The sequence below is a fragment of the Streptomyces sp. NPDC026500 genome (assembly GCF_055567635.1).
Window position 1 is genome coordinate 54,581 of sequence record NZ_JBVHQB010000027.1, and the last position, 50,481, is coordinate 105,061.

The window sequence follows — 50,481 nt, forward strand, 5'->3', positions numbered from 1 at the left end:
GCCCTCGACCAGGTCGAGGGTCAACCCGGCCCCCCTCGGACGGTCGTCGGACTGTCCTCGATCAGGCCGGGCAGTCGGCCAGCGCGCCCGCCGTACCCCACCGGATCATCAGGTAGCCGGAGCCGCCCCGCTCCGCCACGGCATAGCGGGAGTACGGCCACAGATCGCCCTCGCTGTCCCGCTGCTTCACCAGAGCCCGGCATGCCTCGCCCGCCGCCATGTCCGCCCAGGTCGCGACCTGCCCCTGGTTCCATGTGACGTAGTCCGACCACACATACATCGCCGAGTTTCCCGGGTCGAAGCCCATCTTGAGCTCCGCGTTGCCGAGCAGGCGATCGGTGCCGAGCGTCGTGCGCATTCCGTTCGTCCGCTCGATGATCTTCCTGGTCGCGCGGTCCGCGACGTTGATCTCGTCCCCGTCGGTACTGGGGATCATGGCCTGGCCAAGGCCCTCTTCGTCCGGCTCCCAGCCCGAGCCGGCAACGGAAGCCTGTCCGGTGTCGTTGTCGGCGGCCGATGTGCACCGCGCGTCGGCCAGGAAGTCGTCGTCCCAGGTCACCTGCGGATCGCGGCCCGTCGACTCCTTCACCATGACGTAGGTGCGGTACGGCAGTTCCGGGTGCAGGCGCAGAACGACGTCCCTCAGCGTCCGGCACATCAAACCGGCGACCTTCGTCTCCGCGTACATCGTTCCCTGCTCGTCGGAGGAGAGCCGGTACGAGAGGTAGACCTCTCCGCGCGAGGCGTGGAACCTCACGGCCTCGGGGGCGAAGTCGACGCCGTCGCCGTCGCCCAGTTCCTGGACGAGAACACCTTGGTCGTGCAGAACAGCACGCGCGACGTCGTGCTCGCCCTCGCCCCGCGCCGACTGCGTCTCGGCCCAGCTCGCCGCACTTGCCGAACCGCCGCTCGCGGCCTGCTTCCCCTTCTCCTCCGAGCTCGTCTCCGTGCTCGCCTTCGCGCCCGCCGTGGACGGCTGCGGAGATCCGGTCGACGAGGAAGCCGGAGCGGAAGCCGTGCTCCGGGTTCCGTCACGGCCGCCGTCCGTCCTGCCGGGCATCAGGGCCACCACTCCGCCGACCAGGCCCCCGATGACGGCTGCCGCGACAACGGCCATGCCCGCCCATGGTCTTCGTGGACGCCTCGCGGGCTGCGGCCACACGGGATCGTTCGCGTGGGGTATGTCCCAGACGGCTGTGACCATGTCCTCGGCCCGCGTGAACAAAGCGTCGACGCGCAGGACTTGGGTGACCTGGGAGGCCAGAAGTTCGAAGCATTCCTCGGCGGCATCGGCGGCCGAGGGACGGTCCCCGGGTTCCTTGGCCAGCGCTCTCCGCACGATCCCGCGCAGGGGCGCGGGGACACCGTCCAGGTCGGGGTCACCCGACATCACGCGGAACGCGACCACGTCGGGTGCGCCGGTCCCGAAGGGAGTTCTTCCGGTGGCCGCGTAGGCAACGAGCGCTCCCCAGGCGAACATGTCGCCCTCGGGCCCGGTGGCCCCGGTGCGGTACTGCTCGGGGCTGATCCAGCCGGGGGTGCCGGTCATGACTCCGGTACGGGTGACGCTGGTGCCGTCGGCGGCGTGCGCGATTCCGAAGTCCAGGACGCAGGGGCCGGAGGGCGTGAGGATGACGTTCTGCGGCTTCACATCGCGGTGCACCACGCCGACCGCGTGGACGGCGGCCAACGCCTGCGCGGTGGCGGCCGCGAAAGCGTACAGATTCGCTCCGGCGAGCCGTCCTTGGGCGAGCACCTGCTGGTTCAACGTCGGTCCGGCGACGTACTCGGTGGCCAGCCATGGGCTCTCGGCGTTCGCGTCGGCGGTGAGCAGGGGGATCAAGTAGGGGCCGGTGACTCGGGAGGACAATTCCACTTCGCGCCTGAAACGCGCCCTGAATTCGGGCTCTTGGGCCTGCGCGGGGTGAATCACCTTGACCGCCACGCGCGTTCCGTCGGGCGCCACTCCGGCATGGACGGTACCCATGCCTCCGGCACCGAGACGACCGATGATCCGGTACGGACCTATTCGGGAGGGATCGCCGGCATGAGCCGGCTGGACTCTTCCGGAGGATCCGGCTTCGCTCACTGATGGTTCCTTCGTGCGGGACTGAACGTTTGAGCAGGCGGAGACGCTACATGTGGCCGGGGATCGGGTTCGGACCCCAGCAGGCTGCCCCAGCAGGCCTTTTGGGCGAGTTCCCGTCCGGATGTTATGCGCTGACCCGCCTCCTGGATAGAGAAACCCCTGACCAGACGGTGCGCTCTCTCCGGCCGGGTGACGACGCGCTTGCGGACCGTGTCACGGGCTCGGCACGCATATGGCCGTCCCTCGGCCCCGATCCGTACAACTGCCTTACCACGCCTGCTCGTTACGGCCATCACCCACGGCAGACCCACGGCCGTCCGGAGCGGAACCATCGGTCGGCCGGAGCGAAGCCATGGTCCGACCCGAACAGAGCCACCGGTCGGCCGGAGCAGAACCATCGGTCTGCCGTGCGGCGGAGCCGAGGCCCCGGGATGCGGCCCGGCGAAGTCGTAGCCCCAGGAGTCGTCCGGCGAGGCGTGGGCCCCACCGTGTCATAGGTGTGCGCTGCCCGCCCGCTCCGCCTCCGGATGCCTGCCGATGGGTGTCGCTGTTCCCCGGGCAGGGATCAGGTCCGCGACAGTCGCGCTGCCCGTGAACCGGTCCCGGCCGACAATGGACGTACGGCGGGGACGGGCCCGGGGAGGCGCCGGGGAAGGAAACGTCCATGCCGAAGCGGCCCTCCTCCCCCGGTCGCGTACGGGCCGCGCGGCAGTCCGCGCGTGTCACGGTCGCTTCCGCCGCCGGCTTCTACGCGGCCCTCTACCCGCTGGACCAGCCGGTCGTCGCGGTCTACGCCCTCTTCGCGCCGATCGCGCTCGGTGTCCTCTCCCCGATCCCCGGCGGCGGCCGCGACCGGGCGCGGACGGTCCTGTGCGTGCTGCCGGTCGCCGTCGCGCTGACAGCCCTCGGCACCGCTCTCGCCGTCACGACCGCCTCCGCCGTCGCGGGAATGCTGGTGATCGGCTTCACCGTGTCCTTCGCCGCCGCGTACGGACCGGCCGCGGCGAGTACGGCCCCGGGGCTGCTGCTCTTCTACGTGCTCGCGTGTTTCCCGCCGTACGCGCCGGACACCCTGCCGCAGCGGCTCGCCGGCCTGCTCACCGGTGGCGTCCTGCTGGTCCTGTGCGAACTGCTGCTCCTGCCCGCTCCGCCCGTTCAGCCGTACCGCGCGCGGATCGCCGCCGCCCTGGATCTCGCGGCCGCTTCGGCGCTCGCGGCGGCTCAAGGCCACCGTCACGCTCCCGAGCGGGCACGGCGCCTGCGCGAGGAGGGACTGGCACTGCGCTTGTCGCAGACGCCACCGGCTTCCCGCCCGACCGGGGCGGGCCGGACCGACCGCGGACTGGCGCAGGCCGGAGCCGCGACACGGCGTGTACTTGACCAGCTGTCCCGGTTGGCCGAGCGGCCGGAGTCCGCGACGGCCGCCGATCCGCCCTCCGAGACGCTGCTGCGCGGTGTCGCGGCCGGATGCACGGCGACGGCGAAGGCTCTCCGCGGCGCGCGCGCCGTTCCTGGACCCGAGGCCCTCGAGGAGATGGTCGCCGAGTTCGTCGACGTACGCGGACGTCCGTCGGGTACCGGGCGCGACAGGGATGCCAAAGCGTCGCAGCGACTGCTGGAATGCCGTTCCGACCTGCTGACCACAGCGGCCTCGGCCCTGACCGTCCAGGCCGCGGTGGCAGTGGCGATCGGTGGGCGCCGCAACGCGGCGGGACTGCCGCCCGAGCAGTTCTGGTACGCGGAGCCATCCACGACACGGCTCCTGGTCCTACGGCTGACCGGCAATCTCACCTTGCGCTCGGTCCTGTTCCAGAATGCCGTACGCACGGCCCTGGGGCTCGGCGCGGCCCGTCTCGTGGCCGGAGCCCTGGACCTCTCGCACGGCTTCTGGGTGCTGCTGGCCGTGCTGACGCTGGGGCGCACGACCGCGGGAGCGACCTGGTCCACGGTGCGCTCGGCGGCGGTCGGCACGCTGGTGGGCGCGCTGGTCGCCGGGGCGCTGATCTTCGGGGCGGGCGGCACCGTCGACGTGTACGCCGTCGTGCTGGTGCCGGCGATGTTCGTGGCCTTTTCCGTGGGGCCGATCGCGGGACCGGCCTGGGCACAGGGGCTGTTCACCCTGGTGGTCGCCGCTGCCTTCAGCCAGCTGGCTCCGGCCACCTGGCGGCTGGCGGAGACCCGCCTGATCAATGTCCTGGCGGGCTGCGCGATCGGCCTGATGTGCGGTGTGCTCGCCTGGCCCGCCGGAGCCCGCGCCGAGGTTCGACGCAGTATGGCGGAGTTGCTGCGTGCGGTGGGGCCTCTGGTGCAGGTCACCGTGGCCGCCGCGGTGTGCGCGTCCGGCACATCCGGCGATCCACGGCCTCGGGGCGGTGCGGCCGAGGAGTCGCTGCGGCTTACTCGGCACCGGCTCCGCATCGCGGAGGGTGCCTACGCGCAGTACCGGACGGAGGGTGGAGGTGATCACGTCGACGGCGGCCCCGACTGGCATCTGGCGCTCAACTGCGCCTCCCACGCGGAGATCGGATCCCATTGGCTGCCCCGGCAGGCGTACGGTCCGGCGCCGCCCGACGCGGTCCGGTGGGCGCGGGAGTCGGTCGGCGAACTGGCCACGGCGATGGACCGGGCGGCCGCGTTCCCGCCCGGTGGGGTACGGGCACGGCCTACGCCCCTTCCGCCGGAGATCGTCTCCGCGGCCCCGGCCCCCGTGCTGCCCGCGCTGGTCGACATCGACAGCTGGCTGCAGACGCTCGCGGCGGAGCTGACGGCGATCGGCGGGAGGGGTCCGGACGAGCCGTCGCCTCCGGTCCAGGGCGGCGGAACGGACCCGGCAGTCGCACGCGATGCCACACCCGTACGGGACGGTGAACCGGTCGGACCGTGATCCGGCCGGGCGGTGATCCGGGAGGACGGTGATCCGACGGGACCGTCATCCGGCCGGTGATCCGGCCGGCGCCGTCTCTCAGGGCTCGCGTCCGATGAAGGCGAGCAAGCGAGTCTGCACGTCAGCGCTTTCCGGGACCTCGACCCGTGGCCCGTACTGTCCGCTCCGGCGCAGCACATCGTCGAGCGGCAGCATGCCGTCGAGCAACTGGGCGCACTTGCCGGGGTCGAGGCGTTCCTCCTGGCCGCTGGCCCGTGCCAGGTCCCAGGTGTGCATGAAGACATCGGCGGTGTAGAAGCGGTCGACCGCCTGGTCGAGTGGGACCTCTCCGATGTGCGGGTTCGACAGCGTCTTGTGCGCCGTGGCCGGATCGTCGAGGAGAGCCTGCACTCCGTCGCTGTGCACCGTCCAGGCCTTCACCGGGTCGTCGTCCACCGACGGCCCCTTCGGCAGTTCGACTCCGGCGCCCGCCTTCACGAAGTCCGGGAACCACTCGACGAGGTGGCGCACCACGTCCCGGGCGACCCAGCCCTCGCACGGCGCGGGGTTGTCCCATGCCCCGGGACGCACTCCGCGCACGCGGTCCGTGAAGACCCCGGCGACGGTGCGGTGCTCATCGGCTGCGCTCGTCATGATCTCAAGCCTTCCGTCTCGGTCCGTCATTCTGCGTTGCCGCTCCGGCGGCCGCCGAGCAGTTCGTCAAGGCGCTCGTGGCCTTCGCGGACGCCGCGTCGCATGCCGCTTCTGATCATCGCGTCGCGGGCCTCGATGGAGTCCATGAGGGATTTGGTGGTGACCCGGGTGCGACCGCCGAGGTCCTCGAAGACGGTGGTCTCCAGGCTGACGCCGTCCGGGAAGCCGTCATAGGCGAAGGTCTGCACGATGCGCTCATCGCGACGCACCTCGTGGAACACACCGCGGAAGCCGTACTCCGTCCCGTCGTCCTCGCGATGCACATAGCGGTACGAGCCACCGCTGCGCGCCTCGTACGCGTCGATCCGCATCGTGAGTCGGCGCGGGCCGAGCCACTGGACGACGAGATCAGGATCGGTGTACGCCCTGAACACGCGCTCGGGAGAGGCGTCGAACTCCCGGGTGATGAGGATGGTGGGCAGCACCGGGTCGGCCACGATCAGCGTCTCGTGCCGATCACTCGCATCACTCGCGTCCGCGCCGCTCACGATGCCGCCTTCTTCGCGGAGGCGCCCTTCACCGGCTGTTCCTCCATCTGTTCGAGGACGGCATCGAGCCGACGGAAACGGTCCTCCGCCTCGCGGCGGTAGCGTTCGATCCATTTCGTCATCAGATCGAGGACCTCACCCTCGAGGTGGCAGGGCCGGCGCTGAGCGTCCCTGCTGCGGCTGACCAGACCGGCGTCCTCCAGCACCCTGATGTGCTTGGACACGGCCTGCACGGTCACGTCGTAGGGCTCGGCCAGGTCATTGACCGTCGCATCCCCCGCGGCCAGCCTGGCCACGATGTCGCGCCGGGTCGGGTCGGCCAGGGCGGAGAACACCCGGGACAGCCGGTCTTCGGCCATCTCTCACCTCACGTAATCAACCACTCGGTTGAATAACCGTACGACCGACCCGCACCTTGGTCAACCGACTGGTTGAATAAGGTGCGGCGGGCCGGCGATTCGCGGCTGCCGACCGCACCCGCCACGGGTCAGTCCTTCGCGGCTGCCGACCGCACCCAACCTTGGGTCAGTCCTTCGCCGGCGCCGGCTCCACCACCGTGAACAGGGCGGGCCCGAGCGTCAGGGTGCCGTCGGACAGCGGGCGACAGCGGACTCCCCCGCGGTCGCGCAGCGCACGTTGCGCGCCGGGGCCGAGCGTGGTGTTCATCCATGCGCAGGGCCTGGCAGCACTGCGTACGGCCAGCAGTACGGGCCCGCTGCCGCAGTCCAGAGAGACGGTCGCGCCGACACACGCGTCGATGTCCACACCCCGCAGCAGGACGTTGCGCCGGGTCAGCCGGAGGTCCGCTTCCGCGGCCAGGTCCTGCGGGAAGCGCTCGGCGGCCATGAGTGTGATCGACGCGTTGCGGTGGGCCGGATGGTTGAAGTAGCGGTCGCCGACGATTCCGAGTCCGGCGCGCACTCGCGCCGTCGTCACCAGATCCGCATCGGGCAGCGCGGGCGCCCCGTCGCCCGGACGGCCCTCGAAACGGTGTACGGCCGAGACCAGCAACTGAAGGACTTCCACACGCTGCACCTCATCGAGCCTAAGGGACGCCCGCGCAAACGATCTACGAAGGCGGGTGGGCGGAGAACACCGAAGGGGTCGTGTGCCGGACATCCCGCTGACACGGGGACGCCCCGCGTGACAGGGTCACTGGTGATCGAAGGCAACAGCGGCAAAGGGGGCTTCCGTGGACACGCGAACGTGGGACACGCTGGTCAGCTCGATGAAAAGCACCTACGTCAACGAAGTGGGCGAGGGTGCGGCGCCCCGGCCGGTCATCATGCCGCTGGTGCGAGGAGAGCTGGTCGGACTGATCTGGGTCCGCCCGACCAAGCCCGGGGCCGACGCGCTCACCGGCATCGCGGCGCTGTCGAACATCGCCGCGGCGGCCTGCGCGGACGAGATCGTCCTCGCCTGGGAGACACATGAGGTCGCCACCACCTGTGAGCTGCCCGTCGTCGGCCCCGCCCCCTGTCTGAACATGGTCCACGCCACCCCGGACGGTCATGTGCTGCACCAATTCCCCTATACCGAGGAGTTCCCGTCCGACGGCTCCGAGGCCCCTGACCGGTCCACGACCACCCTCGACTGGAAGCCGGCTCCCGCGCCCCAGCCGGACGGCGAACTTCCGCCGCCTGTCCGGGCCGCCGTCGACTACGCCTTCACCCCCATGGAGCTGGACCATCCCAACCCCTTCGGTGTCACCGTCGTCCTGATGGAAGAAGACGGCTACACCGTGCGCCTGACCGACAGCTTCGACCAGTGAGCGTGCGGGGCCGTCGCGCGCAGACATGACCGGGTATCGCCCACTCCTGTCTCCCGTTTCTTCCGCCCTGCGTGTCGGTCACCGTACGAATGGGTCCGTGCGACGGGCCGGTGGAGCTCCTGCCCCCTAGGCTGAGCACGCGCGGCAAGCCCGCGCGCCCTCAGCGGGCGATCCGTGATCGCAGCACAGGAGGAACCGTGTCCGGTCAGTTCGAGGCGACAACCGAGATCAACCGCCCCATCGAGGAGGTTTTCGCCTTCCTCGCCGCCGGTACGAACGACCCCAAGTTCAGCCCCAGGGTGCAGGCGATCACGAAGACGCCGGAAGGCGCGACGGCAGCGGGCACGACCTTCACCAGCACGGTCAAGGACGCCGGCATGAAGACGGGCCGGACGTTCCGGATCACCGAGTTCGAGCCGCCCCGCCGGATCCGCTGGGCGGAGGTCTCGAAGAACGTCGTCACGGCGACCGAGGGCGGCTACGACCTCGATTCCACCGGCGACCGCACCACCCGTGTCAGGATCTTCAACGTCCTCGAGGGCCATGGCATCGGCAAGCTGTTGGTGAGCTTCGCGCTGAGTGCGGCGCGCAAGGACGCGGACGCCTTCGGCAGGCGGATCAAGGCGGCGGTGGAGGCCTCCTGAGGGACGCGGTCCCGGCCGATCCATGCCGGGTGCGGTTCCCGTAGTGCATGGCCCGTAGTGCATGGCCAGGCATACGTTCCCGGGTGTACGCCTGGCCGTACGGGCTGAATGGGCGATCTGTCTGCGGCTGACGGATACCGGCTGGTCAGTCGTGCTGAGTGGGGCGGCTGCTGCGTCGCGGAAGGAAGCGGCCACGGCCTCCGTCGCGGTGGTCCCGTCGTTCGCCGGGGGTGGGCGCATCGGACCGCTCCGGTCCCGCCGGGGGCTGTGGCGTGCGGTGGCCCCCGCGTCCGGGCAGGGCCACGCTGTACCCGTGCACGGCGATTCGGTCGGCGTGCTGGATGTTGAGCCGGTGGATCACGTATGCCGCCGCCGCGATCAGGAGAACGAAGGCAACGGCCGTGAGGAAGTCGTACATGGCGACCGCCTCACATACCGAGAATCAGGCGACTGGTCCGACTGTCCGGAGCGGTCTGTTCAGGAACGGCCACGGATACGGCCGAAGCTCCGCCCTCGTACTCCCATGCCTCGTCCGAACCAAGCGGCCGGTCTGCCGCGGAGGCACCGTGCCCGGCCTCCTCCGCCGCCATGAGTTCGCTCGCGGTCGACGGCGGACCGTCGTGGTCGGACGCCGCTGCCATCAGCCGGGCCGCCGACGCCGCACCGGTCTCGGGCGGGATGATCAGGAGATCCCAGCGGCCGGTGCCGTAGGAGAGCAGCAGCAGCTTGTGCGGGTCGATTTCCGGGGTGAACCAGCCAACCCTGACGATGTGGCCGCCCACGGGAATCTTGCGCGGGATGACCGGCCAGTACTGCGGGTTGACGGCGATCCGGGTGATGCGACCCCACAGAGGGTCCAACGTCTTGGTCAACGCGGGCAGTTCACTCAACAGATCCCGGGAGCGGGGCCACCAGGCACCGTCCAGGAGTCCGCGGGAGGCGCCATCGGTCTTGAGGACGAGACGCGCGGCCGGGGTGGCGACGGGCTCGACGTACGGCAGGGTTGCGGACAAGGTCGCCGACATGATGTGGACCCGTCTCCGGACCGCCTCTGCGGCGACCCGGTTTTCGTGGCTCGCCGAAGACGACCCGGCATGGAAGCCGGTGCACGAAATGCCCTCGGTACTTCGCATGTTACTCCGCGCCCGGCCGCGGCGTGGTGCCACGACCGTCTGGATGCGCAGCGGGCCTTGTGCGATCTCCCGTGGACTGCCACACCTGTTACCGCCGCGGCGCGAGCCGGAGTTCGTCCGGACAGCAGGTCCGGACAGCAGGTCCGAACGGCAGGTCCGAACGGCGGACGACGCGGGGAGGCGGAACGCTTCGCAGCGTCGCCTCAAGTGGCTGGGCCCTGTACGTAAGTGGCGTGGCCCCTGCGCCGCACTGTCGGCCTGCGTCCGCCGGGAGTCGGAGCCGCGCGGTGGTCACTCGGTCCGGCAGACCCCGTTTCGCACAATGCGGGAGTACGGTGGACGAGGCGAGGACGCTCCATATGCCGCTGTCCAAATATGCCGCTGTCCGACCGGTCCAGCTCTCACGATTCCCGTCACAGGGGCAGCCCCTGACCCCGGCCGCGCCACCCGCACCGAGGCCGAGGAGCTTCCCATGCCGTCCCTGTCCACCGCACCCACGACCGCCGCTCCGTCGGACGACCCCTCGCCACCCCAGGTCTACGACGGGACGTCCCCCTTCCCGTCGGGCGGCTCAGCAGCCCCGCGCGGCGGCGGGGAGTGGCTGTACGTGACGGTCACGGCGGTGATCGTCGTCCTGCCGTTCGTGGCGCTCGGCCTGGCCGGGTGGCTGCTGTGGGGACGCCTCATCCATCCCGTCGACGTGCTGCTCGCCGTCGTCCTCTACACGGTCACCGGCCTCGGCGTCACCGTCGGCTTTCATCGCGGCCTCACTCACGGCGGCTACCGGGCCGTCCGCCCCGTGCGCATCGCGCTCGCGGTGGCCGGGTCGATGAGCTTCCAGGGCGACGTCATCGGCTGGGTCGCCACCCACCGCCGTCATCACGCCTTCACCGACCGGCCCGGTGACCCGCACTCCCCGTACCGCTACGGCACTCATCTGCGCGGCCAGTTGCGCGGGCTGTTCGACGCGCACGTCGGCTGGCTCTTCCGCGACGAACTCACACCGGCTGAGCGTTACGCCCCCGACCTCCTCGCCGATCGCGACATCCGGGCCGTCGACCGAGCCTTCCCGGCGCTGTGCGTGCTCACCCTCGCTCTGCCCTTCGGGCTGGGCTGGGCGATCGGCGGCACCTGGGTGTACGGCGTAACCGCCCTTCTGTGGGCGGGACTTGTCCGCATCGCGCTGCTCCATCATGTGACCTGGAGCGTCAACTCACTGTGCCACATGATCGGCGAACGCCCGTTCCACACCAGGCGCCACGACAGGGCCACCAACCTGTGGCCGCTGGCCCTGCTGTCGTTCGGCGAGAGCTGGCACAACCTCCATCACGCCGACCCCACGAGCGCCCGCCACGGCGTGGACCGCGGCCAGATCGACCCGTCGGCCGCCGCCATCCGCATCCTCGAACGCCTCGGTTGGGTGTCCGAGGTGCGCTGGCCCACTCCGGAGCGTGTCGCCGCCCGCCGCGTCTGAGGTCAAACGCTCATCTCCGTACGACAGTCGGCAGGAGCCCAGATGACCACCGCAGTGCAGCCTCCCCCTCCCGTCCATTCCCTCCTGCGCCTACGCCTGGCGCCTCACGGCGGTCTGCCCCGGGCCATCGACGGAGCATGGTGGCCACGCTCGTACGATCTGCTCGCCGAACTTCCCCAACTCCTTGCCGGGTTGCCCCGCGCGTGGGGTCACATCAGGAACGTCACCGTCAGCGGGGCCGCATGGTCCGCACTGCCGAGCCGAACCCTCGTCGCCGGCCAGGTCGTGCGACTGCACACCAGTCCGACGGCGTCCGCTCCGCCCGCCATCGTCCTGATCGCTCCCGGCCAGGGGCGCTGGGACCTGTTGGTCGTACCTCCGGACACCACCGCGGCGGCCGCCGAGCCCCTCATGGCATCGGCATCCGGCGCGGGCGGTCGCGGCTGAATCGAGCCGAGACGGACCGCCCCTCTCGGCCGTCGGCGCACCGTCGGCCGGAACGGTGACCGCGGCTGTCACCCACCCAGCAGCAGTCGGGTCGGGCGTGCGGCGTCGGACTCGCACGACGACGGCATTGCGTCGACGTGTTCCGCCGCAAGGAGGGCAGTCGCTGTCAGCGCCGGGCCGGTGCTGCTGCTCGCGGCAGCCATCAGCCGGGCCGCCGCCGGGGCGCTGGTCTCCGGGGGGATCACGAGGAGGTCCCATCGGCCCGCCTTGTAGGACAACAGCAGGATCTTGTTCTGATCCTGCCCCGCTGTGAACCAATCGACCTTCACCACCTGACCGTTGACGAAGATCCTGCGCGGAATGATCGGCCAGTGGCCGGGGTTGACGGCGATTCGGGTGATCCGCCCCCAGACCGGACCCAGCACATCCGCCAGAGCGGAGAGTTCGCGCGTCAGGTCATGTGAACGAGGCCACCAGGCGCCGTCGAGCTCGACAGGCCCCGGTGACGGACTCACGGGCTTCAGGGCGAGGCGCACGGGCGGGGCCTTGACGAGCGCGACCCGCGGCGGGGAATGGTCGGCGGTGGCGGACATCGCGTGAAACCCGTCTCCGGACCGCTGCTCTTGGGCAGTTGCCCGGCGTTGTTCCTCACCGGGAACGACACCGGCATCGGGGCCGGTGCGCGAAATGCTCCCAATGCCCTCACGCTACTCCTGGGAAGGTCCGAACGGACCGTTCCCGGATGCCGGCTCACCTTCGTCGGAGGGCCTCTCCGAGGTGCGGCTGGTCTCCAGCCAGGAGCGTGCCGGTTCCGCCGGCTGACCGGTGTCGACGGTGAGCTGAAGACGCGTGCCCCCGTCGGCACCGCCGGGATAGCTACGCTGCTCGGTGGCGGCGAAGCAGCGTCGGAGCACTTCCGCCACGCGCCGGGCGACCTCCGGGGAAGCCGCGTCGATGCGCACCTCGGCGTGTCCGTCGGGGAACGATTCCGATGACTGCATGGCGACCTCGTTGTTCGGGGCAAAGCCCCCTTGTCCGGGGCTGAGACCGGCGAACCGCATCTTTCACTCTACTCCCGCGGGCCCCGCCGACGAACCGTGCGCACCTCGATCCCGCCACCACCTCTGCGGCCCATCAGGCGGAGTTGGACTTCGGCGCCTCTCCGAGGAACCCTGAACATCCGACCCTGGTCGGCACCCCGCTTCACAGGCACGCTTCACACGCACGCTTCACACCCCCACTCTTTCGCCGTCGCACGACACGAAGGGACCCTGCGCGTGACCGACACCAGCGCCGCCGACGTGCCGTCCAGCCGTCGCACCATGGAAGTGCCCGGCACAGCCGCCCTTCTCGTCGACGACTGCGGGCGTTATCTGCTGCACCTGCGCGACGCGAACAAACCCATCTGGAGTCCCGGCACTTGGGGTCTCATCGGCGGAGGCACCAAGCCCGGCGAGACGTGCGCCCAGTGCATCGCCCGCGAACTGCGCGAGGAGACCGGCCTCACCGTCCCCGGCCTCATTCCCTTCGTCACCGTGGAGACGCTCGACGCCTCCGGCACGCTCAAGGACCGGGTCCTCGTCTACCGGGGCACCCTGAACCGGCCCGCCCACGAGATCCCTCTCCACGAAGGCATCCAGCTCCGCTGGACCCACGCCGACGAGACGGCGTACATGACCATGGATCCCGGCACAGCGGTCGTCATCCACGAACACCAACGGCATCCGCAACCCCGTATCGACAGCGGTGGCACGCCGCCGACCCTGCGCGTCCGGCAGGAGAGCGAGCACCGGGAGCGCAGCATCGTCGGCGCCCACCTCGTCCTCGTACGAGACGGCGCGGTCCTGCTCGGCAAACGCCACCCCGACAGCCCGTTCGCACCCTCGACCTGGCACGTACCGGCCGGGCACCGCGAGCCGGGAGAGTCCGCGCTGGCCTGCATGGTCCGAGAGACGTCGGAAGAAACCGGCATCACGATCGAGGCGCGCGACCTGTCCCTCGTACACACCCTGGATCAACGCAACCCCTGGAGCCCCTTCCCGCGCTTGCAGTTGTTCTTCGCCGCCTCCCGCTGGAGCGGCGAGCCCCGGGTCCTTGAACCCGACCGGTGTACGGAGTGGCAGTGGTGGCCGCTGGACGCGCTCCCAGGCCGACTGGTCGAGTACACCGGTACCGCGCTCGCCGCCATCGCCTGCGGGAAGTCCTACACGGAGTTGGGCTGGACGGAATGAACCCGGCCCGCTCCGGGCCGTCACCGCTACGGGTCCCCTGCCCGGGACGGTCCGGTCGGCTCGGAGTGCGGTTCGGGCGGAGCGGAGGGGGGATCCGGTGAGCGTCCGGAGGGCTCCGGCTCGGGGCGCACGCGCAGCTCGGAGATGACGGACCAGGCGACCGACACCATCGGTACGGCCACGACGGCGCCGGTCACACCGGCCAGGATGCTCCCGGCGATGACGGAGAGGGCCACGACCACGGGGTGCAACCGGACCGCCCAGCTCAGGACCAGCGGGTGCAGTACGTGACCTTCCAGCTGGCCGATGACGACGATCAGGGCGAGCACGATGATCGCGACGACCGGCCCCTTGGTGGCGAGCGCGACGACGGTGGCCACGCCGAGCGCGACGGGCGAGCCCACCAGCGGGATGAACGCCGCGAAGAACTCCAGCAGCATGAGCGGCAGCGCCAGGGGAACGCCCAGCACGTAGAGGGCGATTCCGACGAGGATGGCGTTGGTGGCCGCCACGATGATGATGCCGCGCGTGTACCCGGCGAAGGTCCGCCAGGCCGCCCGCCCACCGCGGTCCCACGGGTCCCGCGCGCCCTCCGGCATCAACTCCTGGAACCAGCGCCAGAATCTGTCCCCGGAACGGATGAAGAACAGCGAGCAGAACAGGGCGAGCACCAGGCCGGTGACGAACTCCACCGCGCGGCCGGCACCACTGAGGGCGCTGCTGATCAGTACGGAACGGTGATCGGAGACAAAGTGGGCCACCTTGCCCTGGAGATTCGACATCACCGCGTGGCTCAGATGAAAGGGGGAGCCCTCCAGCCATCGCTCGATGCGCCCCAGCCCCCCGGCGAACTCATGGCCCAGCTGCCCCGACTCACCCGCCACGACGCGACCGACCAGCGCCATCACGCCGAGCACCAGCAGGAGGCTTCCGAGGATGCTCACGATCACAGCCACGGTCCTCGGCATGCGACGCGCCAGCAGATCGGCGAGGGGACGCAGGACCGCCGTCACGACCAGCGCGAGAAACAGGGCCACGGCGACCAGCTGCAGCTTGCCCAGAAGGGCGAAGACCGAGTAGGCGACCACTCCGACGACGAGCAGCCGCCACGCGTAGGCCGCGGCCACCCGCAGCCCGTGACTCACCGGGACGCCCTTGTGGTCTCCGGTGCCGCGCCGCACATCCGTGCCGGCCGTACGCGCCCGCGCAACTGACCAGACACCACGGGAGGAACGATTCCCCACGACGTACCGCATCCGGCGCCCGCCGCTACCCGTGCCGGGCTCGCCCGGCCGCCGGTGAGGACGACGCGATCCGGCGTTCACCTGTGCGCCACCGTCCTCCCGTCGTCGGGACCACCGCCTCATGTGCCCGTGAGCGGACCGCCGCGCGACACCATGGGAAACGGGCGACCGGTCCCGAGCCGTCGATCACGCGGGCGTTCTGGCCAGCGTGGTGTCGCGCACCGCGCCCCGCAACCCGGGACACGCGCGCTCCTCGGCTCCGACCGGCAGCCCGACGGCGTCCGGCTTCCGGTCGGACTGGCCCTAGCCGATGGCCGCGAACGTGATCGTGATCGGGTCCTGCTGCAGGCCGGTGTTGCCGACGCTGAACACATGGCCGGTGAAGCCCAGATCGCTGAGGGTGTTGTCGGTGATGGTCTGTGTCGCGGTGGTGCCGTCGCCGTTGCCGTTGCCGGCGTCACCGTCGGCCGCGGCGGTGCCGGCCAGACCGACCAGGGCGACGACAGCGACGGCGGGGAGAGCGAGAGCCGTTCTGATGCGCATGGGCGCGTTCCTTCGAAGTCGGTGGTCCTGTTGTGCCACCAGCCAAGGCGATCACCCACGCGACACGCGCGGATTGAGCCGTACCGTGGCGCGCCGCGGCTCGGGCGGAGCCGTCCATCGGGCACACGCGACGGCAGGGTCTCCATCCCCTCGGGAGGGGAGAGACCGGGCCCACGAAGGAGGGAGCCCGAGAGGGAGCCCCGGCCGAAAGCACCCTCGGCAGCAGCCAATGCCATTGGTGTCGTATGCGGCATACCATCCTATATTGGGTCTGTGATCAGGCGGCTGGACCTACTCGACACCGCTGACGACGGCATCACGGAAAGCGAGGTCTTCCGGCTCGCCCTTCAGCAGTCCATCGCGGAGCTGGGCTGCGTCGCGCATCATCGGCAAGGGCTGGGCGAGCGACGCAGCCCAGCTCCGCCCGCGATGCCCTCAGCCGTGCCCTGCAGCACATGAGCGACGCCTTCCTGTCCGTGGACGACGGCTGGCGCATCACCTTCGCCAACCTGGAGGCGGCACACCTTCTCGGTTCGGCCGACGCCCAGCTCTTCGGACGTGACCTGTGGGACCTTCCCGCGCTGCGCCGGATGCCCGATCTGGAAGAACGGTGCCGGCGCGGCGCCGCGGAGTGCATCGCCACCGACTTCGACGTCACGATGGCCGACACCGGCCGCTGTTACGACCTGCGGCTCGTCCCGGTCCCGGCGGTCTCACCCTGTACTTCACCGATGTCACCGATCGACGCCGCCGGGAGGCCGAGCAGGTGGCGGCCATCCGGACCGCGGCCGAGCGGGCGAGCCGGACGGCGGAACTGACCACGCAGCTCGCCGCGGCGACCACCTCGCAGGACGTGGTGAAGGCCGTGGCCCAGCGTGTCCTGCCACCGTTCGACGCGCGGGGCCTCCTGGTACTCGCCATGGAGGACGAGAGGCTGGTACACATCGGGTCCGTCGGTTACCCGAGCTCCTTTCTCCGGGACATGCACGGCGCCCACGGCATGGAACTGCGCGACGCCGGTCCCGCCGGGCAGGCCGTCCTGACCGGCGAACCCCGTTTCTACTCCTCACGGGAGGAATGATTCTCGGCCTTCCCCGACGGCGGCAGTCGGCCTCCGAGCAGCAAGGAGGCCTGGGCCTTCCTCCCGTTGACGGCCTCCGGCCACACCTTCGGCGTGTGTGTCATCACCTTCGACACCGCACGGCGCCTCACGTCCGAGGAACGCACGCTGCTCATCACCATCAGCGCGCTCGTGGCGCACGCTCTGGAGAGAGCACGGCTCTACGACGCCGAGCTCCGTCCGTCGCGGTGCCGAACCCATTGACGTACCCCTGGACTTCGGCGGCCGGCGAGGGCGCGCTCATGGCCAGGGTGACGCCGGACGACCAGGGCCGCGGTTCCTCCTGAAACAGGCGGTGCACCCGATCGGGTGAATGTCGCCTGATTCTTGACTTTGACATGACTGATCGTCAAATCTGGCCTTTTGTAAAGATCTTGACGCCTTTGCCGGGATCCTGTAGCCCAACGGGCAGGCCGTCAGACCTTCTTGAGCTGGTCGTGGTGGCCCAAGAAGGGTCCGGTACGGTTCTGTACGCGGTGCAGGAACAGACCGTTCACCCGACGGAACTGGTCGGCCGCCGGGGCGAATTGATGGTCTCGGCGAGCCCCTCCGGCCTCGCCGACGCCGAGGAACGCGGCCTCCCCCAGGCGGAACCGGGCCCGGAAGTCGTGGTCGGACGCCTACTCGGCGCGGACAAGCATCAGCGCGACCAGCGTCCCTCCCGTCGAGCGGGCCAGGTGGACCACGCCGGGCAGTTCGCCGTAGCGGGTGGGACCGGCGGACACCGACGAGGGCAGTGGTTACCGGAACAAGCGGTCCAGGCGTCTCTCGGCGCCGGACCGCTTGTTCCGTCCTGTGGTCCAGCCTCCTTCGTCCTGCGTTCTGCCAGGAGGCCGCTGGTTCAACTGCGCGCGAAGTCGAGCAGGTCGGCGTTGAACACCTCGGCGAACTTGGGCACCATGGCGAGGCCGTGGGGAGCACCCGGGTACACCTTGTAGATCGCGTCCTTCACGAGCTTCGAGGACTTGTCGCCGGAAGCCACGATGGGAACGATCTGATCGTCGTCGCCGTGCACGATGAGTGTGGGTACGTCGATCTTCTTGAGGTCTTCGGTGAGGTCGGTCTCGGAGAACGCCTTGACGCAGTCGTAGGCGCCCTTGATGCCCACGGTCATTCCCCAGAGCCAGAACTCGTCCCGCGTCCCCTGGGTGACGGTCGATCCGTCACGGTTGGCGCCGTAGAACGGGGCGCTGAGGTCCTTGTAGAACTGCGACCGGTCGGTCTCCACGCCCTTGCGGATGTCGTCGAAGACATCGATCGGCAGACCCTCGGGGTTGCCTTCCGTCTTGAGCATGAGCGGCGGGATCGCGCCGACCAGGACCGCCTTGGCCACCCGGCCGGAGCCGTGCCGGCCGATGTAGCGGGTGACCTCCCCACCGCCCGTCGAGTGGCCGACCAGGATGACATCCCGGAGGTCGAGCGCTTCGATGACCGCCGCCAGGTCGTCGGCGTACGTGTCGAGGTTGTTGCCGTCCCAGGTCTGGCCGGAGCGTCCGCCACCGCGCCGGTCATGGGCGACGGCCCTGAAGCCGTTGTCGGCCATCACCTTCATCTGGGCGTCCCAGGCATCCGCGGTCAGCGGCCAGCCGTGGGAGAAGACAACCGGCTGGCCCGATCCCCAGTCCTTGTAGAAGATCTGTGTGCCGTCCTTGGCGGTGGCGAAGGGCATGTGTGGGTCCTCTCGAATCCGGTCCGGAATTCCACGCTTCACACGATGTCGGTGCCCGCGCCGGGCCGGCCGACGACCCCGTTGCCTATGCGTACGGCACCGGATGCCCGCGACAGCCCTCAAGGCTTTCCTGCCACGCCGAGAACCAGCGGGGGACGCACGAGAGGCGGCGGAAGGTCGGCAGCGCGAAATGACCGGATTGAGCACGTCGTCCACATCACCCTAGCCGAGGGACCACCCTTCGTCGCGTCGGGCGGACACCGCCCCCGAGCCCGTCGACGGACTGACCCGTCGGGGCGATCTTGCCTCTCCTGACGCACACCATTTCGACGGTTTCCGTATCCTTCGGTCGCGTCCCGGCGTTGGCGCGGTGTCCGTTTCGATCATCGAGTCCGGAGCCAGTGTGCCCGCTCCCCACGCACCGTCCCCGCCCCCTGACCTGCTGGCCACGCGGGTGCGGGATCCATACCCCTACTTCACCTGGCTGCGCCGGCATGCGCCCGCTCACGCGGACCGCAGGCCCGGTCGGCCCACCGTGTGGCAGATCTCCCGCTACGCGGACGTCCGAGCCCTGACCGACGGGCGGCTGAGCAAGGACCCGGGCCGGGTGCCCGGTTACGTTCCGGGGCCGGCCGGGCTGAACCGCCACCTGGTCCACGCCGATCCACCGGACCACACCCGTCTGCGGATACTGGTGAACGCCGCGTTCGTGCCGCGCCGTATCGCCCGGTTGGAACCCTTCATCGCGGACACCGCCAACCGTCTGCTGGACCGGATCGAGCACGACACCCATGTCGATGTGATCGCGGCGTTCGCGGCGCCTCTCACCTTCCGGATGATCTGCGCGATCATCGGTGTCCCCGAGGAACTCGACAACGCGGCGACCCGGGACACACTCATGGCCACGATCGCGCCCGCTCCGGGCCGGGATCCGGCCCGGGTGGAGAGCGATCTGCACACCCTCCTCGACCGCCTGATCGCCGGCAAACGAACCGGCGGTGAGAGCAGTGGGGTCGACCTGCTGGGCGCTCTCGTACGGGCCGGCGACCACAGCGGGGCGATGAGCGAGGAGGAGCTGCGCTCGACCGCCTACCTCCTGCTGCTGGTCGGCCACGACACCACCATGAACCTCATCGGCAACGGCATGCTCGCGCTGCTCCGGAACCCGGACCAGGCCGCCCGGCTGACCGGAGCGGAAGCCGGCCCGGAGCTCGTCGGCACAGCCGTCGAGGAACTGCTGCGCCACGACTCCCCGGTGCGGGACGCGACGTTCCGGTGCGCCGTCGAACCGATCGGTCTGCACGGTCAGTTGATCGCCGAGGGAGACATCGTCAGCCTCCTGATCGGCTCCGCCAACCGCGACGAGGCCCGCTTCCCGGACGCGGACCGGCTGGATGTGGGCCGAACTCCCAATGACCATCTCGCCTTCGGCTACGGCCCCCATTTCTGCATCGGCGCCGCCCTGGCCCGGCTCGAAGGTGCCATCGCCTTCCCCCTGTTGCTCCAGCGTCTGGGCCAGGTGCAGTTGGCCAAACCCGACGACGAACTCCCCTGGCGACCGGCCGCCGCCGTCGCGTGGCCCTGGCCCTGTCGGCACTCCTGGGCGGCACCGCCCTGGTCGCCGTTCCGATGTCCGCCCCCGCCGCCGCGGCCGGAGGTCTCGCCGTCCAGTACCGCACCAGCGCGAGCGGCGCCACCGCGGACCAGAGCGAGCCCTGGTTCAAGGTGCGCAACACCGGCTCCGACGCAGTGCAGTTGAGCCAGGTGAAGATCCGCTACTACTTCAAGGCGGACTCGGCGAGCACCACCTATCGCTTCGCCTGCTCCTGGGCGGTGAAGGGATGCGCGAACGTCACCGGCGCGTTCGGCACCCTGGCTCATCCCAGCGGGACCGCGGACCGCTACCTGGAGATCGGCTTCACCTCCGGGGCCGGCTCCCTGGCACCGGGCACGGACACCGGCGACATGCAGCTGCGCTTCTACCAGTCCAACTGGCAGTCCGTGAACCAGGCGGACGACTACTCCTTCAACGGCGCGCAGACCTCGTACGCGGACTGGAACAAGGTCACCGCCCAGCTCGCCGGAACCACCGTGTGGGGCACGGCGCCGGAGGGCAACGATTCCACGGATCCGACCGACCCCACGGACCCCACCGACCCGCCCGGCGGCGGCCAGGCGCTGTTCGACGACTTCACCTACTCGTCGTACACCGACCCCGCGATCTCCGCGCACGGCTGGAACGTCCGCTCCAACTCCGGTGGCCCCGGCGTCCCCGGCGCGACCTGGGACCCCTCCAAGGTCACCTTCCCCACCGTGTCCGGCAACTCGGTGATGAACCTGCAGACGTCGACCTCGGGCACCCCGGAATCCACCCGGCAGACCGAAGTCGTCTCCAAAAGCATGAAGTTCAAGAACGGCACCTACGCGGCGCGGGTGAAGTTCGCCGACGCTCCCGAGTCCGGCCCGGACGGCGATCACCTTGTGCAGACGTTCTTCACCATCAACGACCTCACGGCGCCGATGGCCGACGACTACGCCGAGTACGACTTCGAGTACCTGCCCAACGGCGGCTGGGGCGAGTCGGGCAACATCCTCTACACAACCTCCTGGGAGACGTACAACCCGGATCCCTGGCAGGCCGTCAACCAGCACACCGAGGCTCGCCAGAGCTACGCCGGCTGGCACGACCTCGTGCTCACCATCGACAACAGCAGCATCAAGTACTACATCGACGGCCAGCTCTTCGGCACCCACGACGCCCAGTACCTGCCCGAGCGGCCGATGTCGATCAACTTCAACCAGTGGCTGATCGACCTCGCGGGACAGACCTCGACCGCGGCGCGCGCGTACGACGAACAGGTCGACTACGTCCTGCACGTCAAGGACCAGGTCCTCTCCCCGGCCCAGGTTGCCTCGAAGGTGGCCGCCTACCGCAGCGCCGGCACCGCGTTCGTGGACGAGGTTCCGACTCCCTGACGCAGCCGGTCAGTACGGCCCCGTCCCGGCCCGGCCGCCGGTCCCGCCGGGACGGACCCGATCCGCCACAGCAGCCTGGATCACCCAACAGACCGCCCGTGCACCGGAGTTGCTGACGGATGCGGCAACACACCCGGGTTGGACGAGTCGCGGCCTGAGCACAGTAGGGGTGTGGAATGGACCAACCTTCTCAGCACCACCATGGGTGCGCTCATCGCCCTCGCCGCCTCCGCGCTGGCCGAGCGGCGCCGCTGGCTGCGGGAGAGCGAGCAACGCGCCAGGGACGACCGCCGCGCCGCCTATGTCGCCTTCCTCAAGGCCACCGCTGAGGCCAGCGAGATCCTCATCAACATCGCCCGCGGCCACGACCGCGACGAGACGGCGCTCTTGCGGGCCGGAACCGTCCTGCGCGACAGCAACACGCTGGCCCGTCGGCTGGAACTCTCCCTCGTGGCCGACGATCACGTCGTGCAGCAGGCCGTCCTCACCGTCACGCTGCTGCGCGCCTACCGCGACGCCGTCGCGCAAGGAATGGCCGTCGAATCCGAGGAGTTCCAACGCGCCCGAGCCGCCTTCAACGAACAACGCGACCATCTCACCCAGCAGATGCGCGGCACGCTCTGACAACGAACCGGCCCGCACGCGTGGCCGACGGCGAAGGCGCCTGAGCCGCGGCCCGGAAAAGACTGTCGGCGAGCGCTCGTGCGCTCGCCGACAGGGGCGCTCACGCGCCGGGCGTCAGGACCGGAACGGTCAGTGGTGCCGGGCTCGCTCACCCAGGTGCGCCAGCAAGGCCTGCGCCATGGCCTCCTGGCCCTTGGCGTTGGGGTGGGCCGGGGCGGCGGGCGAGGTCGGGCGCAGCGGCTCGATCCAGCGATCGGCGGGAGCCTTGCACATGTCGTGGCCGACGGTAGGCCCGTAGGTGTCCACGTACTCGGCGCGGTTCAGGAACGCCACCGTGCGGAGCATCAGATTGAGCCGCTTGCCGGTGTCCCGCAGATAGGGGAAGTCCTTCGCGGCGAACGGAACGGTCGGATAGCAGCCGCTGCCGTCGTCGGGCAGGAGATCGGGGTAGCCGACGACGACCACGCGGGCGTGCGGAGCCCTGGCGTGCACTTCGCGCAGCACCCGGGCGACCTTGGGAGCCGTTTGGAGGATGTTCAGGGTGAGCTGGTCGTAGCCCGCGGCGCCGTAGTACTGCTGACAGGGGTTGCCCGCGAGGTCCTTCGAACTGAGCCCGGCGCAGGTGGCGATGATCGGGCCGAAGCCCATGTCGTTGCCGCCGATCTGCAGGGTCACCAGGTCGGTGTCACGCTTCACCGCGTCCAGCTGGGGTCCATTGGTCCCCTGTGCCTTCCACATCTCGTCGGTCTTCGCGCCGGAGCAGCTGACGTCCGTGAACGAGGCGACCTTGCGCGCGGCCGCGGTGATCGACGGGTAATTGTGGTCGGAACGCGCGCAGTTCGCGTCGACCTGCTGAGGAATCAGCGGCCCCGACGTGTACGAGTCGCCGAGCGCGACATAGTCCACGCCATGCGAGTGGTGTCCTTCGCCCGCCGCGGCGGGGGTCGCCGCCGCGACGCCGGCGACGAGCGCGCAGCTGCTCAGCGCGGCCCCCAGCGCCATGGCGCCCCGTCGCCTCGGGACGCCGTTGTCCGGACGCGTGTGATGGTTCATCGTGCCCCTCCCCTGAAGCCATGACGGCCTGCTGAACGGGTACCGGCTTCCCGCGGCGCACAAGGGATCGCGACGCCGCGGCAGGCCGGACGGCTCCTGCCCGGCAGACCCAACCTGGTCTGTATACCGGCCGGTAGGCCGCCGGACCAGAGTTTGATCGCCTCCACTTGTCCAACTCTCATCCACCGTGAGCCGGTTCAGTCCGCGTACGGGCTTTCGGCGAGTGCCGCGTGGCGTTCGGCGACGGCCGCACGGCGGACCTGGTGGGTCACGGTGAGCGGAGGTCCCCGTCAGAAAGCCATGTCTCCGGGCGTGAGGGTTCGCTCGCCCGCCGGTCAGGTCAGGTCAGGCAGAGCCGCGGCCATGGTCCTGTGCGGAGGACGGCTCGGACGGCGCGGGGAGAGCGGACGGCGGGGACGTCGCGCGGGCAGCATCCCCGAATCGGATGGTGAAGTCGTTCAGGGCCAGGCTGAGCAGGGGCGGGCGGCGACCCAACTCCCGCAGCGGACCGCTCTCGTGTGCGGTCCAGCGCGCTCTTGCCGTTCGTATGGTGGAGCGAGAACGGACGGAGCTGGTCTTGAGTCCGCCGTCGAGGGTCTGCGTGACGCCATCCAGGTCGACGCGCAGGCCTATCTCCGGGAGCTGCGGGCGGAGCGGCGCAGGGGCGCGGCCCGGGTTCGCAAGCAGGCCGCCGGCCGCTGAGAACCCGCGCGCCGAGCAGGCGTGGAGGGGCATCGCACTCGGCGATGCCCCTCCACGTGTGCCTGGTGGCGCCGACTCGCTTCCCACGCGCCCACAACGGCGAACCGCCCCAAGGCTCCCGAGCGTTCCAACGTGCCCGCCGGGCCTTCCTGTTCTTTGGCTTCTGTGGCCCGGCCCTCACCGGACTTCGCCCGGAGTGACCCAGATCACCCGGCTCGGGTGCATAGCGAGGTGCCCGCCAGCGTCTTTCTCCAGGTGTACGAAGGTGGCAAGGGCGGGGACGGTGCGGATGGAACAGACAAGAGCCGAGGGGATCGACGGCTTCGACGCGTTCGTCGCGGCCCGTTGGTCGGCGTTGTTCCACCTCGCCCGCCTGCTCTGCGCGGGTGACCGGCACCGCGCCGAGGATCTGCTCCAGGAAGCCCTGGTCAAACTCTGGTTCGTCTGGTCGAAGGTCGCCGACGAGGCGCCCGAGGCGTACGTACGGAAGGTCCTGGCACGCGCCGCCGCCCGCTCCGCCCGGCGACGGTGGTGGGGCGAACGCCCCGTGGAGGCGCTGCCGGATCTGGCGCACACCGGGGACGAGTCCGCGGCCGTGGTGGAACGGTCGCGGCTGGAGGCGGCCCTAGCCCAACTGCCGCCCCGGCAGCGGGCGGCCGTAGTGCTGCGCTACTACCAGGATCTGCCCGAAAGGCAGGTCGCGGAGGTTCTGGGCTGCCCACTGGGCACCGCCCGTTCCCACGCGTCACGCGGTGTGGCGCGGCTGCGCCAGATCCTGGCGGATGTCATCGAGCCGGTGGGGTGAAGGAAAGCATGGATCACTTCGAGCGGGAGTTGGCGCGGATGATGCGCGACGCCCAGGAACACACCCCCTTCGAGCCCGCACAGCAGAACAGCCTCCGCAACGGTGTCCGCGTGCGCCGCCGGGTCCGCGCGGCGCAGAAGGCCGCGAGCTGCGTCCTGGCTGTCGCCGGGATCAGCGTCGGCCTGTTCCTGCTGCCGCACACCCCGGACCGCGACATGCCACTGGGCCCCGTACCGCGGCCTGCGACCACCCCGACCTCCCCGTACACCACCCCGTCACCGACCTCGTCCCCGAGCGGGCTCTCCACCGAGTCGGCCACCGCCGCGGCCGGGAACACCGCCGGAACCTCCGGACCGCCCAACACACCTACCACGACGGGGAGTTCGACCTCGGTCTCCTCCGATCCCGGAGGGACAGCGACGACCAGCGCACCCGCCACCGCACCGGTGACGCCGAGCGAGACCCCGTCCTACCCGCCGACGTCGAGCCCCGATCCGTCGTCGGTCGGCGCGACCAGCACCCGATAGCTCCGGCACGACCTCCGCCCGGCCGCCCCCGCGGGCCGGTTCCGCCCCCGGACAGGCTCCCGCTCCCACCCTTCGGCTGCCGGCGCCCCCTGTCCGCACAGCACCCATATCCGCACTCCGCCAGCGCAGTTCGGCCGTGAGCGTCTTCGGCCTGCCTCGCGACAGCGCACAGAACAGGACAAACCATGACGAAGGTATCGCGTACCGCTCCCCCGGACTTCGAGGGCTTCGCGGACTTCGAGGACCTCGAGAGGGGACTGCCCGTGGAGCGAAAACCCGGAAAGCGGCCACCCGTTGACCGCTTGCCCGTCGATCGCCTTCCCGTCCGCCTTCCGTTGCCGGCGGACCACACGGAACCCGTTCTGGACGTGGTCGTCCCCGTGTTCAACGAGGAAACGGACCTGGAGCCGAGTGTGCGGCGCCTGCACGCCCATCTGCGCGAGACGTTCCCGTACCCGTTCCGCATCACCGTCGCCGACAACGCCAGCACCGACGCCACCCCGCGGATCGCCGCCCGGCTGGCCGCCGACCTGCCCGAGGCCACGTGGATACGACTCGACGAGAAGGGACGCGGTCGGGCCCTGCGCACCGCGTGGTCGAGCTCGAAGGCGCCGGTGCTCGCCTATCTGGACGTCGACCTGTCCACCGAGCTGAACGCGCTCCTGCCGCTGGTCGCCCCGCTGATATCCGGGCACTCCGACATCGCCATCGGCTCCCGGCTGGCCCGCGGTTCCCGGGTCACCCGGGGCCCCCGGCGGGAGATCATCTCCCGTTGCTACAACGTCCTGTTGCGGTCCACTCTCGCCGTCGGCTTCTCCGACGCGCAGTGCGGTTTCAAGGCCGTCCGACGCGATGTCGCCGAGCGGCTGCTGCCCCTCGTGGAGGACTCGGGGTGGTTCTTCGACACGGAGCTGCTGGTGATCGCCGAGCGCGCCGGGCTGCGAATCCACGAAGTACCGGTCGACTGGGTGGACGACCCCGACAGCCGGGTCGACCTGGTCTCCACGGCCGTGGCCGACCTGCGCGGCATCGCGAGGATCGGCCGCGCGCTGGCCCGTGGCACGCTGCCGACCGCGCGGCTGGGGCGCGCCTCCGAGGGCGATCCGCCGGCCTCACTGACGGCTCAATTGCTGCGGTTCGGCGCCGTGGGCGTGGTGAGCACGATCGGGTACGTCCTCCTCTTCGCGGCCCTGCGCCCGGTGACGGGGCCTCAGGCCGCCAACGCCTGGGCGCTGTTGGTCTGCGCCGTCGCCAACACGGCCGCGAACCGACGGCTCACCTTCGGGCTGCGCGGCCGGGGTGGCGCACTGCGCCACCAGGCCAAGGGCCTGGCCGTTTTCGGTCTCGGCCTCGCACTCACCGGCGGCTCATTGGCCGCGCTGCACCGCTGGACGCACGGACCCGGACGGACCACCGAGATCACCGTCCTCGTCACAGCCAACCTCGCGGCGACACTGCTGCGTTTCCTGCTCCTGCGCACCTGGGTGTTCACCACTGCCGCCCAGCGCGACGACACGGGAGCCGAGCCGCGATGAACAACCCCGGCCCCGCGAACACTCCGGCGCAGCGGAGCAACAGGCCCCGCACCTCGGTCCGTTGGCCCATGGCCGACCGGCCGGACGACACGAGCCCGGCCGAGGGCTCGTGCTCGACGTACGACACCGGCTCGACCCACGGCACGCGCGCGCACGGCGAGGAGACCGCCCCGCCTCCCCCGGGAGGGACCGTCGGCACCTCCGCCCGCGAAGACGCCCTCGAACGCGCCCGTGACCGGTGGGTACGGCTGTGCCGGGCGGCGCGACAGCACGCCCCGGTCCTGGCCCTGTACGGCGCGATGAAACTCATCGGCTTCTGCGTCTTCATGTACCTGCTGGACTCCTCCGGGGACTTCCGCAGGAAGAACCCCCGCTTCGGGGGCGGTGCCCACGCCTGGGACGTCCTGGCCACCTGGGACGGCTGGTGGTACCAGCAGATCGCCGCGCACGGCTACCATCCCGCGCTGGTACCGGTGCCCGGTGCCACCGGCCTGATCACCCTTGAGGGCAACTCCGCGGCGTTCTTCCCGCTGTACCCCGCTCTGATGCGCCTGGTCTCCTCCTGCACCGGACTCGGTCTGCTCGGTGCAGGCCTGGTGGTCTCCATCGCCGCCTCGTTCGCGGCCGCACTGGCCATCCACGCCGTGACCGCCCGGATCAGCGGCCGGCGTGCCGGGCTGGCCGCCGCCGGGCTGTGGGCGGTGTGGCCCGGCTCGGGCATGGAGTGGTCCGGCTACTCGGAATCCCTGTACATCGCCCTCGCCGCCTGGGCCTGTTACGCCGTCATGCGCCCGAACTGGCTCACCGCCGGCCTCCTGACCTGCGCCGCGGGCCTCACCCGGCCGACGGCCACCGCACTGATCGCGGCGCTCACCCTCGCTGTACTGGTGGAACTTCTCCGGCACGGACGCGCAGCGCGCCGTTGGGCAGACTCCCCCGCCCCTGACGGGACAGGGCGCTGGGACGCGGCCCTGCGCCCGCTCGCCGCGGTCGTGATCGCCCCACTCGGTCTGGCCGGCTATCTCGGCTGGGTGGGATACCGCATGGGCGACTACGGCGGGTACTTCAAACTGCAGGACGGCGCCTGGGCCCACACCTTCGACTACGGCCGGCACACCTGCAAGGTGTTCACGTCACTCATGGTCGGCCACTACGACTACCTCTTCGCCTTCCCCTTCGAAGACGTCATCGCCGCCGGCACCGTCCTGCTGGCCCTGATCGTGCTGCCTCTGTTGTTCCGGCTGCGCCCACCGCTCGTGCTGACCGTCCACACCCTCCTGACGATCGCACTCGTCCTGGGAAGCCAGCAGATCTTCGGCAACGTCTGCCGCTACCTGCTCCCGGCCTTCCCCCTCCTCATCCCCTGCGCCACCGCCATGCGCCGGCTCAGCACTCCGATCCTGTGCACGGTCCTCACCATCGCGGCACTCGCCTCGGGCTCCTACGCCGGATACGTCCTGTTCGAAGTCGGCATCCCGTGACCAACACCCGTACGGGACAAGGGGGTTGGGAACTGGCGGACAGATCGCCCCGACGGACGGCGGTTCTGGTGGCTGCGCGCCGAGGACGCCTCGATGTCCCCCAGGTTCAGCGGCAGGGGTCGGCATCCATCAGGCTAGATCTTCGGCTTGAGCGTGCTTCCGGGACGGAGGCTGCCCGTCTCGTCGAGCGGCGATTAATTTCAGCGACTGAAACTTTATAGCAGCAGTAACAATTCCGCCACTGGTCTACGCTGCTGCCATGAGCACAGTGGACTGGACGGCCTGGCGTCAGCAGGCCGAGGAGCCCGAGGTCGAGGGACTGCGGGAGCGCAAGAAGCGCCTGACGCGGCAACGCCTGTCCGACACCGCGACCGAGATGTTCATGGAGCGCGGCTTCGACGCCGTCCGCGTGGCGGAGATCGCCGAGGTGTGCGGGGTTTCGGAGAAGACGGTCTTCAACTATTTCCCGACCAAGGAATCGCTCGTCCTGGACCTCGGCGAGACCACGATGGCCGCCCTGCGCGTCGCCCTGGCCGATCCGGCCCGCTCCCCGGTCGAGGCGGTGCTTCAGATCCTCTCGGGCGAGCTGCGCGGCATGACGTCCTGGATCGCCGCACAGGACGACCCCGTCGAGGCTGCCGCGAAGGTCCGACGCTTCGGCGCGCTGACCAGGTCCACGCCCTCACTGCGGGCCTACCACCGCGACATGACCGACCGACTCGTCGCGGTCGCGGCCGAGGTGCTGGCCCAGCGCACCCGTACGAGCCCGGACGCCCCGGAGCCGCAGATCGCGGCGACCGCTCTCCTCGGACTGTGGAGCATCCAGTTCCAGAGCCTGCGCAAACACCTGGACGGGGTCCGCTCACCCGAACAGGTCCATGAGGCGGTGACCGCCGACGTCCGGCGCGCGGCCACGCTCATCGACACCGGCCTGGCCGCCTTCGAGCGTCTCACCGAGCAGACCCGGCCCGCGAGCACGCCGAGCCCCTGCGCGCAGGTATGACGGCCTTCCGGTCCACGCGCAGGTCACCACACTGATTGCGGCACGAGTCGGTGCTCTGGTCACCGCGCAGGTCAACTACCGTTCCGCGCGGGCAGTTGACCTCCGGCTCGACAGCCCCGGTGTGGTGCCGCCGTCTCCCGCCGCGCGCGATGTTACGGCGCGAACGGCCCACGGCGCTCAGGCGCCGCGGGCCGTTCGCGCGACGATCTGTCTACGGCTGGGTCGGCGCCGCCTGCTGCACGACCTCGAAGGACCACAGCGTGGACCCGCTCGCCGCAGGCTTGGGACGCTCGGCGCCCTGCGCGTCACCGCCCTGGTGGGCGGCCTTCATGGGGCCCTCCATCCAGGCCTGGAAGGACTCCTCGTCCCGCCAGCGGGTGTAGACGAGGTAGCTGTCGGTGCCTTCGACGGGCCGGAGGAGCTCGAACCACTCGAACCCGTCGGAGCCCTCAACGGCGTGGGCGCGGGAGGCGAAGCGCTTCTCCAGCGTCTCCCGCTGCTCAGCAGGTACGGCCAGTACGTTGATCTTGACTACGCTCATGCCCCCATCCTGCCGCACCGTGGCCGGCAGAAGGCTCAGGGGAGCCGAGTGGGCAGCGACCCGGCTGCGCGGGCACCCCGCCGCACCCCGCCCGGTCGAGAACCCCGTGCATGTCCTCGGCGGGAAGGCTGGGGTTTCCGGCGGCGGCAGCGCCCGTCTCCGCATCGGCGAACAGTCCGCGCACGCGCGCCACGGGAAGCCGTGGGTGCCGGGGCCACGGCCCCTCCCACCCCGGCTCACGGCTGAGCGGCCGGTCGGCGATCAGTGATCGGCCGCTCAGCCGTGAGGGGCGCGGACACGGGAGCGAGGCCGCCGCGCTGTCGGGTCAGCCGGTGGTGAGGAGCTGGAGTGTGTCGATGACGCGGTTGGAGAAGCCCCACTCGTTGTCGTACCAGGCGACCACCTTGATGTGACGGCCGTCGACGCGGGTGAGGGCCGAGTCGAAGATCGACGAGGCCGGGTTGCCCGTGATGTCGGACGACACCAGTGCGTCCTCGGAGTACTCGAGAACGCCCGCGAGCGGCCCGTCCGCCGCGGCGCGGTAGGCCGCGAGGACGTCTTCGCGTGTCACGTCGCGGGCCACGGTGGTGTTGAGCTCGACGATCGAGCCCACCGGAACCGGCACCCGGATGGAGTCGCCCGACAGCTTGCCGTCGAGGTTCGGCAGCACCTGGCCGATCGCCTTGGCGGCGCCGGTCGTGGTCGGCACGATGTTGACAGCGGCGGCACGGGCGCGGCGGGCGTCACGGTGCGGGCCGTCCTGCAGGTTCTGCTCCTGGGTGTAGGCGTGCACCGTCGTCATGAAGCCGTGCTCGATACCGGCGAGTTCGTCGAGCACCGCGGCCAGGGGCGCGAGCGCGTTGGTCGTGCACGACGCGTTCGAGACGATCGTGTGCACGGCCGGGTCGTAGGCGTCGTTGTTGACCCCGAACGCGAGCGTCACATCGGCGCCCTCCGCCGGCGCGCTGACGAGAACCTTCTTCGCACCGGCGTCGAGGTGGGCTCCGGCGGCCTTGGCCGAGGTGAAACGGCCGGTGGCCTCCAGTACGACGTCGACTCCGAGCTCGGCCCAGGGCAGCTGCCCCGGTTCACGCTCGGCCAGTACCTTGATGCGCCTGCCGTCGACGACGAGAGTGTCCCCGTCGACGGTCACCGGGCGGCCGAGTCGGCCGGCCGTCGAGTCGTAGGCGAGGAGCCGCGCGAGCGTGGCGGGCTCCGTCAGGTCGTTGACCGCGACGACTTCCAGGTCGGTGTCGCGTTCGAGCAGCGCGCGCAGCACATTGCGTCCGATGCGGCCAAATCCATTGATGGCGATACGAGTCATGAGTGGTGTCCCTTCGGCTCCCTCCCAGGTTCGCGCGCGGCATCGGGCCGTGACAGCGGCGAGATCGCCAGGGTCCGCAAGGATCGCGCCACCTGTCTGCGGGCTATTCGCCCTGGGTGAAGGTGCGCCGGTATTCGCTCGGGGAGGTACCGAGGATCTTGTGGAAGTGCAGCCGCAGATTGGCACCGGTGCCGAGACCCACGCCCGCGGCGATCTGCTCGACACTCCATTGCGAACGCTCCAGGAGTTCGCGGGCCATGTCGATGCGGGCTCGCATGACCCATTGCATCGGCGTGTACCCCGTGTCGTCGGCGAAGCGCCGCGAGAAGGTGCGCGGCGACACCGCCGCGTGCTGGGCGAGAACCTCCAGGGAGAGAGGTTCGCCGAGCCGGTGCAGGGCCCATTCACGGGTGGCGGCGAATCGCTCGCCGAGCGGTTCGGGCACGCTGCGCGGCACGTACTGCGCCTGGCCGCCGCTGCGGTAGGGGGCCGCGACGAGGCGCCGGGCCGCGTGGTTCGACGCGGCCACTCCGAGGTCGCCGCGCAGGATGTGGAGGCACAGGTCGATGCCCGAGGCCGCGCCGGCCGACGTGAGCACACTCCCCTCGTCGACGAAGAGGACGTTCTCGTCGACCTTGATGAGCGGGTGTTTCGCCGCGAGCGCCCGGGTGTAGTGCCAGTGCGTCGTGGCGCGCTTGCCGTCGAGCAGCCCCGTGGCGGCGAGCGCGAAGGCGCCTGTCGAGATGGCGGCGAGGCGTGCGCCCCGGTCATGGGCCTCGATCAGCGCGCCGACGACGGCCCTTGGCGGGTCCTCGCGGTCCGGAGACCGGTAGCCGGGGATGAAGACGAGGTCGGCCCACGCGAGTTGTTCGAGGCCGTGGGCGACGTGGTATGACAGGCCGTCGCCGCCGGTCACCAGACCGGGTTCGGCGCCGCACACCCGCACCTCGTACGGCATGCTCGCCCGGGTGGTGAACACCTGCGCGGCAATACCGACATCGAGTGGTTTGGCACCCTCGAGCACGAGGACGGCGACGTGATGCAAGGGGGATGCTGCCACGGTGATGAGGGTACGTGGGCGTGCGGGTCGTGGCTGTTCGGCGTACTGGCGACGACCGCCTGCGCCCCCCTTCGCGCCGGCCACTCGCCCGCATGCTCGAACACTGGACAGAGCGGTCTGACGGAGCGACCGCTCCCCCAGTACGCCTCCTCATAACTGCAGGTGACGCTCCCTCACCGGAATCGGCGAAGGCCCGCCGCCTCCCGCCGGATCGTCCTGGAACCAGTGGCCGGGCCCCGGCAGGGACGGTCGGTTGCCGGGATTGCCCTGTCGAACGTGGAGCTGCGGCTTTCCGCCGTCTCACCTCGATACCGCTTCGGCAACCCCCTTCACAGGAGCCACACACGCCGTGCGAGGATGCGGCTCCGGTATCGAATACCGGCGTAGAGGGGAACACCATTGAAATCAAGGAAACTGAGCCGTAAGCGGCAACGCGCAACCATAATCACGGCGGCGGCCGCCTCGGTCGTCGCCGGCGCAGCCCTGCTGCCCAACTGGTCCGCGGGCGCGGCGAGTGTCACCGCCGACCCGAAGGTGGACGCGTCGACCAAGGCCACCTTCCAGCGGCTCGCGGACGCGGTCTTCACCGACCGCACCGACGCCCTCGTGGACCACGACGGAACGAAGCAGAAGACGTCGCGGTTCTCCGGCGACGTACGGCTGTCCTCGACCCAGTCGCGTGCCGAGAAGTCGGCGCTGGCGAAGCTGGAGAGCCGCAAGGCCCGTCTGGCGGAGCTCGGCGAGAAGTACCGCTCGGCCAACACGACGGTGTCGCTGGACCGTACTGTGGTGAAGGGCCGTCACGCCACTGTCGACGTCACCGAGACGACGACGCTGGCGTACGACAAGGCCAAGGGCACCGAGCCGAAGACCACCGGCTTCGAGGCGCACCACACGCTGACGTTCAAGGCCGACCGCACGGGCGACTGGCAGCTCACCAACATCCGTGACACGGACGACGGGGTCGCGGTCAACCAGGTCGCGGCCACCACGTACGTGGCCACACCGATGACCGGCGACAACACCCCGCCGTCGGCGACCCGTTCCGCCATCACGCAGCCCGCGCCGGCCAAGCCGAAGAACTTCTCGGCCACCGGCTTGGACTACAAGGCCATGGCGGCGTACGCGGCGAAGTACTGGAACAACTACAACCCGGCCTACCCGAACTTCAACGGGGAGGGCGCCGGCGGCGACTGCACCAACTTCGTCAGCCAGGCCCTGAAGGCCGGTGGCTGGAAGCACGTTCCGGGTTACACGAACGACTTCCACAAGTGGTTCGGCAACTCCGACATCCAGTCGGACTCGTTCGTCGGCGTCAACGAGTTCTCGTGGTTCGCCCTGTCCTCCAAGCGGGCCACCAGCCTCGCCAACGTCTACCAGGCGGACGTCGGTGACGTGGTGCAGGTGGACTTCAACAAGGACGGGTCCAAGGACCACACCATGATCGTCACGTACCGCAGCCCGCAGGGCCTGCCGTACGTGTCGTACCACTCCACCAACACCTACAACAGGTCGTTGGCGAGCATCATCGCGTCGTACCCCAACGCCGCGTACTACGCCTACCGCACCTGAGCGGTCGCGTTCCGGGGCGGGAGCCGGCACCACGTGCCGGGCTCCCGCCCTTTGCGTTGTGTGCGGCGTCGTGTGCGCCGTCGCACACGGCGGATCGGTCAGAGCCAGGTGGTCCCCAACAGGGCGACCGCCGCGGCGGCCACCAGCAGGACGATGTTGAGGCCGATCATCCGCGTCTCGCCGCGAGAGACGTGGACGGCGATTCCGCCGACCTGGATCAGGACGAGGCCGGTCGCCGCGGCGACGGCGAGCCAGGGCGCGATGCCGGTGAGGGGCGGCAGGACGAGGCCTGCCGCGCCGAGGACCTCCAGCGTCCCGATGAGCCGGACGACCGGCATGGGCACGCGATCGACCCACCCCATCATGGGCTGAAGCCGCTCCTGGCTCTGCAGGATCTTGATGCCTCCGGCATAGAGGTAGAACGCCGCCAGCAGCGCTGCGACGATCCACTAGGCGACGTCCATAGCGGCCCCTTGCACAATAGTTACCAGGCGTAAGTTGCCTCATGATGAGTGACTGTCGGGGGGCTTACAAAAGGCACATGGGTGTGCGCTACCTACAAGGAGCTGTCATGTCGCGCTACGAGCACACATGCATGATCCGCGGGGACGGCGGGCAGACGATCCGCGCCGTGCTCGACCGGATCTGCGACAAGTGGACCCTGCTGATCGTGACAACCCTCGAGCAGGGACGTCTGCGCTTCACCGATCTCCAGCGGCAGATACCCGGCATCTCGCAGCGGATGCTCACGCTGACCCTGCGGAACCTGGAGCGCGACGGCCTGGTGTCCCGGACGGCGTACGCGGAGGTCCCGCCACGCGTCGAGTACGCGCTGACCCCCACCGGGCAGAGCCTGATCCGGCCGGCCCTCGCTCTGGCCGGCTGGGCGATCGAGCACATCGCCGAGATCGAGGCCAGCAGGGCCGCGTACGGGGACCGGGCCGGTTGATCCCGGTGGCGGAGAAGACGCCGGCGTCAGGCGCCAGGTGGCGGACCGTTCCGATCGCACCGCTCGCGCCACAGACGTCAGTTGACGCCGACCGGGGAACACGAGCGTCTCAGGTGGGCGCCACGCCTGGTCAGCACGTTCGAGAAGTCGCCCGGCACGCTCCTTAGGATGCGACACATGTCTGATGTCGCGCCTCGCCCCGAGCCGTTCACTCCACAGACCGCCCCGTCGGCACTCGAAGACCTCCGTTCACGACTGCGCATGACACGCTGGCCGGACGCCCCCGAGGACGCCGGGTGGTCACTCGGGACCGACCTCGGCTACCTCCGTGAGCTCGTCGCGTACTGGGCCGACGGGTTCGACTGGCCGACGCAGGAAGCGGCGCTCGCCCGGCTCCCCCATTTCCGCGTCCGGCTCGGCGGTCTCGGGATCCACTTCGTGCACGCCCGAGCCGTCGCACCGGCCGGGCCGGTCCTGCCGCTGGTGCTCAGCCATGGCTGGCCCGACTCGTTCTGGCGGTACACGAAGGTGATCCCGCTGCTGACCGATCCCGGCGCGCACGGGGGCGATCCCGCCGACGCGTTCGATGTGATCGTGCCGGACATGCCCGGCTACGGATACTCCGAACGCCCCGCCGGCCCACCGCTCGACTCCATCGCTGTCGCCGGTCTGTGGGCCGAGCTCATGAACGTCCTCGGATACGAGCGCTTCGGCGCGGCCGGCGGTGACATCGGCAGCCATGTGAGCCGCTATCTCGCGCTCGACCACCCCGACCGCGTCGTGGCCGTCCACCGCATGGACGGGGGTCTTCCCGTGTTCACCGGGGACCCCGCCGACCTCACACCCGAGGAACGCGCGTGGATGGAGGGCGCCGCGGCCTGGGGCGGTACCGAGGGTGCGTACGCCGCCATGCACCGCACGAAGCCCCAGACCGCCGCTGTGGGCCTCACCGACTCGCCGGCCGGGCTCGCCGCCTGGATCGTCGAGAAACTCCGGGCGTGGAGCGACTGCGACGGCGACATCGAACGGTCCTTCACGAAGGACGAGATCCTCACGAACGTGACGCTCTACTGGCTCACGGGGACGATCGGTTCGTCGATGCGCATGTACCGCGCCAACGGGGCGATCCCGCCCGCGCAGCTCGCCCGCCGCGTCGAGGTACCCTCCGGCTTCTCGATCTTCCGCGGCGACATGGTCCGCCCGCCGCGGGCGTGGCTCGAGCGCACGACGAACGTCACGCGTGTCACCGAGCCGGCCCGCGGCGGCCACTTCGCCCCCTTCGAGGAGCCCGAGCTCTACGCGGAGGAACTGCGCGCGTTCTTCCGCCCCTACCGGGCGGCGACGCCGGTCTGAGGCAACGTGCCCACCTCGGCCGGGCCGCGAACTCCACGGCCCGTCACCGCACGTCACAGCGCCAGTCGGACGGCATCCGACATCCGGTCTCGGACATGCGGCTTCCGACATCCGCCCCCCGGCATACGGCGAGCACCCGAACAACGAGCCGAGCACGCACGCCAGTTGCCCATGCCTGCGTCAGATGGACGTGGGAAGGCCGGTCGGCGCCTCCAGACGTTCCGTCGGGCCGCCGAACGGCAGGACGAGCGTGCGGGTCGCCATGAGCCAAGTGCCGTCAACCCTGCGGAAGGTGTCCTCGTAGTGTCCTACGTTCGCGGGCGGCCGGGACGGAACCAACGTGCCCTCCGTGTAGCCGTCGACGCGGTAGGTGGCGAAGTAGGTCGTCGCCGTGGCGGTGTCCGGCGAGTCGACGGTGACCAGGATGTTCGTGCACATCCTCCGGGACAGTCGGTCCACGGGCCGGGAGCCGAAGTAGGCACGCAGAGCTTCCCGGCCTTCGATCCGTCGTCCGTCGTAAGGCCATTCCCAGACACCGTCGGGCGTGAAGAGGTCGCAGACCGTACTCGGCTCACCGAGGTCGAGCCGACGTACCAGCTCCAAGACCAGCCGCTCACAGGCGCGTTCGGCCAGCAGACACTGCAGTGGGTCAAGATCACGCGTAGTCATCCACCCTTCCTACCAACCCGATCGCCCCACACACCACAGGTTTTCAGCACGCAGACAAGGAGCGGAGCCCTGCCGCACCCGGCGAGGTGAACGTGGCATCACGCGGCGCGACGGCAGCGCCCCCGGCATGGGGGGCCATGCCCTCGCCGCCACCCCCTGATGTTCCGCGGGCGCGGCACCGAGGTCTCGTCGGTGCCGCGGACGAGTGCCGGTGAGCCTCGACGGCGGGCGGAAACCCCTCAGGCAGCCTTGGCGAAGGACGAGAGGAGCAGACGGAACCGGCGCAGCGTGGCGTCGAGCAGTTCGTCGGCGTCGCCGTCTGCGTGGGCCGGCGCGACCGCGCTCTCACAGGCGGCGCCGTGCACGATCGAGGCGACGGCCGTGACGTCCGCGCGGGAACGCTCCCTCACCTCGATGTCCCTCGCGTGCGCGCTGGCCCCGGACATCCCCGTCCTGCTGACCGCCAGGGCCCTGCGGGGCGCCGGAGCCGCCGCGATGATCCCCGCGTCCCTCGCCATCGTCCTGATGGACACACCGCCCGAGCAGCGCCGCGTCGCGATCGGCAGGTGGACGGTCCCTGCCCGTGCTCTTCACCCCTGCCACCGCCTGATCGTCGGCTCCGCCGGGGTGTCCGTGCCTCGCGGCCTTCGTGTCTCCTGCCTACGCTCTACGGAGGGGCGGAGCGGCGAAGGACCGACGAGGACTGCCATGGTGACGGGTTTCCCGTTCGTGGGACGCGAGGACGTACTCGGCGAGCTCCGAGAGGCGGGGGAGCGCGCCGCCGCGGGCAGGGGCGGACTCGTCACCCTGACGGGGGCCGCGGGAGCGGGCAAGACCCGCCTCGCCGAGGAGGCCGCCGCCCGCGCCGAGGGCTTCCGCACGGTGTGGACATGGTGCCCGCCGGACGCCGTCGAGCAGGCGCTGCGGCCCTGGTCGCGGCTGCTGCGCGAACTCGTCGTGGACAATGTGCGCTGTGGGCGGCTGGTCGCCGCGTCACCGTCTTTGCGGGCGCTGCTGACCGGGTCCGCGACCGGCGCGGACCGGGACCCCGATCCGGAAGCGGCGCGGCTGAGACTGGCGGGGGACGTCACCGAGGTCCTCACGACGGTGGCGCGGCAGCGGCCGCTGCTGCTGGTGCTCGACGATGTCCACGCGGCCGACGCCTCCTCGCTGCGGCTGCTCCTGGAGACCGCGGACGCCGTGCGCGGTGCCCGGGTCCTGCTGCTGGCCACGGCCCACGACGACGACACCGCCTGGCACGACCGCGTCTGGGCGCGCACTCAGCTGCTGCGCCGCGGCCGCGCGCTGCCGGTGGGACCGCTCCGGGAGGAGGACTTGGCGGCGCTGCTCGACGCCGCCACGGGCAGCACTCCCGCGCCTTCGGCCGTGCATGTCCTGGCCCGGTACACGGGCGGTGACGCTTTCTTCGTGACGGAGCTCCTCCGGGCGGGCGGCGGTCTCGACGGGCCTGCTTCCGGCATCCCGGCGACGGCCGCCTCCGTCCGGGTGCGCGACGCGGTCCGTGCCCGTACCGCCGAACTGTCGCCCCGCGCCGCACAGTTGCTGGATATCGCCGCCCTGTTGGGGACGCGGTTCCGGCTCGACGTGCTCGCCGATGCCGCCGCCGTGCCCCTCGACGAGGTGCGCGCGCTCCTCGGGGAGGCGGCGGGAGCCGGACTGCTGGCGGAGGCCGGGGCGAACGAGGGCCGCTTCCGGCACGACCTCCTGCGCGAGGCCCTGTCCGGGAGGCCGGCGCCCGGCGAGCGGGCCGTGCTGCACCACGCGGTGGCGGCCGTGCTGGCCGACTACGCCCGACGTGGCCGCGACACCGGTCCGGCCGAGGTCGCCCACCATCTCCTTCTCTCCGGCCCGGAACACGCACGCGAGGCCGCCGGGTACTGCCGGGAGGCCGCCGACCGCGCCGCGGCGCTTCTCGCGTTCGAGGAGGCGGCGCGCTGGTATGAGAGAGCCGCGCAGGCGTACGCGACCGGCGGCATCGACGCGACCCAGCAAGCCGGGGCCGGTGGCGTGGACGGTGGCGGAGCGGGTGCAAGTGCCGGAGCCGGGGACGGTGGCGGTGGCGGGGCGGCTCCAAGTGCCGGGGCCGGAGCCGGGGCGGGTGCCGGAGCCGGGGCGGGTGCCAGTGCCGGAGCGGGGGACGGTGGCGGGGCGGGCGCTGGTGCCGGGGCCGGGGCGAGTGCCGGAGCCAGGGACGGTGGCGGGGCGGGCGCCGGTGCCGGAGCTGGAGCCGGTGGCGGGGCGGCTCCAAGTGCCGGAGCCGGTGGCGGGGCGGGTGCGGGTGCCGGCGCCCGAGCGGGCGCCAGTGCCGGGGCCGGGGTCGATGGATCACCCGGGTCCGTCGAGGGTGGCGGGGCCGCCGATCAGGGGCTCGGTGACGCCGAGGAACGCGTCGAGGTGCTGCTCGGACTCGGGGCGGCACGACTCGGATCCGGCGATTGGGCGGCGTCCCGTTCCGCGCTGCTGCGCGCCGCTTCGCTCGCCCGCCGGGCGGGGCGACCCGAACTCCTCGCGCGGGCCGCACTCGGCCTCGGCACGGGTCCCGTCGGCTTCGAGGTCGATGTGGCCGATCGTGAGCAGGTCGACCTGCTCGGCGAGGCCCGCTCCTGCCTCGCGGTTGATCCGGCGCACGCCGCGCTGCGCGCCGCCGTCACGGCCCGGTTGTCCCTCGCGGCGGCTCTCCTCGAACCGGAGGAACACCGGGTCGCTCTCGCCGAGGAGGCTGTGGCCACGGCCCGTGAGGTCGGCGACCCGGCAACCCTCGGACCGGCGCTCGCGGCCCTGTGCGACGCCCGGCCCGGCCCCGACCACTGCCGCGACCGCCTCGACTGGTCCCAGGAGATCATCTCCGTGGCCCGTTCCCGGCGCGACCTCGCCCTCGAACTCCTCGGCCGGCGGCTGCGGTTGGTCCCACTGATGGAGACCGGCTCGTTCGCCGAGGCCGACTCCCAGGCAACGGCGTACGAAACGGCGGCCCGGCCGCTGCGGCGACCGCTGTACGCGTGGTACGTGCCACTGTGGCGCGGCACCCGGGCCCTGATGGAGGGGAGATACGACGACTGCGCCGCGGCGCTCGAGGAGGTGGAGACACTGGGCGGCGCGGCGGGCAGCGCCAACGCCGCACTGCTCGCGGAGACGCAGCGCTGGTGTCTGTACGCGGAGACCGGCGACCGGGACAACCTGCAACAGCTGCGCGACCGGGCGCCGTTGGAGCGCATGCCGGGCGTGTGGCCACGTGTCACGCTGGGCCTGCTCGCCGCTCAGCTGGGCCGTCCGGAGGAGGCTTCCCGGCGCCTGGCCGCGGTGATGCCGTCGCTCGTCCGAGCTCCCCGGGACAGCGAGTGGCTGCCGATGATGGCACAGGCCGCGGAGACCGTCGGCGCGGTGGGCACCCACGCTTCCGCACCCCTGCTCTACGACGCCCTGGCACCGTACGCGGGCCTGTTTGTCGTGGAGGGCATCGGCGCGGCGATCCGGGGCCCGGTCGAGCGTCATCTGGCCCTTCTGGCCCGGTCCATGGGTGACGACCGAACGGCCCGCCACCACCGTGACCGCGCCGTGCGGGCCGCCATGGCGGCCGGAGCGGTCGCCCTCGCCGAGCGCATCGGGCAGGAGACGGTGGGGACGCCGGGCGTTCCGGACGGCGGAACCGGGACGGCCGCTCCGGCACCGACCGCGTCCCGCGGCGGCACCGCCCGGGCGCAGGGCGGCACGAGGGACGGCGTGCCACTCCCGGTCTCCGCCGATGCGCGGCCCCAGGATTCCGCCCGCCCCGCCGACGCCGCGTTCCAGGACTCGGCCCACCCCCCGGCGGCGCGGCCCAACGCCCTTGCGCAGCAGCCGGACGCTCCCCTCCTCGTACCGCTCTTCCGCCGCGAAGGTCCGCTGTGGCACCTGGTCTACGCCGGCCGGGAGGTCCGTCTTCCGGACAGCAAGGGGCTGCACGACATCGCCGTGCTCCTCGGGCGGCCGGGCACCCCGGTCCCGGCGGTCGATCTGGCGACACCCGGTGCCGCCGCCGTCGCCGGTGGTACGGCCACAGCGGACATGCACACTCCCGGTGATCTGGGTGAGGTGATCGACGCCGAAGCGCGCGCCGCGTACCGGCGGCGGCTGCGGGAGCTGGAGGAGGAGGCCGAGGATGCCGACGCGGGCGGCGACGCCGCGCGGTCGCACCGGATCGCGGAGGAGAAGGACGCGCTCGTCCGCCAGCTGTCCGCCGCGTACGGCATCGGCGGGCACGTCCGCCGCGCCGGTTCCCCCGCGGAACGCGCCCGCACCGCCGTCACGGCACGCGTCCGCGCCGCCGTACGCCGTGTCGCGGCGGTCCACCCGGAACTCGGACGCCATCTGGAGACCGCCGTACGCACGGGCACCCTCTGCGTCTACGAGCCCGAGAACCCGCCCGCCTGGCGCCTGTGAGGCGCGGGGCCGGGCCACCGGCACACGATCGACGCCGGTGAGCCGTCACCTCACACTGTGCCGTCCGACCTCACGCCTGATGGGTGAAGGCGCCGTACGACCGGGTACGGCCGCGGAACGAAGGGCAGGACGTCATGCCACGCACAGCCAAGGCAGAGGCGGAGCTCAAGGTGGACGAGCCGGTGATCGAGGGCCGGTACGCCGAGATCGGCCCGTACACCGTCTCGTACGAGACCATGAAGGCGGACATGGATCCGGCGCCGCTCTTCCAGGGGCTGCCCGACGACCGGTGCCAGTGCCCGCACTGGGGCCAGGTGATCTCCGGAAAGATCGTGTTCCGGTACGTCGACCACGACGAGGTCTTCCACGCCGGAGACGCCTATTACGGCGCACCGGGCCACCTGCCCCTCCTCTTCGCCGGCACCGAAGTCGTCGAGTTCAGCCCCAGCGCCGAACTGGACCGCACCATGCGGGTCATCGGCCGCAATCTCGCGGAGGCACCGTCATGAGTACCCTCGACGCCCGCCTGGCCAAGGAACTCGCCGATCTCTTCGTGGAGTTCCTGCAGACGAACAGCGCCCCGGCCGGACTCTTCACGGACGATGTGTTCGTGGACTTCAGCCTGCCGCAGTGGCGGCTCCAGACGTCCGGCCGTGACAACCTCGTGGCCCTGCGGCGAACCAGCCATCCCTTCCTCGGCACCGTGCCACGCCACCGTGCCGACGTCACCGAGTCCGGCATCGTGATCGAGTTCGAGGAGCGCTGGGAGGGCGCCGACGGTACCTGGTACTGCCGCGAACTGCTCCGCGCCGAGGTGCGCGACGGCTCGATGAGCGAGGTGTCCGTCTACTGCACCGGCGACTGGTCCCCCGAAGTCCAGGACTCCCACCGTCGCGAGGTGACGCTGATCCGGCCATGAGACATGGGGCTGGGTGGAACGGGGCGGATCGAGGTGGCGCGGGGTGCCCGGATGGTTCCGCGGCACCGCCCTCGCCGGGGTGAGGCGGTGAGAACAGGGGCGGGGTGGCGACGAAGTCACTCGGGAAAGAGCCGAGTTGAGGACATCGCCCGGCACCCCGCCCCTCGACCCCCAATAAGGGTGCCCCAGGCGACTCATGCGACCTACAGCTACCCGGCCCAAAACTCTTGATCATGGCCTCGGGCCCTGATATTTAGCACACCGCCATCCCAGTGACCATGTGGTGCGCCTGCCGCGTCGCGCCCCTGACACCAGGAAGGGTGAAGTCGCGAGCCGACACGGTCGTGCGGTCACGGCGGCGGGCATCGGGGCGGAACGGTGGACAGGAAGTCGAGGAGGAGTCGCCGGGAGGCGCTCCGCGCCACCATGCGATCGCTTCTGACCTCGGCGATCCTCGTCGCCGCCTACTTCCTGCTCCCGCTCGACTCGGCCTTCACCCTGGGCACGATCCTCGCGCTCGTCGGTGGCATCGTGGTGGTGGCGCTGCTTCTGGCCTGGCAGATCCGCGAGATCACCCGGGCTCCGCGGCCCGAGTTGCGCGCCATGGAGGCTCTGGCGACCACCGCACCGCTCTACCTGCTCCTCTTCGCGACGGTCTACTACCTGATGGAGCACAGCGCGGCGAGCAGCTTCAGCGAGTCACTGTCGCGGGCCGACTCCCTGTACTTCACCATGACGGTCTTCAGCACCGTCGGCTTCGGAGACATCACTCCGCGCAGCGAAACGGCCCGGCTGCTGGTCACGGGGCAGATGACGGTGAACCTGCTGTTGATCGGTGTGGCCGCCCGGCTGCTCGTTTCGGCGGTCCAGCAAGGAAGACTCCAACAGAACCTGCCGGCGCCGGGCGCGATGAGCAACAGGCCCCCGGATGAACGGGAAGCCTGATCCCCGGGTGTACTGACCCCCGGCCTTCAGCGCTCGTGCCTCAGCTCCCGCCCTCGGCGGCGGCCTCCGCCTCGATCTCCTCTTCGGCCACGGCGATCGCGATGCCGAACGCCGCGGCGATGTTGCCCGCCGCCGTCATGACACGGGCCGTACCCACGATGGGGGCGATGGCCACCAGGACGTCCTGCACCGCGGCCATGGTCAGATCGGCCTTGATGGCCGGGTCGATGTGCGCGAGGTAGGAGATGGGCGGTGCGTCCGAGGCCGCGAGCGCCGCGATACGGGTGAGGAGGAGCTGCTCCGTGGGCAGTCCGCAGCGTTCGATGGAGTCGACGGTCATGGCGGCGATGGTGTCCAGGACGGGAGTTTGGGATGCTGTGGTCATGGCGGCCGGCCTCCTGATGCGCTGACGGGGGGCGCTGGAAGCGGAAGGAGTCGCTGTCCGCGGGCGCCACTCTGTGCGTCAACCGTAGGTGCATTTCGGGCAGGGCGCGCGCGGAGCCCGATGGGTCCCGCAGCGCCGTCCTGACCCCGGCCGGCTCCACTGGCGGATCGCCACCCGCGGTCGGGGCAGGCTCTGTTCAACGGGTCCGACACTTCTCGACCCCCTGTCGGACCGGCGCCGGGCCTCGGCCGTCCGTCCGTGGCCGACGGACACGTGGGACGGGTTCGGGCAGCGGCCGGAACCCGTCCCACGTGTCCACGCGGGTCCCGGTCAGGCGCCGACGTACGCCGAGAGGTGTTCGCCGGTCAGGGTGGAGCGGGCGGCGACGAGGTCGGCCGGCGTGCCCTCGAACACGAGCCGGCCGCCGTCGTGACCGGCCCCGGGGCCGAGGTCGATGATCCAGTCGGCGTGTGCCATGACCGCCTGGTGGTGCTCGACGACGATGACCGACTTGCCCGAGTCGACGATCCGGTCGAGCAGGCCGAGCAACTGCTCGACGTCCGCGAGGTGCAGGCCGGTGGTCGGTTCGTCGAGGACGTAGACGCCACCCTTGTCGGCCATGTGCGTGGCGAGCTTGAGCCGCTGTCGCTCGCCGCCGGACAGCGTGGTGAGCGGCTGTCCGAGGGTGAGATAGCCGAGCCCGACATCGGCGAGCCGCCCCAGGATGCGCTGCGCGGCCGGCGTGTGCGCCTCACCGGCGCCGAAGAACTCCTCGGCCTCGTCCACCGACATCGCGAGCACCTCACTGATGTCACGGCCGCCGAGGTGGTACTCCAGGACCGACGCGTCGAACCGCTTGCCCTCGCAGTCCTCGCACGTGGTGGCGACGCCGGCCATCATCGCCAGGTCCGTGTAGATGACGCCCGCGCCGTTGCAGGTGGGGCACGCGCCCTCGGAGTTGGCGCTGAACAGTGCCGGCTTCACGTCGTTGGCCTTCGCGAAGGCCTTGCGGATCGGGTCGAGCACACCGGTGTACGTCGCCGGGTTGCTCCGCCGCGAACCACGGATCGGCGCCTGGTCGACCGACACCACACCCTCACCGGCCGGGATGGACCCGTGCACGAGCGAGCTCTTGCCGGACCCGGCGACGCCGGTGACGACGACCAGTACCCCGAGCGGGATGTCGACGTCGACATCGCGCAGGTTGTTCGCGGACGCGCCGCGGATCTCCAGCGTGCCGGTGGGCTTCCGCAGCGTCTCCTTGACGGAGGCCCGGTCGTCGAAGTGGCGGCCGGTGACCGTGCCGCCGGTCCGCAGGCCCTCGACCGTGCCCTCGAAGCAGACGGAGCCGCCGCCCGTACCGGCGCCGGGACCGAGGTCGACGACGTGGTCGGCGATCACGATCGTCTCCGGCTTGTGCTCCACGACGAGCACCGTGTTGCCCTTGTCGCGCAGCCGCAGCAACAGGTCGTTCATCCGCTGGATGTCATGGGGGTGCAGGCCCGCCGTGGGCTCGTCGAAGACGTAGGTGACATCGGTGAGCGAGGAACCGAGGTGGCGGATCATCTTGACGCGCTGTGCCTCGCCGCCGGACAGCGTGCCCGCCGGCCGGTCCAGGGCCAGGTAGCCGAGGCCGATCTCCACGAACGACTCGAGGGTCTGCTGGAGCGCGGAGAGCAGCGGTGCCACCGAGGGCTCGTCGAGACCGCGGACCCATTCGGCCAGGTCGCTGATCTGCATCCCGCAGGCGTCGGCGATGCTGATCCGCTTGATCTTCGACGAACGGGCGCCCTCGCTGAGCCGGGTGCCGTCGCACTCGGGGCACGTGGTGAAGGCGACGGCCCGGTCCACGAACGCCCGGATGTGCGGCTGCATCGCCTCCTTGTCCTTGGAGAGCATCGACTTCTGGATACGCGGGATCAGACCCTCGTAGGTCATGTTGATGCCCGCGATCTTCATCCTGACCGGCTCGTGGTGGAGGAAGTCGTGCAGTTCCCTCTTCGTGTACTTGCGGATCGGCTTGTCCGGGTCGACGAAGCCCGACTCCTTGTAGAGGCGCATGTTCCAACCGTCCGAGCCGTAGCCGGGGATGGTGATCGCGCCGTCGTTGAGCGACTTGGAGTCGTCGTAGAGCTGGGTGAGGTCGATGTCGGAGACCGCGCCCCGGCCTTCGCAGCGCACGCACATCCCGCCGGTGCGGTTGAAGGTCGCCTTCACCGCCTGCTTGGCACCGCGCTCGACGGTGATGGCCCCGCTCGCCTTGACCGAGGGGACGTTGAAGGCGTACGCGCTGGGCGGGCCGATGTGCGGCTTGCCGAGCCGGCTGAAGAGGATGCGCAGCATGGCGTTGGCGTCGGTGGCGGTGCCGACCGTGGAGCGGGGGTCGGCACCCATCCGCTGCTGGTCGACGATGATCGCGGTGGTCAGACCTTCGAGGACGTCGACCTCGGGCCGCGCGAGCGTGGGCATGAATCCCTGCACGAAACTGCTGTAGGTCTCGTTGATCAGGCGCTGCGACTCGGCGGCGATCGTGTTGAACACCAGCGAGCTCTTGCCCGAGCCGGACACACCGGTGAACACCGTCAGCCGGCGCTTCGGGATCTCGATGCTGACGTCCTTGAGATTGTTCTCCCGCGCGCCGAGCACGCGGATCAGATCGTGGCTGTCGGCACCATGCGGCGCAGGCGGCTGCGTGTCCGTCCTCGTGGCCTTGCTCATCGTGTCTCCATCTGTCGGGCGGGGCCGCCTTCACGGTCTCCGCCGGCATCGCCTGCCTCGATCCAACCAGCTTCGCGCAGTGCGCCGGGTACGCGTTCGCCGACTCCGTCCGCGCGGTCGTGTCCACCGTCCACGGCGTACGTCATCGGCGGTGCCGGCCGACGTGCTGTGCCGGTGTCCGTGCGCCACGCCAGGTGAGGCCAGGTCTTCGGCGCTTCTCGAATCCTGATCGGTCCGGTCACCCGCCGTGGATCCGGTCACCCGCCGTCTGGGGAAGTATCCGGTCCGGGGCGAGAATCGGAGGGTGACCATGCCATCCGAGTCGTCGCCCCTGTCAGGTCAGACTCAGTGCGGCACGCGCGCTCGCAGCCCGTTGCGCGCGTTCCTGCGGACGGAGACCGGCAGCGCCGCCGTGCTGCTCGCCGCCGCTCTGGTGGCGCTGGCCTGGGCGAACATCGGTCCTGACTCGTACGAGACGGTGTGGGGCACCGAGCTGTCGATCCGTATCGGGTCGGGCGGAGTGTCCATGGACCTGCGCGAGTGGGTGAACAGCGGCCTGATGACGCTGTTCTTCTTCGTCGTCGGCCTGGAGGCGCGCCGCGAGTTCGACCTGGGCGAGCTGCGAGAACGCCGCCGGGTCGCCCTGCCGTTGCTGGCGGGTCTCAGCGGCATGATCGTTCCCGTCCTCGTGTACCTGGCCATCACCTCGGGCCATGGCTCCGCGGCGCACGGCTGGGGTGCCGCGATGTCGACGGACACCGCCTTCGCCCTGGGCATGCTCGCCGTCTTCGGCTCACGGCTGCCCACCAATCTTCGGGTCTTCATCCTCACCGTCGCCGTGGTGGACGACTTTCTGGCGCTGGCCGTCATCGTCGTCGCCTACAGCGACACCATCTCGCTGCCCGCGCTGCTGACGGCGCTCGGCCTGTTCGTGGTCGTCCTGCTGCTGCGGCGCACCATCGGCGCGCGGATTCCCTCCCTGTACGGCGTGCTGGGCGTCGCGATCTGGGTGGCGCTCCTGAAGTCGGGCATCGACCCGGTGGTGACGGGTCTCGCGATGGGCATGCTGACGTACGCGTACCCGGCGGAGCGCAGCGATCTGGAACACGCCAGCCGGCTGTTCCGGCGCTTTCGCGAGCAGCCGACCCCGGAGCTGGAGCGCACGGTGCGACGCGGTCTCGCCTCGACGCTCTCCCCGAACGAGCGGCTCCAGCAGATGTTCCATCCCTGGACCAGCTACGTGATCGTGCCGCTCTTCGCCCTCGCCAACGCCGGCATCACCCTGAGCGCCGGTCAGCTCGCCGACGCCTTCACCTCACCGATCACCCTCGGCATCCTCTTCGGCTACCTGCTCGGCAAGCCCGTCGGCATCATCGGCGGCACCTGGCTCACCACGCGCGCCGCCCGAGGACGTCTTCACCCGCCTGTGGGCTGGGGCGCCATCACGGCCGGGGGCACGCTGGCCGGCGTGGGCTTCACCGTGGCCCTGCTGATCGCGTCGCTGGCCTTTACCGGCGACGCCCTGGCGCAGGCGAAGGTCGGCATTCTGGCCGCGGTCGCGGGCTCGTTCCTGCTCACCTGGGTGGTCACCCTGGTGATCGGCGCCCTCACCGCGCGTTCCCGCGCGCGGGCCCTGCTCGGCATCGGCCAGAGCATCGTCGACCTCAGCGAACCCGTCGACGTGGAGCGCGACCATGTGCGCGGGCCGCTCGACGCGCCCGTGACCCTCGTCGAGTACGGCGATTTCGAGTGTCCCTACTGCGGTCTGGCCGAGACCGTGGTGCGCGAACTGCTCGCCGACTTCGGCGACGTGCGCTACGTATGGCGCCATCTTCCGCTCAACGACGTGCACCCCAACGCCCAGCTCGCCGCGCAGGCAGCCGAGGCCGCGGCCCGCCAGAACCGCTACTGGGAGATGCACGACCTCCTCATGGGACACCAGGGCGACCTGGGGCCGAAGGACCTGTTCCGGTACGCCGCTCGCCTCGGCCTCGACAGCGGCCGCTTCCGCGAGGACCTCCGGGACGGCGCGAGCGTGGCCCGGGTGGCGATGGACGTCGAGTCGGCCGATCTCAGCGGTGTTTCGGGCACTCCGACGTTCTTCGTCAACGGCCGCCGTCACTACGGTGCCTACGACATCGCCTCGCTGACGGCGGCCGTGCGCGCCGCGCGCCAGCGGGCCACGCTCACAGGGGCGGGCCAGGAGACCTGAGGCCGGCTCGTGGGTCCCCCCGGCGCGTCCCGCTCGTCGCGGTTCAGGTCGCGCGGGCGCGCAGGCGACGCAGCATGCGGGCGTCCTCGAAGCCCACCGCGCGGGCGGCGGCGTCGACGGTGACGCCGTGGCTGATGAGGTGCTCGGCGCGTTCCAGACGCAGGGCCTGCTGATAGCGCAGCGGTGTGAGGCCGCCGGTGGCGCGGGTGAAGAGGCGGGTGAGGGTGCGTTCGCTGACGCCCACGGCCGCGGCCAGCTCCGGAAGGGGCACCGGCCGGTCGAAGCGGCCGTCGAGCAAATCCTGCGCGCGGTGCACAGTGTCGTCCAGGTGGGACCGGTACCGGAGCATGGCGCTGGCCTGGGGTTCGTGGCCGTTGCGTCGTGCGTAGACCACCATGTCCCGCGCCACCTGCGCGCCCACGGCCGGGCCGTGCCGGGTGGCGATCAGGTGCAGGGCGAGATCGATCCCACTGGCGATGCCCGCCGACGTGACCACCCGGTCGTCCTCGGTGTACAGGACATCGCGGACCACGGCCGCCCGGGGGTAGCGGCGGGCGAGATCGTCCTGGACGTCGTGGTGTGTGGTGCAGCGACGGCCGTCGAGCAGCCCGGCCCGGCCGAGCGCGTCGGCTCCCGCGCAGACACTGGCGACGGTGCCGCCCCTCGCGTGATGGTCCCGGAGGACCTGCAGACTGGCCTCACCGACGAGAGGGCCGTCGGTGAGGGTGAGCGCCCGCCAGCCGGGCACGAGGATCAGATCGTCGGGACCGAGCTCGGGCCAGTCGAGCCGGGTCACCAGCGGCACCCCCTGAGCGGTGGGGATCCGGGGCTGCTCGGCGACGTAGTCGAGGGTGTACGGGTGCCCGAAGTCGGAGGCCGTGGAGAAGACCTGCGCGGGGCCGGCCAGGTCCAGCAGATGGACTCCGGGCACCAGGAAGAAGACGATGTGGCTCACGATCCGGTCATCATGCCCGAGACGCGGCCGAGGTCTCCAGATCGTCGACCGTGGCGATGGTGGCGAAGCGCCCGGCCAGGGCGTACTCGGTGCGCCTGATGACCTCCTCGGCACCGAGGGTTCGGGGGTCCGCCAGCAGTTCGGCCACGCTCTGGTCCGCGGGCGCGTCCCGGTGCGGGATGGGGTTGGTCGCGGTGGCGTCGGAGACGAAGGTGACCTGGTAGCCGAGGTCGCTCGCGAGGCGGGTGGTGGTCTCCACGCACTGCTCGGTGCGGATTCCGCAGACGGTGAGCTCGCGGACACCGCGTTCGGTGAGGAGCTGCTGCAGGTTGGTGGTGGTGAAGGCGTTGTGCGAGGTCTTGTGGATCAGCGGTTCCCCGTCCTGGCGCCGGAGCTCCTCCATGAGCCGGACATGGCCGAGGGCGGGGTCGAACACGTCGCCGCTGCCGGGCTCCGAGTGCAGCACCCACACCACCGTGTCGCCGGCGCTGCGGGCGAGCGTGACCAGCCTGTCCACCTGGTCGGTGATCTTCGGGTTGGAGATGGTCTCCCACAGGGGTCGGGCGCGGAAGGATTCCTGGACATCGATGACGATCAGTGCTCGGGTCATGCCTCCACTCTGACCGGACCGCGCACCAGGGGACAGACCTCATCGGGTCCGGGTGCGGACCGATCCGGTCACTCCGGAAGCCGGTCCGGCGCATGCACCATGATTCCGGCGGCTCGGGCCAGGACGCGGGCCGTGCGCTGTCCTGTCGACAGGACGCGTTCGGCCGTGGCGGGGCGACAGCGCCCGAGCTCGGGAACGTATTCGGTCATGACCACACCGGCGTGATCGGCGTCCGTCTCGACCAGGGTCACCGGCCGGTCCCGCTGCTCAAGGGCCTCGTGCAGCGCGCGCGACTGCCGGATGTCCACGACCGTGTCGGCGGTGCCGTGCACCAACCAGACGGGTACGTAAGGCGTACAGCGGTCGGCATCACTTCGTACGAACAGTCGGCCATGAAGCCGACCCCGGGCCGCACGCTATCAACCGGCCGACCAGGCACATGAGGCCATGACGACACACACATGAACACGGGGGCAGACATGTACGCACATGAACAAGGGCACAAGCACTTGAGAACATGCGACATGCGCCGGTCCCGGTCGGCGCTCGGTTGGGCATCCGAGGGGCGAGGGGGTCTTTGCGACACGGCCACGCCGCGACCTAGTAGTGCCTGGTCAGGTTGATATGGATGTTGGTATGTCGCGGTGGCAGGTGGGGCAGGCGCCGGTCCAGAGGGCGAGGAGTGTCTGCAGC

48 protein-coding genes and 1 pseudogene are annotated in these 50,481 nt (G+C 70.6%); 25 read left to right on the forward strand and 24 right to left on the reverse strand.

Going from position 1 to position 50,481, the window contains the following annotated elements:
- Window positions 1-61 precede the first annotated feature (61 nt).
- The gene (locus tag ACZ4N5_RS35880; RefSeq protein WP_467761213.1) at window positions 62-1,987 is read right to left on the reverse strand and encodes a serine/threonine-protein kinase; all 1,926 of its coding nucleotides are present in this window, start codon (window positions 1,985-1,987) and stop codon (window positions 62-64) included.
- A 766-nt stretch (window positions 1,988-2,753) separates the two neighbouring features.
- Here ACZ4N5_RS35880 and ACZ4N5_RS35885 point away from each other — a divergent pair.
- On the forward strand, window positions 2,754-4,973 hold the full coding sequence (locus ACZ4N5_RS35885; RefSeq protein ID WP_467761214.1) for an FUSC family protein: 2,220 nt from the start codon (window positions 2,754-2,756) through the stop codon (window positions 4,971-4,973).
- A 78-nt stretch (window positions 4,974-5,051) separates the two neighbouring features.
- Here ACZ4N5_RS35885 and ACZ4N5_RS35890 read toward each other — a convergent pair whose 3' ends face one another.
- From ACZ4N5_RS35890 to ACZ4N5_RS35905, 4 genes are all read right to left on the reverse strand, one after another.
- Entirely contained in the window at window positions 5,052-5,606 is a 555-nt protein-coding gene (locus tag ACZ4N5_RS35890; RefSeq protein WP_467761215.1) for a TIGR03086 family metal-binding protein, read from the reverse strand.
- 26 nt (window positions 5,607-5,632) lie between these two features.
- Complete coding sequence (locus ACZ4N5_RS35895; RefSeq protein ID WP_467761216.1) at window positions 5,633-6,154, reverse strand: SRPBCC family protein; 522 nt, start codon at window positions 6,152-6,154, stop codon at window positions 5,633-5,635.
- Window positions 6,151-6,513 carry an ArsR/SmtB family transcription factor gene (locus ACZ4N5_RS35900; RefSeq protein WP_467761217.1) on the reverse strand — a complete coding sequence of 121 codons (363 nt, stop codon included), beginning with the start codon at window positions 6,511-6,513 and terminating at the stop codon, window positions 6,151-6,153. The genes ACZ4N5_RS35895 and ACZ4N5_RS35900 overlap by 4 nt, the downstream gene beginning before the upstream one ends.
- Before the next feature lie 166 nt (window positions 6,514-6,679).
- Window positions 6,680-7,189 carry a molybdenum cofactor biosysynthesis protein gene (locus ACZ4N5_RS35905; RefSeq protein ID WP_467761218.1) on the reverse strand — a complete coding sequence of 170 codons (510 nt, stop codon included), beginning with the start codon at window positions 7,187-7,189 and terminating at the stop codon, window positions 6,680-6,682.
- A 157-nt stretch (window positions 7,190-7,346) separates the two neighbouring features.
- Here ACZ4N5_RS35905 and ACZ4N5_RS35910 point away from each other — a divergent pair, with 157 nt between their 5' ends.
- Both ACZ4N5_RS35910 and ACZ4N5_RS35915 read left to right on the forward strand, forming a co-directional pair.
- The gene (locus ACZ4N5_RS35910) at window positions 7,347-7,925 is read left to right on the forward strand and encodes a hypothetical protein (RefSeq protein WP_467761219.1); all 579 of its coding nucleotides are present in this window, start codon (window positions 7,347-7,349) and stop codon (window positions 7,923-7,925) included.
- Window positions 7,926-8,122: 197 nt separating this feature from the next.
- The gene (locus ACZ4N5_RS35915) at window positions 8,123-8,569 is read left to right on the forward strand and encodes an SRPBCC family protein (RefSeq protein WP_467761220.1); all 447 of its coding nucleotides are present in this window, start codon (window positions 8,123-8,125) and stop codon (window positions 8,567-8,569) included.
- Window positions 8,570-8,714: 145 nt separating this feature from the next.
- Here ACZ4N5_RS35915 and ACZ4N5_RS35920 read toward each other — a convergent pair whose 3' ends face one another.
- On the reverse strand, window positions 8,715-8,987 hold the full coding sequence (locus ACZ4N5_RS35920; protein ID WP_467761221.1) for a hypothetical protein: 273 nt from the start codon (window positions 8,985-8,987) through the stop codon (window positions 8,715-8,717).
- 10 nt (window positions 8,988-8,997) lie between these two features.
- Window positions 8,998-9,702: a DUF5994 family protein gene (locus ACZ4N5_RS35925; RefSeq protein ID WP_467761222.1), complete on the reverse strand. Its 705-nt coding sequence runs from the start codon at window positions 9,700-9,702 to the stop codon at window positions 8,998-9,000.
- Between the two features lie 472 nt (window positions 9,703-10,174).
- On the opposite strand from ACZ4N5_RS35925, the gene ACZ4N5_RS35930 reads away from it, so the two are divergent.
- Both ACZ4N5_RS35930 and ACZ4N5_RS35935 read left to right on the forward strand, forming a co-directional pair.
- Window positions 10,175-11,176: an acyl-CoA desaturase gene (locus ACZ4N5_RS35930; RefSeq protein WP_467761223.1), complete on the forward strand. Its 1,002-nt coding sequence runs from the start codon at window positions 10,175-10,177 to the stop codon at window positions 11,174-11,176.
- Between the two features lie 42 nt (window positions 11,177-11,218).
- Window positions 11,219-11,623 (forward strand): DUF5994 family protein, encoded by a 405-nt coding sequence (locus tag ACZ4N5_RS35935; protein WP_467761224.1) that lies wholly within the window; start codon window positions 11,219-11,221, stop codon window positions 11,621-11,623.
- Window positions 11,624-11,691: 68 nt separating this feature from the next.
- Here the strand turns inward: ACZ4N5_RS35935 and ACZ4N5_RS35940 are convergent, their stop codons facing one another.
- On the reverse strand, window positions 11,692-12,216 hold the full coding sequence (locus tag ACZ4N5_RS35940; protein WP_467761225.1) for a DUF5994 family protein: 525 nt from the start codon (window positions 12,214-12,216) through the stop codon (window positions 11,692-11,694).
- 114 nt (window positions 12,217-12,330) lie between these two features.
- Window positions 12,331-12,624, reverse strand: coding sequence for a hypothetical protein (locus ACZ4N5_RS35945; RefSeq protein ID WP_467761226.1), 294 nt, complete (start codon window positions 12,622-12,624; stop codon window positions 12,331-12,333).
- A 276-nt stretch (window positions 12,625-12,900) separates the two neighbouring features.
- Here ACZ4N5_RS35945 and ACZ4N5_RS35950 point away from each other — a divergent pair, with 276 nt between their 5' ends.
- Entirely contained in the window at window positions 12,901-13,854 is a 954-nt protein-coding gene (locus ACZ4N5_RS35950; protein WP_467761227.1) for an NUDIX hydrolase, read from the forward strand.
- Between the two features lie 26 nt (window positions 13,855-13,880).
- Here ACZ4N5_RS35950 and ACZ4N5_RS35955 read toward each other — a convergent pair whose 3' ends face one another.
- Window positions 13,881-15,179 (reverse strand): AI-2E family transporter, encoded by a 1,299-nt coding sequence (locus ACZ4N5_RS35955; RefSeq protein WP_467761228.1) that lies wholly within the window; start codon window positions 15,177-15,179, stop codon window positions 13,881-13,883.
- A 222-nt stretch (window positions 15,180-15,401) separates the two neighbouring features.
- Window positions 15,402-15,641 (reverse strand): hypothetical protein, encoded by a 240-nt coding sequence (locus ACZ4N5_RS35960; RefSeq protein WP_467761229.1) that lies wholly within the window; start codon window positions 15,639-15,641, stop codon window positions 15,402-15,404.
- Between the two features lie 455 nt (window positions 15,642-16,096).
- Between ACZ4N5_RS35960 and ACZ4N5_RS35965 the strand changes: the two genes are divergently transcribed.
- The 3 genes from ACZ4N5_RS35965 (at window position 16,097) to ACZ4N5_RS35975 (ending at window position 16,965) form a co-directional block, all read left to right on the forward strand.
- On the forward strand, window positions 16,097-16,459 hold the full coding sequence (locus tag ACZ4N5_RS35965) for a PAS domain-containing protein (RefSeq protein ID WP_467761230.1): 363 nt from the start codon (window positions 16,097-16,099) through the stop codon (window positions 16,457-16,459).
- Window positions 16,408-16,722 carry a hypothetical protein gene (locus ACZ4N5_RS35970; RefSeq protein ID WP_467761231.1) on the forward strand — a complete coding sequence of 105 codons (315 nt, stop codon included), beginning with the start codon at window positions 16,408-16,410 and terminating at the stop codon, window positions 16,720-16,722. The genes ACZ4N5_RS35965 and ACZ4N5_RS35970 overlap by 52 nt, the downstream gene beginning before the upstream one ends.
- Before the next feature lie 93 nt (window positions 16,723-16,815).
- Window positions 16,816-16,965, forward strand: coding sequence for a hypothetical protein (locus ACZ4N5_RS35975; RefSeq protein WP_467761232.1), 150 nt, complete (start codon window positions 16,816-16,818; stop codon window positions 16,963-16,965).
- A 637-nt stretch (window positions 16,966-17,602) separates the two neighbouring features.
- Here ACZ4N5_RS35975 and ACZ4N5_RS35980 read toward each other — a convergent pair.
- Window positions 17,603-18,430: an alpha/beta fold hydrolase gene (locus ACZ4N5_RS35980; protein ID WP_467761233.1), complete on the reverse strand. Its 828-nt coding sequence runs from the start codon at window positions 18,428-18,430 to the stop codon at window positions 17,603-17,605.
- Between the two features lie 1,144 nt (window positions 18,431-19,574).
- Here ACZ4N5_RS35980 and ACZ4N5_RS35985 point away from each other — a divergent pair.
- The 3 genes and pseudogenes from ACZ4N5_RS35985 to ACZ4N5_RS35995 all read left to right on the forward strand — a co-directional run.
- Window positions 19,575-19,883 (forward strand): annotated as a pseudogene (locus ACZ4N5_RS35985) (cytochrome P450); the annotation flags it as partial.
- Between the two features lie 176 nt (window positions 19,884-20,059).
- Window positions 20,060-21,406: a cellulose binding domain-containing protein gene (locus tag ACZ4N5_RS35990; RefSeq protein WP_467761259.1), complete on the forward strand. Its 1,347-nt coding sequence runs from the start codon at window positions 20,060-20,062 to the stop codon at window positions 21,404-21,406.
- A gap of 171 nt (window positions 21,407-21,577) precedes the next feature.
- Window positions 21,578-22,030: a hypothetical protein gene (locus tag ACZ4N5_RS35995; RefSeq protein WP_467761234.1), complete on the forward strand. Its 453-nt coding sequence runs from the start codon at window positions 21,578-21,580 to the stop codon at window positions 22,028-22,030.
- A 129-nt stretch (window positions 22,031-22,159) separates the two neighbouring features.
- Here the strand turns inward: ACZ4N5_RS35995 and ACZ4N5_RS36000 are convergent, their stop codons facing one another.
- On the reverse strand, window positions 22,160-23,083 hold the full coding sequence (locus ACZ4N5_RS36000) for an SGNH/GDSL hydrolase family protein (RefSeq protein ID WP_467761235.1): 924 nt from the start codon (window positions 23,081-23,083) through the stop codon (window positions 22,160-22,162).
- A 991-nt stretch (window positions 23,084-24,074) separates the two neighbouring features.
- Here ACZ4N5_RS36000 and ACZ4N5_RS36005 point away from each other — a divergent pair.
- The 5 genes from ACZ4N5_RS36005 to ACZ4N5_RS36025 all read left to right on the forward strand — a co-directional run bounded on the left by ACZ4N5_RS36005 (window position 24,075) and on the right by ACZ4N5_RS36025 (window position 29,136).
- A complete protein-coding gene (locus tag ACZ4N5_RS36005; RefSeq protein WP_467761236.1) occupies window positions 24,075-24,590 on the forward strand; it encodes a SigE family RNA polymerase sigma factor in 516 nt (171 codons plus the stop codon).
- Window positions 24,591-24,598: 8 nt separating this feature from the next.
- A complete protein-coding gene (locus tag ACZ4N5_RS36010) occupies window positions 24,599-25,117 on the forward strand; it encodes a hypothetical protein (RefSeq protein WP_467761237.1) in 519 nt (172 codons plus the stop codon).
- A gap of 185 nt (window positions 25,118-25,302) precedes the next feature.
- Window positions 25,303-26,652: a bifunctional glycosyltransferase family 2/GtrA family protein gene (locus ACZ4N5_RS36015; RefSeq protein WP_467761238.1), complete on the forward strand. Its 1,350-nt coding sequence runs from the start codon at window positions 25,303-25,305 to the stop codon at window positions 26,650-26,652.
- Window positions 26,653-26,951: 299 nt separating this feature from the next.
- Window positions 26,952-28,133 carry a hypothetical protein gene (locus ACZ4N5_RS36020; protein ID WP_467761260.1) on the forward strand — a complete coding sequence of 394 codons (1,182 nt, stop codon included), beginning with the start codon at window positions 26,952-26,954 and terminating at the stop codon, window positions 28,131-28,133.
- 259 nt (window positions 28,134-28,392) lie between these two features.
- On the forward strand, window positions 28,393-29,136 hold the full coding sequence (locus tag ACZ4N5_RS36025) for a TetR family transcriptional regulator (RefSeq protein WP_467761239.1): 744 nt from the start codon (window positions 28,393-28,395) through the stop codon (window positions 29,134-29,136).
- 211 nt (window positions 29,137-29,347) lie between these two features.
- Here the strand turns inward: ACZ4N5_RS36025 and ACZ4N5_RS36030 are convergent, their stop codons facing one another.
- The 3 genes from ACZ4N5_RS36030 to ACZ4N5_RS36040 form a co-directional block, all read right to left on the reverse strand.
- Window positions 29,348-29,677 (reverse strand): antibiotic biosynthesis monooxygenase family protein, encoded by a 330-nt coding sequence (locus ACZ4N5_RS36030; protein ID WP_355843447.1) that lies wholly within the window; start codon window positions 29,675-29,677, stop codon window positions 29,348-29,350.
- 325 nt (window positions 29,678-30,002) lie between these two features.
- Complete coding sequence (gene gap / locus ACZ4N5_RS36035) at window positions 30,003-31,001, reverse strand: type I glyceraldehyde-3-phosphate dehydrogenase (protein ID WP_467761240.1); 999 nt, start codon at window positions 30,999-31,001, stop codon at window positions 30,003-30,005.
- Between the two features lie 103 nt (window positions 31,002-31,104).
- Window positions 31,105-32,061: a GlxA family transcriptional regulator gene (locus ACZ4N5_RS36040; RefSeq protein ID WP_467761241.1), complete on the reverse strand. Its 957-nt coding sequence runs from the start codon at window positions 32,059-32,061 to the stop codon at window positions 31,105-31,107.
- A gap of 399 nt (window positions 32,062-32,460) precedes the next feature.
- Between ACZ4N5_RS36040 and ACZ4N5_RS36045 the strand changes: the two genes are divergently transcribed.
- Window positions 32,461-33,633, forward strand: coding sequence for an amidase domain-containing protein (locus ACZ4N5_RS36045; RefSeq protein ID WP_467761242.1), 1,173 nt, complete (start codon window positions 32,461-32,463; stop codon window positions 33,631-33,633).
- A 98-nt stretch (window positions 33,634-33,731) separates the two neighbouring features.
- Here the strand turns inward: ACZ4N5_RS36045 and ACZ4N5_RS36050 are convergent, their stop codons facing one another.
- Complete coding sequence (locus ACZ4N5_RS36050; RefSeq protein ID WP_467761261.1) at window positions 33,732-34,079, reverse strand: DoxX family protein; 348 nt, start codon at window positions 34,077-34,079, stop codon at window positions 33,732-33,734.
- 125 nt (window positions 34,080-34,204) lie between these two features.
- Between ACZ4N5_RS36050 and ACZ4N5_RS36055 the strand changes: the two genes are divergently transcribed.
- Both ACZ4N5_RS36055 and ACZ4N5_RS36060 read left to right on the forward strand, forming a co-directional pair.
- A complete protein-coding gene (locus ACZ4N5_RS36055; RefSeq protein WP_467761243.1) occupies window positions 34,205-34,582 on the forward strand; it encodes a winged helix-turn-helix transcriptional regulator in 378 nt (125 codons plus the stop codon).
- Between the two features lie 177 nt (window positions 34,583-34,759).
- Entirely contained in the window at window positions 34,760-35,935 is a 1,176-nt protein-coding gene (locus ACZ4N5_RS36060; protein WP_467761244.1) for an epoxide hydrolase family protein, read from the forward strand.
- A 180-nt stretch (window positions 35,936-36,115) separates the two neighbouring features.
- Here ACZ4N5_RS36060 and ACZ4N5_RS36065 read toward each other — a convergent pair whose 3' ends face one another.
- Together ACZ4N5_RS36065 and ACZ4N5_RS36070 are read right to left on the reverse strand one after the other, a co-directional pair.
- On the reverse strand, window positions 36,116-36,604 hold the full coding sequence (locus ACZ4N5_RS36065) for a nuclear transport factor 2 family protein (protein WP_467761245.1): 489 nt from the start codon (window positions 36,602-36,604) through the stop codon (window positions 36,116-36,118).
- 239 nt (window positions 36,605-36,843) lie between these two features.
- Window positions 36,844-37,122 (reverse strand): hypothetical protein, encoded by a 279-nt coding sequence (locus ACZ4N5_RS36070; RefSeq protein ID WP_467761246.1) that lies wholly within the window; start codon window positions 37,120-37,122, stop codon window positions 36,844-36,846.
- A 190-nt stretch (window positions 37,123-37,312) separates the two neighbouring features.
- On the opposite strand from ACZ4N5_RS36070, the gene ACZ4N5_RS36075 reads away from it, so the two are divergent.
- From ACZ4N5_RS36075 to ACZ4N5_RS36090, 4 genes are all read left to right on the forward strand, one after another.
- Complete coding sequence (locus ACZ4N5_RS36075) at window positions 37,313-41,044, forward strand: ATP-binding protein (RefSeq protein WP_467761247.1); 3,732 nt, start codon at window positions 37,313-37,315, stop codon at window positions 41,042-41,044.
- Window positions 41,045-41,178: 134 nt separating this feature from the next.
- Window positions 41,179-41,553 (forward strand): cupin domain-containing protein, encoded by a 375-nt coding sequence (locus ACZ4N5_RS36080; protein ID WP_467761248.1) that lies wholly within the window; start codon window positions 41,179-41,181, stop codon window positions 41,551-41,553.
- Window positions 41,550-41,963, forward strand: a complete 414-nt coding sequence (locus ACZ4N5_RS36085) for a hypothetical protein (protein ID WP_467761249.1) — start codon at window positions 41,550-41,552, stop codon at window positions 41,961-41,963. The genes ACZ4N5_RS36080 and ACZ4N5_RS36085 overlap by 4 nt, the downstream gene beginning before the upstream one ends.
- A gap of 426 nt (window positions 41,964-42,389) precedes the next feature.
- Window positions 42,390-42,908 carry a potassium channel family protein gene (locus ACZ4N5_RS36090; protein ID WP_467761250.1) on the forward strand — a complete coding sequence of 173 codons (519 nt, stop codon included), beginning with the start codon at window positions 42,390-42,392 and terminating at the stop codon, window positions 42,906-42,908.
- A gap of 40 nt (window positions 42,909-42,948) precedes the next feature.
- Here ACZ4N5_RS36090 and ACZ4N5_RS36095 read toward each other — a convergent pair whose 3' ends face one another.
- On the reverse strand, window positions 42,949-43,293 hold the full coding sequence (locus ACZ4N5_RS36095; RefSeq protein ID WP_467761251.1) for a carboxymuconolactone decarboxylase: 345 nt from the start codon (window positions 43,291-43,293) through the stop codon (window positions 42,949-42,951).
- 330 nt (window positions 43,294-43,623) lie between these two features.
- Window positions 43,624-46,011 carry an ATP-binding cassette domain-containing protein gene (locus ACZ4N5_RS36100; RefSeq protein WP_467761252.1) on the reverse strand — a complete coding sequence of 796 codons (2,388 nt, stop codon included), beginning with the start codon at window positions 46,009-46,011 and terminating at the stop codon, window positions 43,624-43,626.
- A gap of 310 nt (window positions 46,012-46,321) precedes the next feature.
- On the opposite strand from ACZ4N5_RS36100, the gene nhaA reads away from it, so the two are divergent.
- A complete protein-coding gene (gene nhaA / locus ACZ4N5_RS36105) occupies window positions 46,322-48,223 on the forward strand; it encodes a Na+/H+ antiporter NhaA (RefSeq protein WP_467761262.1) in 1,902 nt (633 codons plus the stop codon).
- A 43-nt stretch (window positions 48,224-48,266) separates the two neighbouring features.
- Here the strand turns inward: nhaA and ACZ4N5_RS36110 are convergent, their stop codons facing one another.
- The 3 genes from ACZ4N5_RS36110 to ACZ4N5_RS36120 all read right to left on the reverse strand — a co-directional run bounded on the left by ACZ4N5_RS36110 (window position 48,267) and on the right by ACZ4N5_RS36120 (window position 50,120).
- Window positions 48,267-49,178, reverse strand: a complete 912-nt coding sequence (locus ACZ4N5_RS36110) for a GlxA family transcriptional regulator (protein ID WP_467761253.1) — start codon at window positions 49,176-49,178, stop codon at window positions 48,267-48,269.
- Between the two features lie 10 nt (window positions 49,179-49,188).
- Window positions 49,189-49,788: an isochorismatase family protein gene (locus tag ACZ4N5_RS36115; protein WP_467761254.1), complete on the reverse strand. Its 600-nt coding sequence runs from the start codon at window positions 49,786-49,788 to the stop codon at window positions 49,189-49,191.
- Between the two features lie 68 nt (window positions 49,789-49,856).
- On the reverse strand, window positions 49,857-50,120 hold the full coding sequence (locus ACZ4N5_RS36120) for an alpha/beta hydrolase family protein (RefSeq protein WP_467761255.1): 264 nt from the start codon (window positions 50,118-50,120) through the stop codon (window positions 49,857-49,859).
- Window positions 50,121-50,481: the final 361 nt, after the last annotated feature.

Excerpts from the sequence above, each read along its gene's own strand:
- ACZ4N5_RS35880 (WP_467761213.1), bottom strand. The coding sequence starts at position 1,987 with ATGGGTACCGTCCATGCCGGAGTGGCGCCCGACGGAACGCGCGTGGCG.
- ACZ4N5_RS35885 (WP_467761214.1), top strand. The coding sequence starts at position 2,754 with ATGCCGAAGCGGCCCTCCTCCCCCGGTCGCGTACGGGCCGCGCGGCAG.
- ACZ4N5_RS35890 (WP_467761215.1), bottom strand. The coding sequence starts at position 5,606 with ATGACGAGCGCAGCCGATGAGCACCGCACCGTCGCCGGGGTCTTCACG.
- ACZ4N5_RS35900 (WP_467761217.1), bottom strand. The coding sequence starts at position 6,513 with ATGGCCGAAGACCGGCTGTCCCGGGTGTTCTCCGCCCTGGCCGACCCG.
- ACZ4N5_RS35920 (WP_467761221.1), bottom strand. The coding sequence starts at position 8,987 with ATGTACGACTTCCTCACGGCCGTTGCCTTCGTTCTCCTGATCGCGGCG.
- ACZ4N5_RS35925 (WP_467761222.1), bottom strand. The coding sequence starts at position 9,702 with ATGCGAAGTACCGAGGGCATTTCGTGCACCGGCTTCCATGCCGGGTCG.
- ACZ4N5_RS35930 (WP_467761223.1), top strand. The coding sequence starts at position 10,175 with ATGCCGTCCCTGTCCACCGCACCCACGACCGCCGCTCCGTCGGACGAC.
- ACZ4N5_RS35935 (WP_467761224.1), top strand. The coding sequence starts at position 11,219 with ATGACCACCGCAGTGCAGCCTCCCCCTCCCGTCCATTCCCTCCTGCGC.
- ACZ4N5_RS35940 (WP_467761225.1), bottom strand. The coding sequence starts at position 12,216 with ATGTCCGCCACCGCCGACCATTCCCCGCCGCGGGTCGCGCTCGTCAAG.
- ACZ4N5_RS35945 (WP_467761226.1), bottom strand. The coding sequence starts at position 12,624 with ATGCAGTCATCGGAATCGTTCCCCGACGGACACGCCGAGGTGCGCATC.
- ACZ4N5_RS35960 (WP_467761229.1), bottom strand. The coding sequence starts at position 15,641 with ATGCGCATCAGAACGGCTCTCGCTCTCCCCGCCGTCGCTGTCGTCGCC.
- ACZ4N5_RS35965 (WP_467761230.1), top strand. The coding sequence starts at position 16,097 with ATGAGCGACGCCTTCCTGTCCGTGGACGACGGCTGGCGCATCACCTTC.
- ACZ4N5_RS35980 (WP_467761233.1), bottom strand. The coding sequence starts at position 18,430 with ATGCCCTTCGCCACCGCCAAGGACGGCACACAGATCTTCTACAAGGAC.
- ACZ4N5_RS35990 (WP_467761259.1), top strand. The coding sequence starts at position 20,060 with ATGTCCGCCCCCGCCGCCGCGGCCGGAGGTCTCGCCGTCCAGTACCGC.
- ACZ4N5_RS36000 (WP_467761235.1), bottom strand. The coding sequence starts at position 23,083 with ATGAACCATCACACGCGTCCGGACAACGGCGTCCCGAGGCGACGGGGC.
- ACZ4N5_RS36005 (WP_467761236.1), top strand. The coding sequence starts at position 24,075 with ATGGAACAGACAAGAGCCGAGGGGATCGACGGCTTCGACGCGTTCGTC.
- ACZ4N5_RS36010 (WP_467761237.1), top strand. The coding sequence starts at position 24,599 with ATGGATCACTTCGAGCGGGAGTTGGCGCGGATGATGCGCGACGCCCAG.
- ACZ4N5_RS36015 (WP_467761238.1), top strand. The coding sequence starts at position 25,303 with ATGACGAAGGTATCGCGTACCGCTCCCCCGGACTTCGAGGGCTTCGCG.
- ACZ4N5_RS36020 (WP_467761260.1), top strand. The coding sequence starts at position 26,952 with ATGAAACTCATCGGCTTCTGCGTCTTCATGTACCTGCTGGACTCCTCC.
- ACZ4N5_RS36025 (WP_467761239.1), top strand. The coding sequence starts at position 28,393 with ATGAGCACAGTGGACTGGACGGCCTGGCGTCAGCAGGCCGAGGAGCCC.
- ACZ4N5_RS36030 (WP_355843447.1), bottom strand. The coding sequence starts at position 29,677 with ATGAGCGTAGTCAAGATCAACGTACTGGCCGTACCTGCTGAGCAGCGG.
- gap (WP_467761240.1), bottom strand. The coding sequence starts at position 31,001 with ATGACTCGTATCGCCATCAATGGATTTGGCCGCATCGGACGCAATGTG.
- ACZ4N5_RS36055 (WP_467761243.1), top strand. The coding sequence starts at position 34,205 with ATGTCGCGCTACGAGCACACATGCATGATCCGCGGGGACGGCGGGCAG.
- ACZ4N5_RS36060 (WP_467761244.1), top strand. The coding sequence starts at position 34,760 with ATGTCTGATGTCGCGCCTCGCCCCGAGCCGTTCACTCCACAGACCGCC.
- ACZ4N5_RS36065 (WP_467761245.1), bottom strand. The coding sequence starts at position 36,604 with ATGACTACGCGTGATCTTGACCCACTGCAGTGTCTGCTGGCCGAACGC.
- ACZ4N5_RS36070 (WP_467761246.1), bottom strand. The coding sequence starts at position 37,122 with ATGGCGAGGGACGCGGGGATCATCGCGGCGGCTCCGGCGCCCCGCAGG.
- ACZ4N5_RS36075 (WP_467761247.1), top strand. The coding sequence starts at position 37,313 with ATGGTGACGGGTTTCCCGTTCGTGGGACGCGAGGACGTACTCGGCGAG.
- ACZ4N5_RS36080 (WP_467761248.1), top strand. The coding sequence starts at position 41,179 with ATGCCACGCACAGCCAAGGCAGAGGCGGAGCTCAAGGTGGACGAGCCG.
- ACZ4N5_RS36085 (WP_467761249.1), top strand. The coding sequence starts at position 41,550 with ATGAGTACCCTCGACGCCCGCCTGGCCAAGGAACTCGCCGATCTCTTC.
- ACZ4N5_RS36090 (WP_467761250.1), top strand. The coding sequence starts at position 42,390 with ATGCGATCGCTTCTGACCTCGGCGATCCTCGTCGCCGCCTACTTCCTG.
- ACZ4N5_RS36095 (WP_467761251.1), bottom strand. The coding sequence starts at position 43,293 with ATGACCACAGCATCCCAAACTCCCGTCCTGGACACCATCGCCGCCATG.
- ACZ4N5_RS36100 (WP_467761252.1), bottom strand. The coding sequence starts at position 46,011 with ATGAGCAAGGCCACGAGGACGGACACGCAGCCGCCTGCGCCGCATGGT.
- nhaA (WP_467761262.1), top strand. The coding sequence starts at position 46,322 with ATGCCATCCGAGTCGTCGCCCCTGTCAGGTCAGACTCAGTGCGGCACG.
- ACZ4N5_RS36115 (WP_467761254.1), bottom strand. The coding sequence starts at position 49,788 with ATGACCCGAGCACTGATCGTCATCGATGTCCAGGAATCCTTCCGCGCC.